Origin of the sequence: Vibrio sp. Vb1980 (assembly GCF_033338615.1) — a bacterium.
GTDB classification, from domain to species: domain Bacteria; phylum Pseudomonadota; class Gammaproteobacteria; order Enterobacterales; family Vibrionaceae; genus Vibrio; species Vibrio alginolyticus.
Window position 1 is genome coordinate 1 of sequence record NZ_JAWOSZ010000021.1, and the last position, 57,671, is coordinate 57,671.

Annotated in this window: 50 protein-coding genes; 18 read left to right on the forward strand and 32 right to left on the reverse strand. The window is 46.2% G+C overall.

Going from position 1 to position 57,671, the window contains the following annotated elements:
* Positions 1-1,001: 1,001 nt before the first annotated feature.
* Together R7F64_RS21490 and R7F64_RS21495 are read left to right on the forward strand one after the other, a co-directional pair.
* Entirely contained in the window at positions 1,002-2,573 is a 1,572-nt protein-coding gene (locus R7F64_RS21490) for an ABC-F family ATP-binding cassette domain-containing protein (protein WP_047104282.1), read from the forward strand.
* The gene (locus R7F64_RS21495; RefSeq protein WP_047104280.1) at positions 2,570-3,727 is read left to right on the forward strand and encodes an MFS transporter; all 1,158 of its coding nucleotides are present in this window, start codon (positions 2,570-2,572) and stop codon (positions 3,725-3,727) included. The genes R7F64_RS21490 and R7F64_RS21495 overlap by 4 nt, the downstream gene beginning before the upstream one ends.
* Before the next feature lie 74 nt (positions 3,728-3,801).
* Here the strand turns inward: R7F64_RS21495 and fis are convergent, their stop codons facing one another.
* From fis to R7F64_RS21540, 9 genes are all read right to left on the reverse strand, one after another.
* Positions 3,802-4,098, reverse strand: a complete 297-nt coding sequence (gene fis / locus R7F64_RS21500) for a DNA-binding transcriptional regulator Fis (RefSeq protein ID WP_000462885.1) — start codon at positions 4,096-4,098, stop codon at positions 3,802-3,804.
* A gap of 23 nt (positions 4,099-4,121) precedes the next feature.
* Entirely contained in the window at positions 4,122-5,090 is a 969-nt protein-coding gene (gene dusB, locus R7F64_RS21505; RefSeq protein ID WP_005382505.1) for a tRNA dihydrouridine synthase DusB, read from the reverse strand.
* Positions 5,091-5,229: 139 nt separating this feature from the next.
* Positions 5,230-6,117 (reverse strand): 50S ribosomal protein L11 methyltransferase, encoded by an 888-nt coding sequence (gene prmA, locus R7F64_RS21510; RefSeq protein ID WP_005382507.1) that lies wholly within the window; start codon positions 6,115-6,117, stop codon positions 5,230-5,232.
* A gap of 165 nt (positions 6,118-6,282) precedes the next feature.
* On the reverse strand, positions 6,283-7,626 hold the full coding sequence (gene accC / locus R7F64_RS21515; RefSeq protein WP_005382509.1) for an acetyl-CoA carboxylase biotin carboxylase subunit: 1,344 nt from the start codon (positions 7,624-7,626) through the stop codon (positions 6,283-6,285).
* Positions 7,627-7,640: 14 nt separating this feature from the next.
* Positions 7,641-8,102, reverse strand: a complete 462-nt coding sequence (gene accB / locus R7F64_RS21520) for an acetyl-CoA carboxylase biotin carboxyl carrier protein (RefSeq protein WP_005386355.1) — start codon at positions 8,100-8,102, stop codon at positions 7,641-7,643.
* Between the two features lie 61 nt (positions 8,103-8,163).
* Positions 8,164-8,613: a type II 3-dehydroquinate dehydratase gene (gene aroQ, locus R7F64_RS21525; RefSeq protein ID WP_005382360.1), complete on the reverse strand. Its 450-nt coding sequence runs from the start codon at positions 8,611-8,613 to the stop codon at positions 8,164-8,166.
* Positions 8,614-8,916: 303 nt separating this feature from the next.
* A complete protein-coding gene (gene acs / locus R7F64_RS21530) occupies positions 8,917-10,869 on the reverse strand; it encodes an acetate--CoA ligase (protein WP_054577285.1) in 1,953 nt (650 codons plus the stop codon).
* 237 nt (positions 10,870-11,106) lie between these two features.
* The gene (locus tag R7F64_RS21535; RefSeq protein ID WP_005382363.1) at positions 11,107-11,736 is read right to left on the reverse strand and encodes a 3'-5' exonuclease; all 630 of its coding nucleotides are present in this window, start codon (positions 11,734-11,736) and stop codon (positions 11,107-11,109) included.
* Between the two features lie 33 nt (positions 11,737-11,769).
* A complete protein-coding gene (locus R7F64_RS21540; RefSeq protein ID WP_054577284.1) occupies positions 11,770-13,596 on the reverse strand; it encodes a DUF294 nucleotidyltransferase-like domain-containing protein in 1,827 nt (608 codons plus the stop codon).
* A gap of 233 nt (positions 13,597-13,829) precedes the next feature.
* Between R7F64_RS21540 and R7F64_RS21545 the strand changes: the two genes are divergently transcribed.
* Both R7F64_RS21545 and R7F64_RS21550 read left to right on the forward strand, forming a co-directional pair.
* The gene (locus R7F64_RS21545) at positions 13,830-15,017 is read left to right on the forward strand and encodes a 3-phenylpropionate MFS transporter (RefSeq protein ID WP_042523701.1); all 1,188 of its coding nucleotides are present in this window, start codon (positions 13,830-13,832) and stop codon (positions 15,015-15,017) included.
* A 135-nt stretch (positions 15,018-15,152) separates the two neighbouring features.
* Positions 15,153-18,584, forward strand: coding sequence for a PAS-domain containing protein (locus tag R7F64_RS21550; RefSeq protein ID WP_318072071.1), 3,432 nt, complete (start codon positions 15,153-15,155; stop codon positions 18,582-18,584).
* A gap of 90 nt (positions 18,585-18,674) precedes the next feature.
* Here the strand turns inward: R7F64_RS21550 and R7F64_RS21555 are convergent, their stop codons facing one another.
* The 5 genes from R7F64_RS21555 to R7F64_RS21575 form a co-directional block, all read right to left on the reverse strand.
* Positions 18,675-20,060, reverse strand: coding sequence for a class II fumarate hydratase (locus R7F64_RS21555; RefSeq protein WP_158156977.1), 1,386 nt, complete (start codon positions 20,058-20,060; stop codon positions 18,675-18,677).
* Positions 20,061-20,078: 18 nt separating this feature from the next.
* Positions 20,079-20,456 carry a hypothetical protein gene (locus R7F64_RS21560; RefSeq protein WP_005382370.1) on the reverse strand — a complete coding sequence of 126 codons (378 nt, stop codon included), beginning with the start codon at positions 20,454-20,456 and terminating at the stop codon, positions 20,079-20,081.
* Between the two features lie 199 nt (positions 20,457-20,655).
* Entirely contained in the window at positions 20,656-21,138 is a 483-nt protein-coding gene (locus R7F64_RS21565; protein ID WP_005382371.1) for a hypothetical protein, read from the reverse strand.
* 108 nt (positions 21,139-21,246) lie between these two features.
* Complete coding sequence (locus R7F64_RS21570; protein WP_005382372.1) at positions 21,247-22,974, reverse strand: sodium:solute symporter family protein; 1,728 nt, start codon at positions 22,972-22,974, stop codon at positions 21,247-21,249.
* Between the two features lie 12 nt (positions 22,975-22,986).
* Positions 22,987-23,250: a DUF4212 domain-containing protein gene (locus R7F64_RS21575; protein ID WP_005382373.1), complete on the reverse strand. Its 264-nt coding sequence runs from the start codon at positions 23,248-23,250 to the stop codon at positions 22,987-22,989.
* 520 nt (positions 23,251-23,770) lie between these two features.
* Here R7F64_RS21575 and R7F64_RS21580 point away from each other — a divergent pair.
* Entirely contained in the window at positions 23,771-25,522 is a 1,752-nt protein-coding gene (locus tag R7F64_RS21580; RefSeq protein WP_005382374.1) for a potassium/proton antiporter, read from the forward strand.
* Here the strand turns inward: R7F64_RS21580 and R7F64_RS21585 are convergent.
* The 4 genes from R7F64_RS21585 to aspA form a co-directional block, all read right to left on the reverse strand.
* The gene (locus R7F64_RS21585; RefSeq protein WP_005382375.1) at positions 25,519-26,148 is read right to left on the reverse strand and encodes a response regulator; all 630 of its coding nucleotides are present in this window, start codon (positions 26,146-26,148) and stop codon (positions 25,519-25,521) included. The two genes, R7F64_RS21580 and R7F64_RS21585, sit on opposite strands and share 4 nt — an antisense overlap.
* 194 nt (positions 26,149-26,342) lie before the next feature.
* Positions 26,343-28,175 (reverse strand): protein-disulfide reductase DsbD, encoded by a 1,833-nt coding sequence (locus R7F64_RS21590; protein ID WP_318072072.1) that lies wholly within the window; start codon positions 28,173-28,175, stop codon positions 26,343-26,345.
* Positions 28,176-28,336: 161 nt separating this feature from the next.
* Positions 28,337-29,644, reverse strand: coding sequence for an anaerobic C4-dicarboxylate transporter (locus R7F64_RS21595; RefSeq protein ID WP_005382378.1), 1,308 nt, complete (start codon positions 29,642-29,644; stop codon positions 28,337-28,339).
* A 176-nt stretch (positions 29,645-29,820) separates the two neighbouring features.
* Positions 29,821-31,272: an aspartate ammonia-lyase gene (gene aspA / locus R7F64_RS21600; RefSeq protein ID WP_005382379.1), complete on the reverse strand. Its 1,452-nt coding sequence runs from the start codon at positions 31,270-31,272 to the stop codon at positions 29,821-29,823.
* Positions 31,273-31,703: 431 nt separating this feature from the next.
* Between aspA and R7F64_RS21605 the strand changes: the two genes are divergently transcribed.
* The gene (locus R7F64_RS21605) at positions 31,704-32,222 is read left to right on the forward strand and encodes an FxsA family protein (RefSeq protein WP_005386383.1); all 519 of its coding nucleotides are present in this window, start codon (positions 31,704-31,706) and stop codon (positions 32,220-32,222) included.
* A 70-nt stretch (positions 32,223-32,292) separates the two neighbouring features.
* Here R7F64_RS21605 and trmL read toward each other — a convergent pair whose 3' ends face one another.
* The 4 genes from trmL to R7F64_RS21625 all read right to left on the reverse strand — a co-directional run bounded on the left by trmL (position 32,293) and on the right by R7F64_RS21625 (position 35,775).
* Complete coding sequence (gene trmL / locus R7F64_RS21610; RefSeq protein WP_005382381.1) at positions 32,293-32,772, reverse strand: tRNA (uridine(34)/cytosine(34)/5-carboxymethylaminomethyluridine(34)-2'-O)-methyltransferase TrmL; 480 nt, start codon at positions 32,770-32,772, stop codon at positions 32,293-32,295.
* A gap of 136 nt (positions 32,773-32,908) precedes the next feature.
* The gene (locus tag R7F64_RS21615; RefSeq protein ID WP_005382382.1) at positions 32,909-33,517 is read right to left on the reverse strand and encodes a superoxide dismutase; all 609 of its coding nucleotides are present in this window, start codon (positions 33,515-33,517) and stop codon (positions 32,909-32,911) included.
* 174 nt (positions 33,518-33,691) lie between these two features.
* Positions 33,692-35,086 carry an envelope stress sensor histidine kinase CpxA gene (gene cpxA, locus R7F64_RS21620; RefSeq protein WP_005382383.1) on the reverse strand — a complete coding sequence of 465 codons (1,395 nt, stop codon included), beginning with the start codon at positions 35,084-35,086 and terminating at the stop codon, positions 33,692-33,694.
* Positions 35,086-35,775, reverse strand: a complete 690-nt coding sequence (locus R7F64_RS21625) for a response regulator (protein WP_005382384.1) — start codon at positions 35,773-35,775, stop codon at positions 35,086-35,088. Before R7F64_RS21625 ends, cpxA begins: the two co-directional genes overlap by 1 nt.
* A 190-nt stretch (positions 35,776-35,965) precedes the next feature.
* Between R7F64_RS21625 and R7F64_RS21630 the strand changes: the two genes are divergently transcribed.
* The 3 genes from R7F64_RS21630 (at position 35,966) to pfkA (ending at position 38,744) form a co-directional block, all read left to right on the forward strand.
* The gene (locus R7F64_RS21630) at positions 35,966-36,478 is read left to right on the forward strand and encodes a CpxP family protein (protein ID WP_005386388.1); all 513 of its coding nucleotides are present in this window, start codon (positions 35,966-35,968) and stop codon (positions 36,476-36,478) included.
* A 111-nt stretch (positions 36,479-36,589) separates the two neighbouring features.
* Positions 36,590-37,498, forward strand: a complete 909-nt coding sequence (fieF, locus tag R7F64_RS21635) for a CDF family cation-efflux transporter FieF (protein ID WP_025768809.1) — start codon at positions 36,590-36,592, stop codon at positions 37,496-37,498.
* A 283-nt stretch (positions 37,499-37,781) separates the two neighbouring features.
* Positions 37,782-38,744 carry a 6-phosphofructokinase gene (gene pfkA, locus R7F64_RS21640; RefSeq protein ID WP_005381521.1) on the forward strand — a complete coding sequence of 321 codons (963 nt, stop codon included), beginning with the start codon at positions 37,782-37,784 and terminating at the stop codon, positions 38,742-38,744.
* A 90-nt stretch (positions 38,745-38,834) separates the two neighbouring features.
* On the opposite strand, the gene R7F64_RS21645 is transcribed toward pfkA, so the two are convergent.
* Entirely contained in the window at positions 38,835-40,217 is a 1,383-nt protein-coding gene (locus R7F64_RS21645; protein WP_053303027.1) for an MATE family efflux transporter, read from the reverse strand.
* A 240-nt stretch (positions 40,218-40,457) separates the two neighbouring features.
* Between R7F64_RS21645 and R7F64_RS21650 the strand changes: the two genes are divergently transcribed.
* From R7F64_RS21650 to R7F64_RS21660, 3 genes are all read left to right on the forward strand, one after another.
* Positions 40,458-40,748, forward strand: a complete 291-nt coding sequence (locus R7F64_RS21650) for a co-chaperone GroES (protein ID WP_005381516.1) — start codon at positions 40,458-40,460, stop codon at positions 40,746-40,748.
* Positions 40,749-40,825: 77 nt separating this feature from the next.
* Positions 40,826-42,472: a chaperonin GroEL gene (groL, locus tag R7F64_RS21655; RefSeq protein WP_318072073.1), complete on the forward strand. Its 1,647-nt coding sequence runs from the start codon at positions 40,826-40,828 to the stop codon at positions 42,470-42,472.
* A 314-nt stretch (positions 42,473-42,786) separates the two neighbouring features.
* Complete coding sequence (locus tag R7F64_RS21660; RefSeq protein WP_005381507.1) at positions 42,787-43,350, forward strand: VC2662 family protein; 564 nt, start codon at positions 42,787-42,789, stop codon at positions 43,348-43,350.
* 100 nt (positions 43,351-43,450) lie between these two features.
* Here R7F64_RS21660 and R7F64_RS21665 read toward each other — a convergent pair whose 3' ends face one another.
* Together R7F64_RS21665 and epmB are read right to left on the reverse strand one after the other, a co-directional pair.
* Positions 43,451-43,948: an MgtC/SapB family protein gene (locus R7F64_RS21665; RefSeq protein WP_005381504.1), complete on the reverse strand. Its 498-nt coding sequence runs from the start codon at positions 43,946-43,948 to the stop codon at positions 43,451-43,453.
* A gap of 95 nt (positions 43,949-44,043) precedes the next feature.
* Complete coding sequence (epmB, locus tag R7F64_RS21670) at positions 44,044-45,066, reverse strand: EF-P beta-lysylation protein EpmB (protein WP_053307395.1); 1,023 nt, start codon at positions 45,064-45,066, stop codon at positions 44,044-44,046.
* 32 nt (positions 45,067-45,098) lie between these two features.
* Between epmB and efp the strand changes: the two genes are divergently transcribed.
* Together efp and R7F64_RS21680 are read left to right on the forward strand one after the other, a co-directional pair.
* Positions 45,099-45,665 carry an elongation factor P gene (efp, locus tag R7F64_RS21675; protein WP_005381500.1) on the forward strand — a complete coding sequence of 189 codons (567 nt, stop codon included), beginning with the start codon at positions 45,099-45,101 and terminating at the stop codon, positions 45,663-45,665.
* 266 nt (positions 45,666-45,931) lie between these two features.
* Positions 45,932-47,335, forward strand: coding sequence for an SPFH domain-containing protein (locus R7F64_RS21680; protein WP_042523712.1), 1,404 nt, complete (start codon positions 45,932-45,934; stop codon positions 47,333-47,335).
* A gap of 102 nt (positions 47,336-47,437) precedes the next feature.
* On the opposite strand, the gene frdD is transcribed toward R7F64_RS21680, so the two are convergent.
* The 4 genes from frdD to frdA are packed head-to-tail and all read right to left on the reverse strand — an operon-like array spanning position 47,438 to position 50,770.
* On the reverse strand, positions 47,438-47,815 hold the full coding sequence (gene frdD, locus R7F64_RS21685; protein WP_005381493.1) for a fumarate reductase subunit FrdD: 378 nt from the start codon (positions 47,813-47,815) through the stop codon (positions 47,438-47,440).
* 11 nt (positions 47,816-47,826) lie between these two features.
* Positions 47,827-48,210 carry a fumarate reductase subunit FrdC gene (frdC, locus tag R7F64_RS21690; RefSeq protein ID WP_005381491.1) on the reverse strand — a complete coding sequence of 128 codons (384 nt, stop codon included), beginning with the start codon at positions 48,208-48,210 and terminating at the stop codon, positions 47,827-47,829.
* A 2-nt stretch (positions 48,211-48,212) separates the two neighbouring features.
* A complete protein-coding gene (locus R7F64_RS21695; RefSeq protein ID WP_085570086.1) occupies positions 48,213-48,971 on the reverse strand; it encodes a succinate dehydrogenase/fumarate reductase iron-sulfur subunit in 759 nt (252 codons plus the stop codon).
* Positions 48,971-50,770, reverse strand: a complete 1,800-nt coding sequence (frdA, locus tag R7F64_RS21700; RefSeq protein WP_005381487.1) for a fumarate reductase (quinol) flavoprotein subunit — start codon at positions 50,768-50,770, stop codon at positions 48,971-48,973. The genes R7F64_RS21695 and frdA overlap by 1 nt, the downstream gene beginning before the upstream one ends.
* A gap of 435 nt (positions 50,771-51,205) precedes the next feature.
* On the opposite strand from frdA, the gene epmA reads away from it, so the two are divergent.
* The 4 genes from epmA (at position 51,206) to R7F64_RS21720 (ending at position 54,319) form a co-directional block, all read left to right on the forward strand.
* A complete protein-coding gene (epmA, locus tag R7F64_RS21705) occupies positions 51,206-52,177 on the forward strand; it encodes an elongation factor P--(R)-beta-lysine ligase (RefSeq protein WP_318072074.1) in 972 nt (323 codons plus the stop codon).
* A 9-nt stretch (positions 52,178-52,186) separates the two neighbouring features.
* Positions 52,187-52,561: a VanZ family protein gene (locus R7F64_RS21710; protein WP_017635567.1), complete on the forward strand. Its 375-nt coding sequence runs from the start codon at positions 52,187-52,189 to the stop codon at positions 52,559-52,561.
* A 21-nt stretch (positions 52,562-52,582) separates the two neighbouring features.
* Positions 52,583-53,218, forward strand: coding sequence for a TetR/AcrR family transcriptional regulator (locus R7F64_RS21715; RefSeq protein WP_054701982.1), 636 nt, complete (start codon positions 52,583-52,585; stop codon positions 53,216-53,218).
* Between the two features lie 144 nt (positions 53,219-53,362).
* Positions 53,363-54,319: a DHH family phosphoesterase gene (locus tag R7F64_RS21720; RefSeq protein WP_171343372.1), complete on the forward strand. Its 957-nt coding sequence runs from the start codon at positions 53,363-53,365 to the stop codon at positions 54,317-54,319.
* A 73-nt stretch (positions 54,320-54,392) separates the two neighbouring features.
* Here R7F64_RS21720 and R7F64_RS21725 read toward each other — a convergent pair whose 3' ends face one another.
* From R7F64_RS21725 to gpsA, 3 genes are all read right to left on the reverse strand, one after another.
* Complete coding sequence (locus tag R7F64_RS21725) at positions 54,393-55,538, reverse strand: murein hydrolase activator EnvC family protein (protein WP_005381476.1); 1,146 nt, start codon at positions 55,536-55,538, stop codon at positions 54,393-54,395.
* Positions 55,539-55,565: 27 nt separating this feature from the next.
* Positions 55,566-56,387 (reverse strand): serine O-acetyltransferase, encoded by an 822-nt coding sequence (gene cysE / locus R7F64_RS21730; protein ID WP_005381475.1) that lies wholly within the window; start codon positions 56,385-56,387, stop codon positions 55,566-55,568.
* 78 nt (positions 56,388-56,465) lie between these two features.
* Complete coding sequence (gene gpsA / locus R7F64_RS21735) at positions 56,466-57,503, reverse strand: NAD(P)H-dependent glycerol-3-phosphate dehydrogenase (protein WP_064354380.1); 1,038 nt, start codon at positions 57,501-57,503, stop codon at positions 56,466-56,468.
* Between the last annotated feature and the right edge of the window lie 168 nt (positions 57,504-57,671).

Sequence of the window (57,671 nt, forward strand, 5' to 3'; positions counted from 1 at the left end):
GGTAGTTCAGTTGGTTAGAATACCGGCCTGTCACGCCGGGGGTCGCGGGTTCGAGTCCCGTCCACTCCGCCACTTATATTAAGCCTCAGTCGAAAGACTGAGGCTTTTTTTGTTTCGGTTCCCCGACTTACCTTAAACCCACTTTCATATTGAAACCTTGCATCGAGAGGCCGGCTTCCCTCTGGCGATGCTTTCTAAGCCCTGTTATGAGTGAAGTGGAACGCAGTTTTGTGTGGTTTCTGCAGTCTCGAGCGCTAGTTTTGAGCCCCTGTGCTTAACTTACCAAAGCTTCCTTTATTATTACCTGGAAAATTTATTCAATAGGTTATGTTATTTTCGGGGGAGATTTCTCTGCTTTAGATGTTTTGATTTAGCCATAGGCGCTTATTAATATAAACTCAGCGCATTTAAAACTTTCCAAACATGGATTTTGTTTTGTCGATCTATTTAAGCCAGTGTCTTAAAGTATATTCGCTACTTCTTCCCTCTAACCCTCTCCAACCTTCAAAGCCACCACTACGTACGTATAACGTGAGCGGTATAGGTGCTTTCATAGCTGTGTTTGCTGAGTAAGTCGTTCACCTAGCACATTGACTGAGGAAAGGTCTTCTTTCAGTGGATCTTCGTCTAAGTCACGATAGTTTTTAATAATTATCTGGTACTTTTTATTCTAAAGGTGTACGCTTCACATCGAATATTTTTTCGACAGTAAATCATGTTATATCTCTTGTTTAAAAGCTTTGTAAGAAGGCTGAACTCCGTGCAAAAAACGCGATGAAGTGTTGCTCGGAGTCTTAAATTAATCTTCATCAGGTGTTTTATGTGTGGGTAGCTTCGCTGAAGTTATACGCAGGTGCTTGTACACCTGATAAAAGAGAAGAGATGGCCGGTGATATTTCATCATCGGCCTTTTTGTATCTGTTAAGCAGCTACAAAGCATTTCCCAGTATTGAAATAAGGGCCGGTATTGATCACCGGCCCTTTTTTATTTGGTTGAAAACATGAGTATTTTACAAGTTAAAAATTTGTCTTATCAGATAGCCGATAAGACATTATACAACAACGTGACCTTTCGTATTAACGTGGGAGAGAAAGTAGGTATCACCGGAGCGAATGGTGTTGGAAAAAGCACCTTATTGAAACTGCTTTTCGGTGAATTATCTGCAGATAAGGGCCGCATTGAATGGTTACCAAGCCTTGAGGTAGGGTATTTAGAACAACATTTTAAGATCGATAATGTGCTGACAGTTCATGAGTGTTTAAAGGGCTCTTTTGAGAGTTTATACGCTGCAGAGCAAAAGCTTTGGACTTTGTATCATGCGATGACCGAGTCTCACTCTACATCTCTTTTAAGCCAAGTCGCTCGGCTACAGGCATATTTAGAAGATGAAAACTTCTATGCAATTAATACCAAAATTGAACAAGTTGCTGTAGGTCTTGGCATTTATCAATTTGGCTTAGATACACCGCTTGTCTCGCTAAGTGGCGGTCAAAGACACAAAGTCCTTTTAGGCAGGTTGTTACTTCGCAACCCCGATGTGTTAATTCTTGATGAGCCGACAAACTATCTTGATGCTCCGCACATTGAATGGCTAGTCACGTTTCTCAATGATTACATTGGCACCGTTTTACTGGTTTCTCATGATGTTGATTTCCTTAATCAAGTAGCGACCAGTATTTGTGATATTGATTATCAAACGGTTCGAAAATACAGCGGCACTTATGTCAAAGCAATGCAGCAAAAGCATCACGATGGTGCTTTGATAGAAAAGCAATATAAGGCTCAGCAAAATGAAATTCGAAAGTTAGAGCAATTTATTGCCAAAAATGGCGCTGGAGTTAACGCGAGTCTTGCTAAAGGGCGTAAGAAAAAACTGGATAAAATCGAACGTATTCAACTGAATAATGTAGAGAAAGTATCGATGTTTGACTTTGCTTACCAGCCCATTGGGCAACCGAATGTGATTGACGCAAAAGCGTTGATGATCGGTTATCAGCAGCCTCTGCTTCCAGTGTTTGATATCACGTTAGCGCGCGGGGAAAAGTTGGTTGTTGCTGGCTTTAACGGCGTGGGTAAGTCGACCTTACTTAAAACCCTGATGGGGGAGATCGAGCCACTCTCTGGTGAGGTGGTATTGGCAAAAGGTGCAATAATTGGTTATTTTTCTCAAGATTTGTCTTGGCGCCATCCTCAGAACACGCCTGAACAGGAGCTGTGCTCTTGTGCGCCAACAATCTCAAGCAAAGAGTCACGCAAGCTATTAGCTCGCTTTGGGATTACGGGGGATAAGACGCAGCGCCACTTAGATACATTGAGCGGTGGTGAGCAAACTCGGGTGAAACTGTGTTGTTTATCGGTTCAGAAGTGCAATGTTTTGCTGTTGGACGAACCAACAATACATTTGGATAGCAGCAGCAAAAATGCGCTTAAAGAGGCTCTCCAGCGCTTTTCCGGTAGCGTGATTGTGGTATCTCATGAGAAGGCATTTTTGCAATCTTGGCCTGATAGAGTTTTAGATATTTCGTTGCTCACTTGTGCTGAATCGAAAACAGAACAGGAGGTGGAGCTATGATGCAGTCCATGATCCTATTTCTCGTTGCTTTTCTTGTTGGTGCTGATGAGTTGATGCTTGGATCTATTCTTGAACCTATCGGAAATGATTTAAGTGTTCAACCGAGTCAGGTGACCTTATTTATTACGGCATATAGTTTAGCCATAGCAATTTTCGCTCCTTACTTGGGCCGTTTATCAGACCGAGTTGGGCGTATTCGAATCATGGTGCCTGCTTGCTTTGTATTTGGGGTTGCGTCTATTACGACGGGCATAGTTCATGATTTTGAACTTGCTATTGCAACTCGAGTGATCACTGGTATTGCAAGTGCAGGCATGTTGCCAATTGCATTCGCGTTAGCGGGAGACGCGAAGGGTAATAGAGCGATGCGTCAAATTGTGATGGTTCAGGCGGGATTAACGCTAGGTATGATAACCAGCCCGGCGATCGGAGCATTGTTGACCCAGCTTTTATCATGGCGTGCCGCTTTTATTATTTTGGGCGTTGCGGCTCTTCTTGTCAGTGCCATGAGCGTAGTGTTCATGAACAACAAGCATAATGAGTCCAAGAAGTCAGATACTCTGCCACCTATCGCAGACGTCATTCATCTTCCAGGCGCGTTGAGAGCGATTCTAGCGATGTGTTTAGGCCTAGGGGGAGGTATTGGTGTATTTAACCTGATAGGCCTCCATATTCGAGATACCAGCGAGTTGGCGCTCGGTTGGGTGGGCGCTATTTATGCTGCTCTAGGGATCGTTAGTGTGGTTGGAAATATGTGTGTGGGGAGAGCTTGCCGTTGGCTTGGTAGCTCTCGAGCCGTTATGCGAGTGGCTTTAATGGTGTGCATACCTTGCAGTGCATGGGTGTTCTCAAATGAGATGAGTACGGTGACCGCTTATCTTCCAGCTCTAGTGCTCTGGTCTCTTGCTGGAGGGGTAGGCTCTCCGGCGTTACAAGCACATATAGCAAGCTTATCTGATGAACATCGAGGTGTGCTGATGTCTTCTGGAATGAGTATGATGCACTTTGGTGTCGCGATTTGGTCTGCCTTGGCGGGCTTTGCTTATTCTGTAGGTAGTGAATGGGTCGCTGTCGTGGCTTTGTTATTGTTTGGCTCAGCGGTAGTTATATTAAAGCCAGTTGGTAATGCTGAACAAAGTGAGCGTTATTCGTAGTGTTTTAGTAGATAAAGAAAAGCCGTTACCTAAAAAGGTAACGGCTTGTTCCAAATACTTTTTGAAAGCCGGTCTTAGTTCATGCCGTATTTCTTAAGTTTCTTGCGAAGAGTACCGCGGTTGATACCCATCATAGTTGCTGCGCGAGTTTGGTTACCGCGAGTGTACTGCATGATAGTATCTAATAGTGGCTGTTCAACTTCAGCTAGAACTAATTCGTATAGTTCTGTTACTTCCTGGCCGTTTAGTTGAGCAAGGTAGTTTTTAAGAGACGCTTTAACAGAGTCACGTAAAGGCTTCTGAGTAATCTGGTCTTGTGACGTTACTGTAGTTACTGTTAATGCTTCTGAAGTCAGATTTTGTTCGAACATATTCGGTCTAGCTCTTCTCTTAATTATGATGCAACGTTATCAAAATAACCTTCTAACGCCTCAATTTGCAGCGGAGCTGCGTCGATAGCGTTGAAGGTACGGCGAAACTCACTTGCCTGTTCATGCTCTTTCAGGTACCACCCAACGTGCTTACGCGCGATACGTGGACCTAAGAACTCCCCATAAAACTCATGCAGAGCATTTACATGACCAAGCATAATGGTTTTCACTTCCTCAGTTGGAAGTTCCTCCATTGTGGTGCCGTTTTCCAAATAGTGATGGATTTCCTGGAAAATCCAAGGACGACCCTGGGCAGGGCGTCCAATCATTAAAGCGTCCGCACCGGTGTACTCCAGTACAAATTTGGCTTTCTCCGGGCTATCGATATCACCGTTCGCGATAACCGGAATTGAAATCGCCTCTTTTACCGCTTTAATGCTGTCATATTCGGCCTCACCTTTGTACATACATGCTTTCGTTCTGCCATGCAGAGCAAGAGCTTGTATGCCGCAGTTTTCGGCTAACTTAGCGATCTGGACACAGTTCTTGTTGTCTGTATCCCAGCCAGTTCGAGTCTTTAACGTTACAGGAACGTCCACTGCATTCACGACCGCTTTCAAAATCTCTTCGATAATGTTTGGGTATTGAAGCAGAGCAGAGCCCGCTAGCTTCTTATTCACTTTTTTTGCCGGGCAGCCCATGTTGATGTCGATGATTTGTGCACCGTTCTCAACACTGAATTGAGCTGCGTCCGCCATAAGCTGTGGATCGGAACCCGCAATCTGTACAGAGCGAATGCCCGATTCGCCCTCGTGTACCATGCGCTGTTTCGACTTTGACGTTCCCCATAGTTTTGGGTTAGCAGACATCATTTCACTGACGGCCATTCCCGCACCATAGCGAAGACACAACTCGCGAAACGGTCTATCCGTTACACCAGCCATAGGGGCTACGATTAGATTGTTCTTAAGTTGATAGTTTCCGATTTTCAAAACGTCATCACAGTTCTGTACCAGCAAGGGCGCGCATTTTACGCATTTTTTCACTGCGTGAAAAGACTAATATTTGAGCATTTACAAATTGTTTTTGTAAATTGTATGAATTTCAAACAATTAGCTCTGAAAACCTTGTCTAGCCTTGCTTACGACCAGAGATGCGACACCATTCACTTTGCTCAACAATCGGGTCAATGTGAAGCTCGTCACGGTAATAGTTCGCAACATCTTCAGCTTGAGTGTCTAATACGCCAGACATTGCAAGGTCGCCATTTGGCTTAACTAGTCCTTTGATGATAGGTGCAAGTTCACGTAAAGGTCCCGCAAGGATGTTGGCCACAACGACGTCAGCGACGAGACCTTCTGGTTGATTTTGCGGTAAGTAAACTTCTAGTTTGTCTGCAACGCCATTACGCTCAGCATTGTCTTTTGAAGCAAGCAGGGCTTGAGGATCAATGTCGATCCCTATCACTTTTTCAGCGCCCAGTTTGATCGCTGCGATCGCAAGAATACCTGAGCCACAACCGAAGTCGATAACGGTCTTACCGCTTAAGTCCATGCTTTCTAGCCACTCAAGACAAAGTGCTGTTGTAGGGTGAGTACCCGTACCGAATGCAAGGCCTGGATCCAACATAACATTAACAGCGTCAGGATCTGGAATGTCGCGCCAGCTTGGACAAATCCATAAGCGTTCACCAAATTTCATTGGGTGGAAGTTTTCCATCCATTCGCGTTCCCAGTCTTTATCTTCAAGCTGTTCTACTTTGTAAGCAAAATTGTCAGCCAGCATATTGCTCGCTTTAATTTGGTCGATGATGAAGTTAGTGTCTGCTTCTGCATCATACAGTGCCAGAATATCAGTATCGCCCCATAAGCGAGTTTCGCCAGGTAGAGGTTCGAATACAGGTGTATCCTGCGCGTCTAAGAATGTAACAGACAGCGCGCCAGTCTCTTCCATTAGCATATCGCCGATTTGCTCAGCGTTTTCATTGGTCGCGTTGAGTTTGATTTGAATCCAAGGCATTGGTTTTTGCTCTTAAAGTGAATGAAGTGGCGCAGAGTTTACCAGAACTCTACGATTTGTTTGAGTATATACCCAAATAAGCCGATTTATATGTTGAGCCCTTCGCGTACATATAAAACAAAAATGCCCACGGGAGTGGGCATTTTTTAAGACGTTTGCTTAGGCTTATTGTAAGCCAAGCTTCTTCTCTAGGTAGTGGATGTTTGCACCACCGTGTTGGAAGTTTTCGTCATTCATAATGGAGAATTGCAGTGGCACGTTAGTTTTGATGCCTTCGATGATCATCTCACCCAGTGCGTTCTTCATACGTGCAATCGCTACATCACGGTTCTCACCGTAAGTGATCAGTTTACCAATCATTGAATCGTAATGAGGTGGTACTGTGTAGCCTGTGTAGATATGAGATTCCCAACGTACACCCATACCGCCAGGAGCGTGGAAACGCTCGATCTTACCCGGAGATGGTAGGAAGCGCTCAGGGTCTTCTGCGTTGATACGACACTCAATCGCATGGCCACGGATCTTAATATCATCTTGAGTGAATGACAGAGGCTGACCCGCTGCAACGCGAAGCTGTTCTTTGATTAGGTCGATGCCAGTAACCATCTCTGTTACTGGGTGCTCTACCTGAATACGAGTGTTCATTTCGATGAAGTAGAACTCACCGTTCTCGTATAGGAATTCAAACGTACCTGCGCCGCGGTAACCGATCTCGATACATGCACGAGTACAGCGTTCACCGATGTACTTACGCATTTCTTCGGTGATACCAGGTGCTGGAGCTTCTTCCACTACTTTTTGGTGACGACGTTGCATTGAACAGTCACGCTCACCAAGGTGGATTGCGCCGCCTTGACCGTCAGCAATAACCTGAACTTCAACGTGACGAGGGTTTTCTAGGAATTTCTCCATGTAAACCATGTCATTGTTGAACGCCGCTTTTGCTTCAGCACGTGTCATTGCAATAGCTTGGATAAGGTCTTTCTCTGCGCGAACAACACGCATACCACGACCGCCGCCGCCGCCAGATGCTTTGATGATTACTGGGTAACCAATGCGCTTAGCAAATGCTTTGTTTTTCTCTTCGTCATTGTCTAGAGGGCCGTCAGAACCCGGTACACAAGGAACGCCTGCTTTCTTCATTGCATTGATAGCAGATACTTTATCGCCCATTAGGCGGATAGTGTCTGCCTTTGGGCCAACGAAGATGAAACCACTGCGCTCAACTTGCTCTGCGAAGTCTGCGTTCTCAGACAGGAAGCCGTAACCTGGGTGGATAGCCACAGCACCAGTCACTTCTGCTGCAGAAATGATGCGTGGAATGTTTAGGTAGCTGTCGATACCACGAGCAGGGCCGATACATACGGTTTCGTCTGCGAGTAGTACGTGCTTAAGATCGCGATCCGCTGTTGAGTGAACAGCGACGGTCTTAATACCTAATTCTTTACAAGCGCGAAGAATACGAAGTGCAATTTCACCTCGGTTCGCGATGACTACTTTGTCTAGCATAAGGCAAGCCCCGCTTATTCGATTACAACAAGAGGTTGGTCGAATTCAACTGGTTGGCCGTCTTCAGCTAGGATTGCTGTAACAACGCCAGATTTGTCCGCTTCGATTTGGTTCATCATTTTCATTGCTTCAACAATACATAGAGTATCGCCAGCATTTACTTTCTGACCCACTTCTACGAATGCTTTAGAGTCTGGGCTTGGAGAGCGGTAGAAAGTACCAACCATTGGAGAAAGAACTTGGTGACCTGCAGGTGTTGCTGCTGGAGCTTCTGCTGCTGGCGCTTCCGCTACTGGTGCCGCTGCTACTGGAGCAGGTGCCGCCGCTGGAGCTGCTGCGTAGTGAATTGGTGCTTGAGGAGCTGCAGTGCCATGACGGCTGATGCGCACTGACTCTTCACCTTCAGAGATCTCTAGCTCAGCAATGCCAGACTCTTCAACTAACTCAATTAGCTTCTTGATTTTACGAATATCCATCTTTTCTTTCTCTTTTATCTTGTGATTAAGACAACCCTCGTAGGGTTGCAGAGTGTTAGGGTTACTTTGCCTGTAGCTTATTGATCGCTGCAGACAGAGCAAATTCATAACCTTGTGCGCCTAAACCGCAAATCACACCCTCTGCTTTATCTGACAGATAAGAGTGATGACGGAATGGTTCACGTGCGTGCACATTTGATAAGTGCACCTCAATAAATGGGATGGCGACGCCAAGTAATGCATCTCGCAGCGCCACACTAGTATGAGTGAAAGCCGCTGGATTGATGATGATGAAGTCAATCTTGCCATAGGCAGCGTGAATGGCTTCAATCAGTTCGTACTCACGATTTGATTGTAGGTGTTCCAGTTCTACCCCAGCGTTATGGGCTTGCTCTGTAAGAGTATCCACAACTTGAGCTAAGGTACTGTGACCATAGTGTGTCGGTTCGCGCAGACCCAATAGATTAAGATTTGGTCCGTTTAGAACAAGAATCCGTGACTTTGCAGACATTGTGTTGCTATCTTCCCTTATCGTGAGTGGAACGTTTATATTCCCAAATATACGATAGTTCAGCACGATTTTTTTGTTAAAACCGAGCAAATTTTAAAAAATCGACCAAGATTATAGCTAATTCATAGCAATTAGCAGCAATTTACTGGTCTAATCTCCTAATAGCCACTCTCGTTTCTGTAACCAAGTTAACAAAAACAACATAATTGCCATATTTTTTTTGTGGCCAATTTGTGCACTAAAGCAAAAAACCGCCATGAGTGATGGCGGTTTTTAAAGTGCTTTTAAAACAGTTGGTTGAATTTATGCCAATTCTGCTTTCTCTGCGATAAGCTTGTCTACCACGCTCGGATCGGCAAGCGTTGACGTGTCTCCGAGGTTGCTTGTATCGCCCGTTGCAATCTTACGCAGGATTCGACGCATTATCTTACCAGAACGAGTCTTCGGTAAGGAATCTGTCCAGTGCAGTACATCTGGTGTCGCGATTGGACCAATCTCTTTACGCACCCAATCTTTAACTTCTTTGTGCAGCTCAGCTGACGGGAATTCACCATCGTTCAATGTAATGTAAGCGTAGATAGCTTGGCCTTTGATGTCATGTGGAATACCAACAATCGCCGCTTCTGCAATCTTGTGGTGCGCCACTAGCGCTGATTCAATTTCAGCGGTACCCATACGGTGACCCGACACGTTTAGTACGTCATCAACACGGCCAGTGATCCAGTAGTAGCCGTCTTCGTCACGACGAGCACCATCACTAGTAAAGTACATTCCCTTGAAGGTTGAGAAGTAGGTCTGTTCAAAGCGTTCGTGGTCGCCATAAACAGTACGCATCTGACCTGGCCATGAATCAAGGATCACCAAGTTACCTTCTGCTGTGGTTTCTTCAATGATGTTGCCCATGTTATCAACCAGTGCAGGTTGGACTCCGAAGAATGGTCGAGTTGCTGAGCCTGGTTTTAAGTCTGTTGCGCCTGGTAGTGGTGCAATTAAGATACCGCCGGTCTCTGTTTGCCACCAAGTATCAACGATAGGCGAGCTCTCGTTACCAATCGTTTTGTAGTACCACTCCCACGCTTCAGGGTTGATAGGCTCACCTACTGAACCCATTACACGTAAGCTTGAACGTGATGTCCCTGCTACCGCTTCGTTACCTTTTGCCATTAGTGCACGAATAGCGGTTGGCGCAGTGTAGAGAATGTTCACTTGGTGCTTATCAACCACTTCACTCATACGAGCCGTGCTTGGGTAGTTTGGAACACCTTCAAACAGAATGGTTTTGGCCCCGTTCGCTAGTGGACCATAAATTAGGTAAGTATGGCCTGTAATCCAGCCCACATCCGCGGTACACCAGAAGGTTTCACCTGGTTGATAATCGAAGACATATTTAAAGGTCATTGCCGCGTAGACGAGGTAACCGCCTGTAGTATGTAGTACGCCTTTAGGTTTACCTGTCGAGCCAGATGTGTAGAGGATGAACAGCGGGTCTTCGGCTTTCATCTCTTCTGGTGGGCAAACGTCAGAAACGTTGGCTGTTGCTTCGTGCCACCAAACATCACGGTGTTCATGCCATTCAACATCACCACCTGTACGTTTAAGCACGACGACTTTATTGATGGTTTTTACGTCTGGGTTGGTTAGTGCTTCATCCACGTTCTTTTTCAGTGGAACAGCGCGTCCGCCACGTACGCCTTCGTCAGCGGTGATCACGACTTTAGCGTCAGAGTCGATGATACGGCCGGATAGTGCTTCTGGTGAGAAACCGCCAAATACTACGGTGTGAACCGCACCAATACGGGTACAAGCGAGCATCGCCACTGCGGCTTCTGGCACCATTGGCATGTATAGACACACCACGTCGCCCTTGCGTACGCCTTGCTCTTTCAATGCGTTGGAGAATTTACACACTTCTTTGTGCAGTTCGTTGAAAGTGAGTGTTTTGTCGTCGGCTGGATCATCGCCTTCCCAAATGATGGCGACGTCGTCCCCGTGTTCTGCAAGATGACGGTCAATACAGTTAGCCGAGACGTTCAGTGTGCCATCTTCAAACCAGCGAATATCAACATGGCCAGTGTCGAAAGAAGTGCTTTTTACTTTGGTGAAAGGTTTGATCCAATCAACGATTTTGCCGTGCTCGCTCCAGAAGCCCTCTGGATCGGTTACCGACTGCTGATACATGGCTAAGTAAGTATCATTATCCGCGTGTGTATGAGTTTTAATATTTTCTTTTACCGGATAAACGTGGGCTTCGCTCATGGCTTCTCTCCTTGTGCCTTATTTCTCGGCCTTACACCAATCTAGATAAGATTTTGAATATATTTTTGTAGGGCTGTTTTTTGGTTCTAAATAACTTGGTCGTGGTAATGACGACGTTGTGCTTATAACTGTCAGTCACCGCGCGTATTTCCACAATTAGACTTTAGGATGAGAGTGATGGAAGCGCCGGGAAATCGCTGAAACAAAAGTATTTCTGGGAGCTAGGTCAACTGATTTTTATGTATACGGCGCGGTTAGGTTGGGTAAATCGCCTTTCGTTAAGCGGACAAAGACCAAAGCGGCAGAAATCGCGTCTTGCAAGGCGTCGTGTTTGTCTTGGATAGGAAGTTCGAGGTGTTTACAAATGGCATCCAGACTTAAGTCGAAATAGGCATTCGGCAAATGTCGTTCCAACTTATCGTGATAAATCTGACTGACCTCGATAAGTGGGTTAGGAAGTGGGAAGCCAAGTTGCCGCAGACAAGCAAGGTCTAAGATCTTTTTATCGTAACGAATGTGATAGCCCACAAGTGGTCGGTTGCCGATAAAGTCGAGCAGCTCGAGCAGCGCCTCTTTTTCACTGATGCCATCGACTAAGTCTTGGTGGCGAATTCGATGGATCTTGACCGAGCCTGAGTCGAGCGATTGCGGCGCGCGTAAGCGGACTTCAAATGGTTGACTGGTGATGATGCGGTTGTCGATGATCTTGGTGGCTGCAATAGTCACCAGCTCGGCGCGATTTGGGTCAAGGCTGGTGGTTTCGCAGTCAAGAGAGACGTATTCTGTTTTATCTGGCGTGCAAAACAGCGACTGATAAGGCGAGCCTTTCAATTTGTAATGCCAGTATTTGCGTTGTAACCAGTTCATTGCCTACGCCTCTGTGATTTATGAAAATCAGGGTTAATCACGAATTTGATAATGGAAGCCTAAAAATTGCTTAAATTTCTTCACCACATGTAAGCTGTGGCGAAGCAAATCACGCTCAGTTCTATCCAGTTGTTTAATATCAATGTTATTCAACGCTTCTTGCTTTTTGAGTTGCTGATTAAGACGAAGTTTAAAGAACAATTTCAGTGCTTCGTTGAGATTATCTGCCGTTTCGGATTCTAAGATGCGCTTATTTCTCAGAGCTTCAATGCGTTCAAACGTGTTCTTCTCTTCAATGGCATACTCCAAAGACAAGGCGCGAATGCCGTGTACAATTGGGAAAATACCGCCGCGTTTAATGTCCAATCCGTCTTTAGCACTTTTTACGTTGCCAAATAGAGTTAGGGGCACCGAAAACTGCAAGGCAGGGCGAGTAAAGTCAGACAATATCAACATGCGATCTTTCATTGTGTCACGAAGATGCGCCGCAATTGGAGCCAGCAGCTCGCAATTCCCAGCAACAGCATGGGCGTCACTGAAAATAGCTAAGTCCATGATTTGTTCTGGTTCGGCTTTAGCTATCCAGTGGTTTAGGGTACTTATCCATTCTTGCTGTGTTTTGACCCATTTCGGGTTGTTAACCATCACTTTACCAGGGCAAAGTGGATAACCGAGCTGTTGTAGGGTGTGTGTGAAGGATCGCATCACTTGTTCGCAATGAGGCCATTCCAAACCATCTTGAATAATCAGGGCATTGTCTTGATCGGTTTTGAGAATTTGCTCTCCTCGGCCTTCAGAGCCGAGTACGATCAAGCAACAATGGTCGTGCAAGGCTGGTGGTATCACTAACTCGAACGCTTTCTCGATAATTTGTTCGTTTACGGCTGAGATAAGCTCCATGATGAAGCGAGTGCGGATGCCGTTTTTCAATAAGCTCTCGACCAATTGACGTTGGCGGTTTGAGGCCAAAGCGAGCTCTTCCACGCTGCTTGCTCGAGCAATACTGAGCGTTAACACGTGAGAGTGGGTTGAGAACGCGCTGAGAATTTGGGTCATATCCAGCATGCCGACGGCTCTGTTGCCTTCACATACCATGAGGCGTTTCATTCTATTTCTGGTCATTGTGATCATGGCGTTGAATAGAAAGTCACCATCATCAACGTGATAAACAGGAAAGCTCGCGATCTCACCCACTGGTGTGTCGAGCGCGCAACCATCTATCATCACAGAATGCAGCATATTAGTACGAGTCACTATTGCGTACGGGTGGGCTGATGGCCATTTTTCCAATCGTGGATCATCGCCATGGAGTTGAACCAATGCAGCGTCAATCCCATTTTCTTTTAAGGCACGCGTTACCTCGTGAATTGGTGTATTTGGTTCAAGGATCATCGGTGGGTGATAAATGCTGCGGTCAACTTTAGTGAGAATAAACTCCGCTAAGTTTTGCTGTTGATGGGCCGCTTCGATGAGCTCTTGCCGTTTCGATAAATTGTTATCGAAATAGGCTGCAAACTGGCCATTTTCGTTGTAAAGGGCAAGGAAAACTTCTTTCGGCAGTAGGTAAGAGAGCGTGTCCTCAAGCGCGATGTAGTGATGACGTACCTTGTCTTCAAGTAACGAGCGTACATCGAACATATCGTCGTTGGCATAATGTGCGAACACTTCCTGTTGATCGTTGGAGCGCTCTTCTACCGCGCCTTTGATCAGAATATGTAAGTGGGGGTTCTTCTGTCCGCAGGATAAAATAACATCTCGAGCTCGATAGTAGGCGACGTCCAGAGACGATCGCAGTCGCGTTTGTTGTGCTTCAGTTAAGCGATCGAACGGTGGAGATTGCATGTTAAATTTGTCAGGCATGAGAACACCCAATAATGATGGAAGGAACACTCTCTAAGTCTGACAAATTTCTTACCGGAAGCCAGACGACTTTGGTCTAAATTACGATGTTTTCGCTTGAAGATGCCAAATGTCGCAAAGTTAGTATTCCATCGAGGAAACGATAAGTTTCTTATTCTTCCCTTTTTATAATACGCATGGCGATCCATAATTCCCGGCTCGAACGTTGGTGTTCCCGTTTTAGGATATTAGTAATGTTGAAACCTTCTCCGTATGGCTGGATTTCCCAGTACTTTCTCGGATTCTTCTTTGCGTATGGCGTGTATCTGCCATTTTGGTCACTTTGGTTTAAGGATCAGGGCGTATCTTCGACAGATATCGGTTTGCTGGTCGGGTTAGGCCTTGCGACACGTTGTGTTGCCAATATCGTGATCACCCCACGAGTACACAAAGTCGAACATCTTATGCCTGCTTTACGTTGGTTGAGTTTCGCTGCCCTCCTTTTTGTTGGATTTCACTTTTTTACGGGTGGTAGCTTTTGGTTAATGGCACTAGCGACAGTGTTGTTCAATCTTTGTTGTGGACCGATTATTCCGTTGTCGGACGCGATGGCAAATTACTACGCTCGCCTGAAAATGCTCGATTATGGCCGCACGCGGCTATGGGGTTCGATCGCCTTTATCGCAGGCTCGACGGCAGTGGGCTACCTGGTGGCTGAATTTGGCTCCGATATGATCTTGTACACTGCGATGTTCGGCGTGTTTATCTCGTTGCTGTTTGCTATGCGACCGACTAACCCAATGCCTGTAACGCACGGTGGGCAAAGCGCAGAACGTCCAAAGCTGACCGCTCTTTTGACCGACAAGCCGATACTAAAATTCTTAGTGTTGGTGTCACTAATTCAGGGCAGTCATGCGGCTTACTACGGCTTTAGTGCGATTCACTGGAAGGCCGCTGGTCACTCGGAAGATGTCATTGGCTACTTGTGGAGCTTAGGAGTGGCCGCAGAAGTGGCAGTGTTTGCATTGAGTAAGCGCTTATTCGTAGGTTGGTCGATACGCGCGCTGTTTATTGCTGCTGCCGTTGGTGTAATGATGCGTTGGGGTATTACGGCGTCGACAACATCAATTATTGCTTTGGTGGTTGTTCAACTATTGCATGGTGTGACTTTCGCTACCGCACACATTGCCGCGATCCAATATATCCAAAACTCCGAAGAAAATAAGATCGTAGCGTTGCAAGCGTTGTATAACGCGATTCCGTTGGGCGCATTTATCGCGTTAATGACCGTATTGAGTGGCTGGGGTTATGAGCACTGGGGATCGCTTGTGTTCTGGGGCATGGCCGCGATGGGGTTATTGGCTCTGTTCATCAAGCTTGATTCGCAAGACCCACATCAGGTGGTTGATGTATCAGACAAGCCACTTGAAACACAGAATTAGACTTATGTAACAAAGGTTAAAAACTAAGCTTTGTCTCCGTTATCAAAGCAGTGTTAAATGAAACCTCTCCCTCATGGAGAGGTTTTTTTATTCTCTTGCTTTAAAAGTAGCAAGAAAGGCAAGAAAGGATATCGGATGCAAGGATGGCTGGTGGTTCCCGTTTCTTTAGCGTATTTGGGAGCTTTATTTATCATCGCGTGGTACGGCGACATTCAGAAAAGGTGGCTAGCGCGCTGGCGGCCTTGGATTTATAGCCTTTCCATTGCGGTGTACTGTACATCGTGGACCTTCTACGGCACGGTCGGGCAGGCCAGCAGTAATCCTTGGTCTTTCTTGCCTATCTATATTGCTCCCATTTTAGTGTTTACCATCGGATGGCGCGTTTTAGCTCGGCTTATTTTGATTGCTAAACGGGAACACATCACGTCGATTGCTGACTTTATCGGAGCACGCTACGGTAAATCCCAAGGTTTGGCCGTGGTTGTTACGCTCATAGCGGTTGCGGGAATTTTGCCGTACATCGCTTTACAGCTGCGTGGTATCACTATGGGGCTTGAAATCATTGCTCCGGAGCTGGCTACTGATTTTGGTTATCAAAACGATAGCGTGTCGTGGTTTGTTGTGGTCGCATTGGCGATTTTTACGATGCTATTCGGTACCCGCCACATTGATAACACGGAACACCATCGTGGGATGATGATGGCAATTGCCTTCGAATCCATTATCAAACTGCTGGCTTTTTTAGTGGTTGGTGTTTTCATTGTTTGGTTGGCGATGAACACCGAGAATTTGAGCTTAATTGATGTTGCCGCACAGACGTATCAGTCACCAAATATCCCGACTATATTGATTCATACTGTACTCACGATGCTGGCGATCGTTTGCCTTCCGCGACAATTCCATACGATGGTTGTGGAAAATGAACGTGCTCAAGATTTGCACGTGGCTCGTTGGTTGTTCCCCATTTATCTGATCTTAATGGGGATTTTTGTTTTACCTATTGCGTGGGTAGGGCAAGGTCTCTTGAGTGGCGCTTCGCCTGATACTTATGTCATCAGTGTGCCGATGTCGGTAGGGGCGAGTGAAATCGCCTTACTTGCGTTTCTAGGCGGTACTTCAGCGGCAAGTGGCATGGTTATCGTATCGACGATTGCCTTAGCGATCATGGTCTCGAATGACTTGGTTATGCCATTGCTATTGCGTCGCATGCGACTGACGCAGCGTAACCATCAGCATTTTTCTGAATTATTACTGCGGATCCGCCGTGGTTTGATATTAGTTTTGTTGATTGGCGCGTGGTGTTTCTATCAAGCGTTGGACACTATTCATTCACTGTCTGCTATCGGCTTTCTCTCGTTCGCGGCTATCACGCAATTCGCTCCTGCGCTGGTTGGCGGTATGTATTGGCGTCAAGGGAATAAGAAAGGTGTGTATGTTGGCCTCGCGGTGGGTTTTGCTACCTGGTTGATTACGTTAATGAGCCAAACAGACATGCTTGCCGGAGACGCCAGTAATAACTTCCTGATCTGGTTGATTACGCCACCAGAGGTATTGGCTAGTTTTGATATCGCGATTTCAGATTGGGGGATGATCCTCAGTGTGGTCGCTAATGCAGTGTGTTTTGTTGTGGTTTCTATGGCTACCCGACCAAGCCTAAGTGAGCGCTTACAATCGGCATCATTCGTTGGTACACCGCTGCCTGAAAGCGAAAATATGAGTCTGTACCAGAGCCGCGTTACGGTTGCAGAACTGGAAATGCTAGCGTCTAGATTTGTAGGACGAACGCGAGTTAAAGCGGCGTTTCAAGCCTACTGGAGCCAGCAACGAGAAGAGTTGATGCCGAATCAACAAGCGCCATCTTCTCTGATTCGGCATACGGAGCGTGTGCTAGCAGGGGTATTTGGAGCATCTTCTGCTAAGTTAGTACTTACTTCCGCTCTGCAAGGAAGAAACATGCAGCTTGAAGAGGTGGCGACTATCGTCGATGAAGCCTCTGAACTGTACGATTTTAGTCGGGGTTTACTCCAAGGCGCGATTGAGCATATTGGACAAGGTATTGCGGTCGTCGATAAGCAACTACGCTTGGTAGCGTGGAACCAACGCTATTTAGAACTCTTTGAATTTCCGCCAGGCCTGATTCAAGTAGGTCGACCGATTGCGGATGTGATTCGGCACAATGCAGAGCAGGGGTTGTGTGGCCCTGGTGACCCTGATGACCACGTTCGTCGCCGTGTTTATCACCTTGAGCAAGGGACTCGGCACACCTCTTCTCGGGTTCGTCCCGATGGTCGCGTGATAGAGGTGCAAGGTAACCCAATGCCAGGTGGTGGCTTTGTGATGAGCTTTACCGACATCACCGTATTCCGTGATGCAGAGCAAGCACTGAAAGACGCCAACGAGACATTGGAAGAAAGGGTACGTCTGCGGACTCGAGAATTAGAACAACTCAACAAGCAGCTGGTGGAAGCGACGCAGCGCTCTGATTTGGAATCGAAGTCCAAATCACGGTTCTTGGCGGCAGTAAGCCATGACTTGATGCAACCGCTCAACGCGGCGCGTCTATTCGCATCTTCACTATCGGAAGTCGCCAAAGACAGCGAAGCCAAAAAGCTGTCAGCACACATTGAAAGTGCTTTAGAGGCTGCCGAAGACTTAATTGGAGATTTGCTGGATATCTCGCGTTTGGAATCGGGCAAGTTGGAAGTCAACGTGCATGGCTTTGCGTTAAATGATGTGTTATCGAATTTGAATGCTGAGTTTAGTGCGTTAGCCAAACAGCAAGGTATAGAGTTCACCATGATTCCGTCCTCACTCATGGTTAAGTCGGATCCCAAACTGCTGCGCCGTGTGGTGCAAAACTTCCTGACCAATGCGTTTCGTTATAACCCGAATGGCAAAGTCGCACTTGGTGTTCGCCGCGTGAAAGGGCGAGTGCGTATTGATGTATGGGATAATGGAGTGGGGATTGAAGAAGAGAAGCAGCAAGAGATTTTTGAAGAGTTTAATCGCGGAACTCAAGTTCGTTCCGACCAAGGTCTCGGACTTGGTTTGGCGATTTCGAAAGGAATTGCTCAGGTACTTGGGCATGAAATTTCGATGCGCTCTTGGGTTGGAAAAGGCAGTGTTTTTTCCATCACCCTAGATAAAGCTGATCATGTTCAGCCTCATCCAGTTCACGTGGCGATGAATAAGCAATCTGAACTTGGTCATCTGAGAATCCTTTGTGTCGATAATGAGCCTGACATTCTAGTCGGCATGGAAAACTTACTTTCCCGATGGGGCTGCGATACACGAGTTGCGATTGATTTAGTTGAAAGTCTACAAGCGCTTGAGGATGGTTGGATTCCGGATGTAATTTTCTCCGATTACCGACTTGATGATGGTCGTACTGGTTTAGAAGTGCTACAGCAATGCCGCCTGAGATTAGGCCACAGCTTTGAAGGCGTCATCATCAGTGCAGATCGTACCGATGATATGCTTGATGGCATCAAAGCAAATGGGTTCAGCTTTATTGCTAAGCCAGTTAAGCCGCTTAAGCTGCGTTCGGTGCTCAATCGAGTCGCTTAGGATTGGAGTGTTTGAAAAATCGCTATAAAAGAGACCTCCGAATGGAGGTCTCGATGTTTGTAATCTTAGTTGATAGGCTGAGTTTGCCGCTTATTCTGCGACGCCGCCTTGAGTCAGTTTGGCTGGATTAAGTAATCGCTCTAGTGTGGCTCTATCCAAATCAGTTTCTTCTTCCGCGACATCAATAATCGCGCGTCCCTGTTTGTAGGCTTTTTTCGCGACTTCTGCCGCTTTTAGGTAACCAATGACCGGGTTGAGAGCCGTGACCAAAATTGGGTTTTTGGCGAGTGCTACATCCAAGTTATCTTGGCGAACTTCAAACGTCGCAATGGCTTTGTTAGCTAAAGCGGTTGCGCTGTTAGAGAGTAACTCGATGCTCTCCAATACGTTATGAGCAATAACTGGCAGCATGACGTTAAGCTGGAAGTTGCCCGCTTGGCCTGCGACGGTAATGGTAGTGTCATTACCAATGACTTGCGCTGATGCCATAGCTGCGGCTTCTGGGATCACAGGATTTACTTTGCCAGGCATGATGGAAGAACCCGGTTGCAAGCCTTGTAATTCAATCTCACCTAAACCAGCCAATGGGCCTGAATTCATCCAACGAAGATCGTTTGCGATTTTCATGATCGCAACTGCTGCTGTTTTGAGCTGTCCCGACAGAGCGACGATCGCATCTTGACTGCTTAAATTGAAAAAGAAGTTATCACTGGCCGTGAACTGAATACGAGTTGACTGGGTTAGGTTGCTAGCGAATAAGTCTGCAAAGCGTGGATCGGCATTGATCCCCGTTCCAACCGCCGTACCACCTTGGGCTAAGGCTTTTACAGCAGGAAGAGCTTGTTCAATCGCTTGTTTTGCATGCTCGATTTGGAACTGCCAACCGCCAAGTTCTTGAGCAAAGGTAATTGGCATCGCGTCCATTAAGTGGGTGCGACCGGTTTTTACAACATCTTTCAATGCTTGCTGTTTAGACTCTAGTGTTTGGCTGAGGTGTGACAGGGCCGGGAAGAGCTGTTTTTCGATGGCTAATGCTGCGCTAACTTGAATGGCCGTTGGTACCACATCGTTGCTGCTTTGCCCCATGTTGACGTGATCATTAGGGCTGACAGTGCCGCCTAGATGCTGGGAGGCCAGTGTTGCAATTACTTCATTCGCATTCATATTTGAGCTAGTGCCAGATCCCGTTTGGAACACGTCAATTGGGAATTGCTCAATATGATTGCCTTCGATAATTGCTTGAGCTGCGTCAGCAATCGCGTTGGCAATATCTCCCTCAAGCAGCCCTAGCTGTGCGTTGGTGAGTGCCGCAGTCTGCTTGATGTGTGCTAACGCTTTGATAAAACCAGATGGCATTTTATGTTGACTGAATGAGAAGTTATCGACGGCGCGTTGAGTCTGGGCTTGGTAGAGAGCATCTGCAGGGACCGTTACTTCGCCCATACTGTCAGTTTCTATGCGGAATTCGGTGCTCATGGTAGGGATCCTTTTTGGTTAATCGAGTGAGATTTGAATCAGGCGTAATTGTTGTTGTAGTGCGAGAAATTTCACGTCGCCTTGTTCAAACTGGTAGTAATAGCGTTTGAGGCAAAATAATGGCGTATGGATAGAATCGAGACAGACACGACGGAAGATACGACTGCGAGTTGAGTCTTGAATTGCGTCTAGTAAATGGAAATAAACCTGACGTAAAAACAGCTCACACAACAATAGATTTTCTTCATCGGCATCGTGTTCATAACAGGAAGACAACACCATTCCCCAATGAATATAGTCATGAATCACGTCTGGCTCAAAGCCATGTGGTGCGGCGAGAAGGAATCTATCTTGGGCTTTAAAAAATGCGTTAAAGATGTCCCGTTTGTTGTCCATAACCACCTCTCATTAAATGTAATGATAATTATTATCAATTAACTTGTGAGTTGGCAACCCTTTTTAGAGTAAGAGGTTGTTGAAGAAAGAATTACGGAAACAAAAGCCGACGCAAAGGCGTCGGCTGAGTAGGAATTCATTTATGCTGAGTGAAACTAAGTCACTGTCGTTTGAATACCGGTGAATTAGCTTGTCGCCGTTATTCAGTAAATAAGGTTTCGTACTTCACAAATGCGGTTTGTGTTTCACCATAATATAGTGTGCCGCCTGATTGAATGACGACTCTTAACCAGCTTTCTGCAGATGCAGGCTTTGGTAAGGTGATGTACCAGCTTTGGCCTGCTTGATCGGCGGGCTTCATATCAATCGGTTGAGCGTTTTTCTCTTTGTCACTCACAATAGAAACTTTAACCCCTTCAAGTGGGTAAGCGGCGTTGAGTGACAATTCTAAGTTATTTTTAGTGAGTTTTTCAGAGCGAAATTTCACTTTAAAATCGCCATTTTCCATATCACACAGACCACTGGTGTAACGACAATTAGACTTACTCGCGAGTTTGTAAGTTTCCCCTTCTTGCGCCGCGTGGGGTTTCTCGCTGAGGGCCATATCGGTACCGAAGTAAGCGATCAAAGAGAGAACTGGCGCAATCAGTAGAGCGAGAATAAAGTGCTTGTTTTTGAACATCTTGGCTTCCTTGCAACGACATACTGCGAATATGGTAACTGAAAAGTGAGAATAAAAAAGCCCCGGACGGCTGGTTCCAAACGGGGCTTTTGTGGTTTTGATTAGTTTTTAGTGATCCACTGCACTACCAGCACCTACTGGCACGCGAACGTGTTCGACTAGGTCTTTTACTTCTTGTGGCGTTTCTGCTGTTACTTTGGATACAGCGAATGCGACGATGAAGTTAAATAGTGCGCCAATAGCACCAAACGCGTTTGGCTCAATACCCAGGAACCAGTTTGTTCCCCAGCTTTCTAGATATTTCCAATCAGCAACGAAAAGGATGCCTTTGTGTTGGAATACGTAGAACAGCGTAATACTGATACCCGCAATCATACCGGCGATTGCGCCTTCTTTGTTGATGCTCTTGCTGAAGATGCCCATCATCAATGCAGGGAAGATGGATGAAGCGGCAAGACCAAAGGCGAGTGCTACCGTACCTGCGGCAAATCCAGGCGGATTTAAACCGAGATAGCCTGCGGCTGCTATCGCTACTGCCATTGATATTCGACTAGCAAGTAGCTCTTTTTTCTCGGATATGTTCGGATTGATAACCCCTTTGATTAAGTCATGGGAAATAGCTGAAGAAATGGCGAGTAGTAAACCTGCTGCGGTAGATAGTGCAGCTGCAAGACCACCTGCTGCCACAAGTGCAATCACCCAGTTTGGTAGTTTAGCGATCTCTGGGTTAGCCAATACCATGATGTCGTTATCAACGCGCAGTTCGTTGGTGGACGCATCTGAAGTGTATTGGATATTGCCATCGCCATTTTTATCGTCAAAACCGAGTAGTCCAGTTGTTTCCCAGTTTTTGAACCACGCAGGACGCTCGTCATACGCTAGGTGCTGACCCGGAGCTGGATTTACCGTATTCATTAGGTTGAGGCGAGCCATCGCTGATACCGCTGGTGCAGTAGTGTAAAGGATTGCGATGAAGATCAGAGCCCAGCCTGCTGATGTACGTGCGTCGCGAACCTTCGGCACGGTAAAGAAACGGATAATTACGTGTGGTAGACCGGCAGTACCAATCATCAGTGACATGGTGTAGACAAACATATTAAGTGTGTCGCCACGTACTTGGGTCGTGTATTCACTGAATCCGAGTTCGGTCACCACTTGGTCAAGCCGATCGAGTAGATAGACATCGGTACCAGCCATGGTACTCCCCAGACCAATTTGTGGGATTGGGTTACCAGTGAGTTGCAGAGAGATAAAGATTGCAGGGATAGTGTAAGCAAGAATGAGTACGCAATATTGAGCAATCTGCGTGTAAGTGATGCCTTTCATGCCGCCAAGAACCGCGTACATGAAAACGATACACATACCAATTAATAGGCCGGTGGAGTAATCCACTTCTAAGAAGCGACCAAACGCAACACCTACGCCTTTCATCTGACCGATAACATAAGTCACTGATGCGATGATAAGACAAACAACCGCTACGATACGTGCTGTGTTGGAGTAAAAGCGTTCACCAACAAACTCTGGCACCGTAAACTTACCAAATTTGCGTAGGTAAGGCGCTAGCAACAGCGCAAGCAGAACGTAGCCACCAGTCCAACCCATTAGAAATACTGAGCCGCCATAGCCCATGAAGGCAATTAAGCCTGCCATTGAGATAAACGACGCTGCGGACATCCAATCGGCTGCGGTTGCCATACCGTTTGCAATCGGGTTTACACCGCCACCAGCAACATAAAACTCTTTGGTTGATCCGGCGCGAGCCCAAATAGCAATCCCGATGTACAGGATGAACGTGGCGCCAACGACCAGGTAGGTAATAGTTTTCAAATCCATCTGAGTGACTCCTTATTCGTCCACGCCGAATTCACGGTCAATTTGGCGCATCTTCCATGCGTAATAGAAAATAATTCCTAGGAAGGCATAGATGGAGCCTTGTTGAGCAAACCAGAAACCGAGTTTGTAACCGCCTAGTTGAAATTGATTTAGTACGTCGACAAATAAAATGCCGCAGCCGAAAGACACGACGAACCAGATGACCATTAGGCCGATCATGAGCTTCACGTTTTTGTCCCAATAGGCTTTGGCTCTTTCTTCGCTTTCAAATGCCATTGCCGTCTCCTTACGATTGGTATTGTTGTTAATGAAATGTTTCAATATGTACATTAGCAAGGTGTTGGCAATAACTCTTTTCAACTTTAGTCGGGGTGTTAAAAATGAAGAATCCCCATATTATGGGCTCTTGCAGCGAACAAAGGGGCAAAATGTTATGTTAATGAAGTGTTAAGTTAGCCAAAGGTCTAAAGGTTGATTGGATAAACAAGTATGATTAAGACTGGCCATTAATCTTTTCTTCATTGAACTTGGAGATGCTGTGTAAGTATTGGTGGTGATCTTGTGGCTCTTAAAGAGAGAAGGCGTAGATAGTAAAGCTCACAAGTAATTTATTTACATAAAGTTTTCGCATCAAATCACCGTTTTAACGCACAATAAAGTAATATAACTGAGTCATTCTCGTACAACCTCGCATTTTGAGACGGTGTAAAGGGGAGGCAGATTAGGGCATTACCTCATTAACGAAGTAGCCTTGCTCATCACAATTATTATCGTTTTTCATTAAGGGAGGGTGAGAATGGACGCAGACACCATTAACAGTTTTTTTCTAATAGGTGCGTTGTTAATCGCACTTAGCGTTCTTTTAAGCCCAGTGTCTTCTAAGTTGGGGATCCCAATTCTTTTGGTATTTTTAGCCGTTGGAATGCTGGCGGGGGAAGACGGCTTAGGCGGCATTTTATTCGATAACTTTTCCATCGCTTATTTGGTTAGTAACCTCGCATTAGCCATCATTTTGCTTGATGGTGGGATGAGAACGCGGGTCGCCAGCTTTAGGGTTGCGTTATGGCCCTCGGTCTCTTTGGCGACATTTGGCGTTGCGATCACCACCATTTTGACCGGGCTGATGGCAACGTGGTTATTCGACTTAGATTTATTGCAAGGCATATTGGTTGGTGCGATTGTTGGTTCCACCGATGCTGCCGCGGTCTTCTCTCTACTCAAAGGTCGTAGCCTGAACGAACGTGTTGGTTCAACGCTGGAAATTGAATCCGGCACCAATGACCCAATGGCGGTGTTTCTGACCGTAACTCTGATTGCTATTTTAGCGAACCCTGGCGCAGATTTAAGTGCGGGCTTTTTGGCGTTCAGTTTTCTTAAGCAGTTTGGTATTGGCGCGTTACTTGGCTTCGCTGGTGGCTGGATCTTATGGAAAGTTATCAATCGCAATCAATTACCAGATGGGCTGTATTCTATTTTAACGGTCAGTGGTGGCTTGCTTATTTTCGCTTTATCTAACACTTTGGGTGGCAGTGGTATTTTGTCGATTTACCTTGTTGGTCTTTTATTAGGTAACCGTCCAACACGCAGCCGCCACTCTATTCTTCATGTTTTAGATGGTATGACGTGGCTAGCTCAAATTGGTATGTTCTTGGTGCTTGGTTTGTTGGTTACGCCATCCAATTTACTCTCTATTGCGTTGCCAGGTCTTGCGCTTGCTTTCGGGATGATTTTGTTTGCCCGACCAATCTCTGTTTGGATTGGTTTACTGCCATTCAAGAGTTTCACGCCACGTGAAAAGTGGTTTGTCTCTTGGGTAGGACTGCGTGGTGCTGTACCTATCATCCTCGCGGTATTTCCGATGATGGCAGGGTTGCCAGATGCTCAACTGTACTTCAATTTGGCATTCTTTGTAGTAATGGTGTCTTTGATAGTACAAGGGGGCACGTTGACTAAGGCGATGTCTCTTGCAAAGGTCGAGCTACCTTCTAAGCCTGAGCCAATTTCGCGTACGGGTGTAGAGATTTACCCGACCAGTGAGTGGGAGCTGTTTATCTATAGACTTAAAGCAGATAAATGGTGCATTGGTGAGCCATTACGTAGTCTTTCGATGCCGGAAGGAACGCGTATCGCCGCTGTATTTCGCAGTAAAGAGCTATTGCACCCATCCGGCAGTACGCGTCTTGAGGAAGATGATACCTTGTGTGTATTAGCACAAGAAAAGGATTTAGATGCACTGAGCTTACTGTTTAGTGAAGCCCCAGAGAAAGCGTCGCTAGCGCGATTCTTCGGTGACTTCTTCCTCGATATTGAAGTGAAGCTTGCCGATATTGCCGTGATGTATGGTTTGAATCTGGGGGATGAACCGCTGGATAAAAGTTTGAGAAACCTTGTCGAAGAGCAATTAGGTAGCACGCCAGTATTGGGAGACCATTTCGAGTGGCAAGGTTTGCATTGGATCGTCGCTGATGTTGTTGATCAGCAGGTCACTAAAGTCGGTATCCGATTGCCAAACGAAAAAAGTAAGTCTGACGATAAGACGTCAATCTAGTCGCTCATTTCCGTCAGCATAATCACGGCTTGCGTGCGGTTCTTTACACCGAGCTTACGGAAAATCGCTGTCATGTGCGCTTTTATGGTGGCTTCTGAAACATTCAATTCGTAAGCGATTTGCTTGTTCAGCAAGCCATCGGACAACATTCCCAACACTTTATATTGCTGCGGTGTTAGCGCAGCAATCTTTTCCGCTAAGTCATTACATGCCGCGTTATTGGTGATCAACCCTTCAGGGAAGTATGGGTCGCCATTCAGCACTTGATTGAGCGCGTTCACTAATTCGCGCATGTCGCTGGACTTGGGAATAAAACCAAATGCACCATGGCTTTTCACCTGCGTCACGATCGCCGGCTCTTCACTCGCTGAAACGACGACGATAGGTAAATCTGGATGCTCTGCTCGCAAATGAATCAAGCCAGACATACCATTTGCTCCTGGCATTTTGAGGTCCAATAGCACTAAATCTGGCTCTTCCTCTCGTTCTAACAAAGCCAGAAGTGCGTCGAGTGAGTCCGCTTCCAGCAAATTTGCACCACTAATAGCCATGTGGATAGATTGAAACAAGGCATTCCGGAAGAGTGGGTGATCATCTGCAATAATGATGGTGTAGGTCGAATCCATGACGTTAAACACTTTTGACTATTTCGTTAAATTTATTATTGTCCAGCTTTGAGAGAGTGGACAATATTTATTCGCTAAAAGTCTGAACCAAATCGACTTTTATTAGGAAAATTGCATATAAACGCAATGTTCTTATTCAAATCTGAGCAATAAAAAACGCCAGTGGACATCACTGGCGTTTGAATATCTGGTTATCAGAACTGCTTGATATGCTCTAAGAAAGGCTCGGCTTGCATAAAGCCCGTCAAACGAGCGTTTGAAACGTGTTCACCACTGGCATCCCAAAACTCAATTGTTGGTAAACCAAGCACACTCATGTGCTTCAGTAGTTCGATGTCTTGCACTTGGCTTTTGGTCACGTCCGCTTGCAGAAGAACGAAGTCTTGCAGTTTGGCTTCGACGCTTGGGTCATGGAAGGTGTACTTTTCAAACTCTTTACATGCTACACACCAATCGGCGTAGAAATCGAGCATGACGGGTTTACCTGCCGCTTTCGCAAGTGCCAGTTGTTCTTCAAGCTCCGCCACGTTAGCAATGCGAGTAAAGCTAACAGTGGCTTGCTGAGTTTGTGTTGTGCTGTTGCCAAACCAGTAATTTAAGATAGGTTGTGCTGAGGCTAGCAAACCTAAGACGGCGATTATGCCCACGGCACTTTGTTTCCAGCCACCAAACTCTAGACTGTTTTTGATGTGGTATAGCCAACCAAAAGCAGCAATACCCAGTGCTGACCACAGAATCGTTGACCACATTTCTGGCATGATACGTTCTAGTAAGAAGATAGGTGCGGCAAGCAGAATAAAGCCGAAGAGTGTTTTCACTCGGTCCATCCAACCACCTGCTTTTGGTAGCAGTTTGTTGCCGAAGACCGCAACAAGAATCAGCGGAATACCCATGCCCATCGCCAGCGCGTATAACGCGATACCACCGGTAAGCAAATCGCCGCTTTGTGCCACGTAAAGTAGCGCACCAGATAGAGGTGCCGTGGTACATGGTGAGCACACCAAGCCAGATATTGCCCCCATTGCAAACACGCCAGCACTGCTGCCGCCTTGCTGTTTGTTGCTGAGGTTGTTTAACCACGTTTGAACGCTGCTTGGTAGCTGCAATGAGTACAGACCAAACATAGACAAAGCGAGTGCGATGAACAGTACGCTCAAACCAATCAGCACATAAGGGTGTTGCATTGCCGCTTGGAACTGCATACCTGCAGATGCCACCACAAGGCCGAGTAGGGTGTAAGTCAGCGCCATGCCTTGCACGTAGACGAATGACAAGCCTAGCGCGCGGCGTTGGCTTAGTTTGCCACTGCCAAGCACTATGCTGGTCAGAATTGGGTACATCGGCAGCACACAAGGTGTAAACGCCAAGCCCACACCAAGCGCCAAGAACAGAAGTGGTGTCCACCAGTTATCAGCAAGGTTGGCTGCAAGGCTATCTTGCTGTGTTACTGGCGCTGATGGTGTGTCACCAGACGTAGATGATTGCGCCGCTGGTGGCGTTGCTGTTGGTGCCTGTTCTGCTTTTGATGCAGTTGTCGCCGTTGTTGAATCTGAGTTCGACGAAGTAAACGCGTTGATAGGAATCACGCGAGTTTCTGGCGGGTAACAGAAGCCTGCTTTCGCACAACCTTGGTATTGCACCACCACGCGCGCACCGTCTTGCCAATCATGCATTGGTACATTAACGAAGAGAGGTTGAGTATAGATATGCACGTCACCAAAGAATTCATCTTTATGCGGTGTGCCGTCTTCCATTTGCAGTTCGCCTAGCGATACTTTCTCACCAGCTACAGACAAGCGCTCTTGATATAGGTAGTACCCGTCACGTACCTGCCAATCGAGCATCAATTTGTCATCTTGCTGGTAGAAGTTAAATGGAAACGCCTGATCAACTGGAACAAAGCTGTCGCTGCTGCTACCAAAACTGTTGTTCTGGCTACTGTTAAACTGGTCTTTGCCAAATAAAGCTAAAGACGGAGTGGAAAAGGTAATGAGCCCTAAGAGTAAAACGGAAAGTAATGCGCGCATAAAAGAGTCAATTCATCTTAGATAATTGCCGTTAGTGTAACTCAATCAGACCCGGAGGCGAGTCAATAAGTTTCATGAAAATGAAGATTTATTGAGCATAAATCAAGACAACAGGCAATAAAAAAGGGAGCCGAAGCTCCCCGAGTAAGACTCTGTTTCTACTAGATCAGTAGACCACCGAATGCGAAGCCAAGTGCTACCGCAGAAGCGATGGTTACCACACCAGGTACAAAGAATGGGTGGTTGAATACGTACTTACCGATACGAGTTGAACCCGTGTCGTCCATCTCAACCGCGGCAAGTAGCGTTGGGTAAGTTGGCAGTACGAATAGCGCACTTACTGCTGCGAAAGATGCAACTGCGGTAAGTGGTGCCACACCGATAGCAAGTGCTGCTGGCATTAGCGCAACCGTGGTTGCACCTTGAGAGTAAAGCAGCATTGAAGCGAAGAATAGAACAAGTGCTAGCATCCATGGGTAGTCTGCTAGTAGCGCACCCGCAACTTCTTTGATGCCGTCAACGTGCGCGTTAACGAACGTAGAACCTAGCCATGCCACACCAAGAACACACACACACGCTGTCATACCAGAGCGGAATGTTGCTGCTGCTGGGATTTTGCCAGCATCGATTTTACAGCTCATTACGATAGCTGCCGCAGCTGCTAGCATTACCGTCATGATAGCTTCGTTACGGCCTAGAGCAGGGTTCTCGATAAGGCCAACAGAGCCAGAAATTGCTGCTGCGTAACACACGACAAATGCGATTGCGCCTAGGAAGATGAATGTCGCTTTCTTCGCTGTTGGTAGGATTTCGCGTTTTGCTTCTGTATTTAGCTTGATTAAGCCTTTTTCTAGACGCTCTTGGTATTCAGCATCGTCTTTTAGCTCACAGCCCATGAAGTTCGCCACGAACGCACCGATCATGCACGCGATGAACGTCGTTGGGATACAGATTGCTAGTAGTGTTAGGTAGTCAACGCCAAATGGGTGCAGCATTGCCGCGAACGCTACAACAGCCGCTGAGATTGGTGATGCGGTGATAGCGATTTGCGATGCTACGACCGCGATAGACAGTGGACGAGAAGGGCGCACGCCTTGGCCTTTCGCTACTTCTGCAATCACTGGCAAAGTAGAGAATGCCGTGTGGCCAGTACCCGCCATTAATGTCATTAGGTAAGTTACGATAGGCGCATAAAAGGTGATGCGCTCAGGATGCTTGCGCAAAAAGTTTTCAGCAACTTGCACCATCCAGTCTAAACCACCAGCTACTTGCATTGCTGCGATAGCGGTGATTACAGACATGATGATCAAAATTACGTCAACGGGAATGTAAGCTTGGCTTGTTGGTACGCCCAAGATCAAAGACAACGCAATGACCCCTGCACCACCGGCAAAACCAATGCCGATACCACCGATTCTTGCCCCCAAATAGATGAAGAGCAGAACCACGAAGAGTTCGACCATGACCATATTGATACCTCTTTAGTTTTTTATTTGATTCTGATTTTTTGAACACTCAGGAACAGGAGTAAATGCTCAGAGAATGAGAACCTAGTGGTTTAGCGGCAATAAAAGCATATAAAAAATGTGGTTAACCGTATGAGAGCCTAAAAAAGGGGCCTGAGTGGCCCCCTTCGGATTCGTTATTACTCGTAACGTTTTGCTTTGTAAGTAGGATGCATGAAGTTTTCTACTGACAAGATTTCATCAAGCTCCTCTGCTGTAAGCAGACCGCGCTCTAGCACGACTTCACGAACACTTTTACCAGTTTCCGCACAAATCTTACCTACGATGTCACCTTCGTGGTGGCCGATGTATGGGTTTAGGTAAGTGACGATACCGATAGAGTTGTAAACGTAGTTTTCGCAAACTTCTTTGTTCACAGTGATGCCGTCGATACATTTATCACGTAGGTTCACACACGCGTTGTGTAGTAGAGAGATAGACTCAAACACACTTTGTGCGATAACTGGTTCCATTACATTTAGCTGTAGCTGACCGCCTTCTGCTGCGAAAGAAACCGTGTTGTCGTTACCGAGAACTTTGAAGCAAACTTGGTTTACTACTTCTGGGATAACTGGGTTTACTTTAGCTGGCATGATTGAAGAGCCTGCTTGCATTTCAGGTAGGTTCAATTCATTTAGACCCGCACGAGGACCAGAAGAAAGTAGACGAAGGTCGTTACAGATCTTCGATAGTTTCACTGCTAGGCGTTTTAGCGCGCCGTGAGTCATTACGTATGCACCACAGTCAGACGTTGCTTCGATAAGGTCTTCTGCTGCAACAACGTCAAGGCCTGTTACTTCCGCTAGGTGTTTTACTGCAAGTGCTTGGTAGCCAGTTGGTGTATTTAGACCAGTACCGATTGCGGTTGCGCCTAGGTTGATTTCTAGGAGGAGTTTAGATGTGTAATCTAGAGCACGAATCTCTTCGTTTAGTGTTACCGCCCACGCATGGAACTCTTGACCTACTGTCATTGGTACTGCGTCTTGAAGCTGAGTACGGCCCATTTTCAGTACATCTTTAAACTCAACGGCTTTAAGTTCGAATGCGCCTTTTAGGTACTCAATTGCTTCCATTAGCTTATGTACGCTGTTGTATACCGCAATACGGAAACCTGTTGGGTACGCACAGTTGGTTGATTGGCTCTTGTTTACATGGTCATTTGGGTTAACAAATTCGTATTGGCCTTTCTCTTTACCCATCAACTCAAGCGCAACGTTTGCGATCACTTCGTTCGTGTTCATGTTAACTGAAGTGCCTGCACCGCCTTGGAATACGTCTGATGGGAACTGATCCATACACTTGCCAGTTTCTAGGATCAAATCACACGCTTCGATGATGTAGTTTGCAACGTCTTTTGGAATAGCGCCAAGTTCTTTGTTTGCTAACGCTGCTGCTTTTTTGGTCATTACCATGCCGCGTACAAATTCTGGTACGTCAGAGATGGTCATATTGGAGATGTTGAAGTTCTCGATCGCACGTAGCGTATGAATACCGTAGTACGCATCTGCAGGGACATGACGTTGACCTAATAGATCTTCTTCAATACGAGTGGCTGGGTTTGCTGTTTTTGGAGCATCAGATAGGGTAGCCATAGCAGGATCCTTAGATGATAATTCTGATAATAAAGTTATTTATTAGCCATTTCTGCAATCTAGAATCCATTCATCAGAATTTTTGGCTGGAAAATCCGTCCTGACTTATGTGGCACATGATACTGCACCTAGCGCATAAAAATAGTAGCTAGATCACCTTTTTCGTTTTTCATGAGTCAATAATTTGCAAAGTATGAACGGGTTATTAATAACCCTTTATGGGTACTCGATTTTCCTCGACAAACATGAGTTTTTAGAGTTCGAAATTAGCACTTTAAAAGCACGAAAAAATCGGTATGCAATTGAATGAAACGCGCTCCCGCTACTTTGTCTAAAAAAGAAGGAGACCAGTATGAACACGCTTTTTTACAACGATTCGTTTGAGCTTAGTCTGCTTTTACCATTACACTGAATTAAACAAAGGAGGGCGTGTGTTTCCTATCTTATTATTAGCGTTTATTTTTGTTCCGATCATTGAAATCGGCTTATTTATTCAGGTGGGCGGCTTTTTAGGTTTATGGCCGACCATTGCACTAGTCTTAATCACTGCATTTGTTGGTGCGTCGTTGGTTCGTAGCCAAGGTATACAAACACTGATGTCAGTACAGGGGCGTCTTGAACAAGGTGAAATTCCAGCCCAGCAAATTTTTGAAGGCGTAATGCTAGCGGTGGCTGGCGTGCTACTGTTAACCCCGGGCTTTATGACCGATGCCCTTGGTATGTTGGTGTTGCTTCCTGCGCCACGCGCCGCGATAGCTAAATACTTGATGAGCAAAATGGTGGTGAAAACCATGCATGGTGGTGGCTTCCAAGGTGGTTTCTCTAACCAGGGGCCATTTGAGCAAGACCCGTTCCGTCGTGACCCATTTGATTCCCAGTCAGATAATGGCAAGACCTTCGAAGGGGAATACGAGCGTAAAGACGATGATGATCGCAACAAGCTCAACTGATTGAGTTAGACAGTAAAGAAAACAAAAGGGCGCACCAAGCGCCCTTTTCTGTATTTGGAATTCGTGCTGCTTACAATGCGCCTTCAAAGCCCATTTGACGCCATGCTTCAAAAGCAATGATCGCAACGGCATTCGAAAGGTTTAGGCTGCGCGCATCTGGCATCATTGGAATGCGAATACGCTGCTCCATTGGCAAGCTATCGATGATTTCAGCAGGCAAGCCACGAGTTTCTGGACCAAACATCAAAACATCACCCGCTTGGTATTGTGCATCAACGTGGTGACCTGTGGTTTTGGTGGTGCAGGCAAACAATCGATAGTTACCTTGCTTCTCTTTCTCTAAATACTCTAAGAACGCTTGATAGTTTTTATGGCGTGTTACGCGAGCTAAATCATGGTAATCCAAACCAGCACGGCGGACTTTTTTCTCTTCAAGATCGAAACCCAGAGGTTCAATTAAGTGAAGGTTTGCACCGCAGTTGGCGCATAGTCGAATGATGTTGCCGGTGTTCGGCGCGATTTCTGGTTCGTATAAAGCGATATCAAACATGGTATTGAAATAGAGTTGGTCAAAGAGAGGGGCAGTATATACCCAAGTCACCGAGATATGCGAGATTCAGCAAGATTGACCTGGGTATGAAAGCAGGCATTAGCGCGGATGTTAATACCGTAAGTAGTGATGCTCTTTATAAGAGAGCGTGAGCATAGTTTTCTTCAACTGCTCGCCAGTTGACGACGTTCCACCACGCATCAATATATTCTGGGCGACGGTTTTGGTAGCTGATGTAATACGCGTGCTCCCACACGTCTAATGCGAGGATTGGTTCACCGCGCACATCCACTACGTCCATCAGAGGGTTGTCTTGATTACTGGTGGACGTAATGTGAATCTCACCATCTTTTACGATCAGCCATGCAAAGCCAGACCCAAAGGTATTGATGGCAGCTTGGGCAAACGCCTCTTTAAATTGCGCAAAGCTACCAAATTTATCGTTAATTGCTTGAGCAAGCGCGCCTTGAGGCTCTCCGCCACCGTTTGGTGACATGCAATTCCAATAAATGATGTGGTTGTAATAGCCGCCCCCATTATTACGTACTGCTGGACTGAGCTTAGAGATATTGTCAAAGATCTCGTCTAATGACTGAGTTTCGAGCTCGCTCCCTTCAACGGCATTTACAAACTTATCAAAGTACGTCTTGTGGTGTTTGCTGTAATGCACTTCCATGGTTTTCGCGTCGATGTACGGCTCTAGTGAATCGTACGGATAAGGCAGAGCGGGAAATGTATGTGACATAGTAAATCCTCCTTAATTGGAAAATTCACTTTAATGCTAACGATAATTATTATCAACTTTGATCTTTGTAAGGGTATTCTACGAAGCCTCACCAATTTCTAAAGTGAGGGTGGGGCTGTTAATCACTCACTCTAGAAATATGGTGCGAATTATTGTTAGTTCATCAAATTGAGACTAACAATTGATCGGTAAGGTGATACTCATGCGCAATCCGCCTAAAGGACTTCGGCTGGCTGCGATCGTGCCACTGTGCTGGCGAATGGCACTTTCGGTAATGGTTAGGCCGAGACCTGTGCCGCCAGAGTGGCGATCGCGTGCCGTGGAAACGCGATAGAACGGGCGAAAAATCGCGGCCAGTTCCTCTTCTGGTACACCTTCTCCATTATCGTCAACCGTGATACGAAGCGTATCGTCATCGGCTTTGATGTCGATTTGTACCTCATCTTTTCCGTAGTAAATGGCGTTACGAACGATATTTTCCACCGCACTCATCAGCAGTTTAGGGTTACCGGAAATATTGCGCTTAGGTAATTCTGAATAGTGTAGCTGTTTGCCCATTTGCTCTGCTTCAAACTGCGCATCTTTAATGATCTCTTCCCATAAACTTTCTAATGGCTGTGTTTCGCGAGTCATATGACTGTTCGCCTGCATGCGAGAAAGCTCTAATAGTTCGCTGATCATCTGTTCCAAGCGCTGCGCTTCGGTATCGATACGAGTCAATTCTGGGCTTTCTCCTTGTTTACGCGTCGCTAATGCGCTTGCCATGCGTAGACGAGTTAAAGGTGAGCGCAGCTCGTGAGAGATATCGGATAGCAAACGTTGTTGTCCTGAAATCATTTGATTAACCGCTTCGACCATCTGGTTGAAGCTGCTACCTGCTTGACGAAATTCCGCCGTACCTTTTTCTAAATTTGGGTCTGTGACAAATTCACCTTTCGCCACACGTTGAGCAGCGGCTTCAAGACGACGTGCAGGCTGACTCAAAGCCCAAGCAAGCCATAACAGCAATGGTGTACTAACCAGCATGACCGCAAGCAAGAGCTGGAATGGGTGATCAAACAGACGCAGGAGTAGAGGTGGTGGCTCATTCCATTTGAAGCCCACGTACATCAAGATATCGGAACCTGCCAAAGTGATAGGAATTGGGCCCGCAATCATGTATCGACCATACAGCTTCTGCTTTGGATTATTGTAATCTTCGATACTGGTGACAAAGTTTTGCATGGCACGCAATTGAAAATTGCTGCGTTTTTCTGTCGTAAGAACATTACCGCTGTAGTCAGAAAAAAAGACTCGTGGGCGAGGGTCGTGCTTGCCGTGACGGTTGCCCTCGATACGAAAAAGTATGCGGCCTAAATCTGTTTGCTGGCTGTATTTTTGTTGGATTGAGTCACGCGTTTCTACCATACGTTTGTAGTGTTCTTCTGGAATATCGCGAGCTTTGCGTGGGTCCAAATGTGGCAGTGATAGCACGGCTATCAATACTAATAACATGGTGAACCAAAAAATGGCAAAGATGCGTCCATACAGGCTATTGATGTTTGGCAGTTTGATGCGTGATAGGCGCATTAATCCTCCTCAAGCAGCATGTAGCCACGACCACGCAGGGTTTTAATTCGCGGCTTGCCATTGCTTTGATCTGGTAATTTTTTACGTAAGTTCGAGACATGCATATCGATAGCGCGATCAAAAGCAGCGAGTCGTTTACCAAGCACATCTAAGCTCAGTGTCTCTTTGGTCAGCACTTGTCCTGGGTTTTGTACGAAGTGGGTGAGTAGCGCAAACTCGGTTGCTGTGAGATCGAGTAACTGTTGCTCACAATACGCTTCTTGCTTACCGGGATAGAGGCGGATTTCTTGATACTCAATGCAATCGCTGTTTTTGGTATTTTTTTGTGTGCTGCTAGTGCGGCGTAAAATCGCGCGGATTCGCGCTAACAGCTCTCGGTCACTAAAAGGTTTTGGTAAATAATCATCCGCGCCCAGTTCCAAGCCGATCACGCGATCAATTTCTTCCCCTTTAGCGGTCAGCATCAAGACGGGAGTTTCCCAATTTTCACGTAAGCGTTTCAGCGTTTCCATGCCATTGAGTTTTGGCATCATGACATCCAACAAAATCAAATCAATCTTATCATTGATCGCGGCTAAGCCGGCTTCACCGTCATTTGCTTCGCTGACGTCAAACCCTTCGAAACTGAGTACTTCTTTTAATAAGCTAGTTAGCTCGATATCGTCATCGATTAAAAGAATGTTTGCCATGGGGGCACCTATAGTAAGTTACCGATAGCCTAATATTACATTGGAATGATGCGCAACGAAGAGGAGAAAAATCACTCTTTACGATTCTTTACGCTCCCTATACGTCGCTTTACCTAGCGGGTCGTATTCTATACTCAAGCGCTGTGAGAACAGCTCAGAAGAACCACTCACCTGTGTAAGGAATCGTATTATGAAGTCTGCAAAAAAACTTGTGTTAGCTGCTGTTGTTCTACCTCTTACTCTTGGCGCCGCAAGCGCATTCGCTTACGGTGGTAAAAACCATCATAAAGGTCCTCGTGACGAATGCGGCATGGGTATGGACCGAGGTGTCATGCGCCAACTAGACCTGACTGATGCACAAAAAGATCAGCTAAAAGAAATGCGTGAAGCAAACAAAGCAGAAATGAAAGCAAAATTCGCTGATGGCAAAGAAGCACGTATGGCTGAGCGTCAAGCGCATCACGCAAAAGTACAATCGCTTTTGCTGGCGGATAACTTTGATGAAGCTCAAGCTAGCGAATTAGCAAAAGAGATGGTTGAGCGCCAAACGGAACGTCGCGTGCAAATGCTAGAAAGAAAGCACCAAATGCTTAGCGTATTAACACCTGAGCAGAAAGCGAAATTTGTTGAGCTACAAAATGAACGTATGCAAGAGTGTGGCGACAGAATGCACAAGCGCATGGAAAAGTCGCGCAATAATTAAGTCATGAATTGATGTTATATAAAGAGGCAGCCATTGGTTGCCTCTTTTTGATCTGGTTATTTCATGGTCATTCAATATACTCAACGTATGGTTTTAGTTAACTCTTTGATTATGAAACAGCAATACGCACGTTTAGTTACGACCGCCGCTTGGACTGCAACCATTGTGGCGACGCTTCTTCTGATAGTAAAAGTCATCACGTGGTGGGTAACCGGCTCAGTGAGCTTATTGGCGTCATTGATTGACTCCATGTTAGATATCGCGGCTTCGGTTGTGAATCTTGTGGTGGTTCGTTACGCCTTACAACCGGCAGACCGCGAACATACGTTTGGACATGGTAAAGCTGAGTCCTTAGCGGCCCTAGCCCAAGCAATGTTTATTTCGGGCTCGGCAGTATTTTTGATTCTTAACGGGATTGACCGATTTTTCCGCCCACATGCTTTACACGCACCGGAGTTAGGTGTGTATGTATCGCTGTTTGCGATTGTGGTCACACTTGGCTTGGTGATGTTCCAAAAACATGTGGTTCGCGTGACGGGGAGCCAAGCAATAGCGGCGGATTCTCTGCATTATCAGACTGACTTGTATATGAATGCTGCGATCATGGTGGCTCTGGGGCTCAGTTATTTTGGAGTGACTCAAGCGGATGCTGTGTTTGCGATTGGTATTGGTGTCTTCATTCTTTATAGCGCTTTCAAAATGGTCAGCGAAGCGATTCAAACCTTACTTGATAGAAAGTTGCCCGATGAAGAGCTTGAGCAAATTAACCAAGCTTGTTTGAGCGTAAAAGGGGTATTGGGCGTGCATCAGTTACGCACGCGAATGTCAGGACCGACGCGCTTTATACAGTTGCATTTAGAGCTAGACGATAACTTACGATTAATTGAGGCGCATTACATTGCTGATAAAGTGGAAGATAATTTATTGGCTCTGTTTCCTGATGCGGACGTACTGATCCATCAAGATCCATTGTCTGTCGTTTTCGGACCTGAGAAAGAGCAGAAAGCGCAAGATTGGTAGGCTTGAAAAATCCATCAGTGCCCGACGACAAACAGGTACTTATTGACTATCTTTCCATCAATACTTATTAAGATTCGTGATCCTGATATGAATCAACAAAGTTTCATAGAGAAACTGTAATACTCTTACATAAGTAGAAAAGTTACATAAAAAAGTGCGTTTTCATTGGTAATCCTGTAGAGGAAATGTAACATAACGCACAGTTCTGGATTATGCAGGTTGCTTGGTAACAAGGGGCCTAAAAGAAAATTAAATAATTGATTGCCAAAGATCGAGGGTGAGCATGATTAAGAAGATCGGTGTTTTAACAAGTGGCGGTGACGCACCTGGTATGAACGCTGCGATACGCGGCGTAGTACGTACAGCACTATCCGAAGGATTGGAAGTATTCGGTGTGTACGACGGCTACCTAGGCCTATACGAAGGCCGCATCGAGAAGCTAGATCGTTCTAGCGTTTCAGATGTGATCAACAAAGGTGGTACGTTCCTAGGTTCTGCACGTTTCCCTGAATTTAAACAAGTGGAAGTTCGTGAAAAAGCGATTGAGAACCTGAAAAAACATGGTATCGATGCACTAGTGGTAATCGGTGGTGATGGTTCGTACATGGGTGCGAAGAAACTGACTGAAATGGGTTACCCATGTATCGGTCTTCCGGGCACAATCGACAACGATATCGCAGGTACGGATTACACTGTGGGCTACCTAAGTGCACTAAACACCGTTATCGATGCAATCGACCGTCTACGTGATACTTCTTCATCTCACCAACGCATTTCAATTGTAGAAATCATGGGCCGTCACTGTGGTGATTTGACTCTGATGTCTGCAATTGCGGGCGGTTGTGAATACATCATCACTCCGGAAACTGGTCTAGACAAAGACAAGCTGATCAGCAACATCCAAGATGGTATCGCTAAAGGTAAGAAACACGCGATCATCGCGCTTACTGAGCTAATGATGGATGCTAATGAACTAGCACGTGACATCGAAGCCGCGACAGGTCGTGAAACTCGTGCAACAGTACTTGGTCACATCCAACGTGGTGGTCGTCCAACTGCATTTGACCGCGTACTAGCATCTCGTATGGGTAACTACGCTGTTCACCTATTGATCGAAGGTCATGGTGGTCGTTGTGTAGGTATCGTGAAAGAGCAACTTGTTCACCACGATATCATCGACGCAATCGAAAACATGAAGCGTCCAGTACGCAACGATCTATACAAAGTTGCTGAAGAGTTGTTCTAAGCAAGTTTGAAATAGATAAACAAAACCGCGGCTTTCCGCGGTTTTTTTGTATTTGAGAATCAACAAAAAGAAACTAGCGATAGACGAGTGTTAAGACACGCTGCTCTGCTCTATGAGCGTTAATTTTCGCTCGCGCAGCGCAAACAAGTAGCCCAGTAGCCCACCCAACGTATTCCCAACCGCGATACCGATAAACAAGCCTTCAATACTGTAGATTTGGCTCCCGATCCACGCCGATGGCAAGGTAAAAATGAACAGCCGCATAAAGCTCCACTGGAATGCACGCAATGGCTTGTGCATCGCATTCAAACCACTGACTAACATCATCACTATGCCTTGGAAGCCATAACTAAATGGCACCACCAGTAAATAATGCCAAAGCAGGTTTTTCACCGCATCTTCCTGAGAAAACAGCGCAGCCAGAGGAATGCTCAGTGGCACCATCATCAAGAAGATAAACCCTTGGAATACCACTGCAAAACGCATGCTAATAAATAAACCGGAAAAGGCTCGTTGCGGTTGTTTGGCTCCTAAATTTTGTGCCATAAACGGTGTGAGGGCAGAGGTCAGCGACATCAATACTAAAATCAATATAGACTCAATACGCTGCGCTGCGCCGTAAGCAGCAACCGCCGCTGTACCATGGTTGGATAACAGCATCATCAGAATGGCACCGGACAACGGATTCATCGCGTTTGATAGCGCAGCAGGGGTACCAATTCTTAGTGTCTGTTGCCAGTCTTGTTTCAGCAAAGCCCATTGGGGTTGAGCAAGCAATTTTTCCCTTTTAACTAGCACATAGAATGAGCCACATAAAGCACCTAACCAGCTAAAGGCACTTGCTATGGCTGCGCCTTGAATGCCAAGTTCCGGAAAAGGGCCATAACCGAAAATCAACAATGGATCGAGCATGCCATTAATCAAACCAGCCAACATCATGACTTTTGCTGGTGTTTTTGTGTCGCCAGTAGCTCGGATAGCACTGTTGCCCGCCATTGGGATCACTAGCAGAGGAATGGTGAGATACCAGACCTGCATATATTGCTCAATAAGAGGGATGAGATCATCAGACGCACCAAGAAAACGAAACAATGGCGCAATGGTGGTAAAGCCAATAGAAGACGCGATAGCCACAAGTAACACGGCTAACAACAAACCGTGGGTGGTGAACCGAGCAGCTTGTGGTGCATGACCTTGCCCAAGCAAGCGACCAATATTGGTCGATAGTCCCATCCCAATCCCCATCGTAATGCAGTTAACCGCAAAGGTGACAGGGAAGGTATAGCTGATAGCCGCTAGCGCTTGAGTGCCAAGCAACGAGATAAAAAACGTGTCCACCAAGTTAAACATCAAAATTGCGATCATGCCCATGGTCATGGGTACGGTCATTTTCCGCAGCGTTTCAGGAATGGGTGCGGTCAACAAACCATGCTTATCGGTCGCTTGGGGTTCCAGCTTGTTATTTTCCTGCATGTGTGACAACTATCTGGTGAGCAAACTGCAAGGATACAAGAAAGCGAGATGCCGAGCGAGTGAGCATTTCTAACGCAAACCGTTGCCTAGTTGTTCGTTATTTTAACTAAGTCACAAAAATTTTGTGCCACCCCCTTGGGATCGCTGCTTCGACCCCTTATATAGGGATCACGTGTCTGGGGCTACAGTCCCTAAAGACAATTATCAAATAAACATGGAAATTTTCAGGAGAGACGACCGATGAACATTCGTCCATTACATGACCGAGTTATCGTTGAACGTAAAGAAGTTGAATCTAAGTCTGCTGGTGGCATCGTTCTGACTGGTTCTGCTGCAGAAAAATCGACTCGCGGTGTTGTTCTAGCTGTGGGTAAAGGCCGCATCCTAGAAAACGGCACCGTACTGCCACTAGACGTTAAAGTCGGTGATACCGTTATCTTTGCTGAAGGTTACGGTACAAAAACTGAAAAAATCGACGGTAAAGAAGTGCTTGTCATGTCTGAAAACGACATCATGGCGATCGTTGAATAATAGCAATCATTGAGTAATTTTTTGCTCAGATTCAATTACGAAATTACACACAAAGAATTTTAGAAAGGAAATCAAAGATGGCTGCTAAAGACGTTAAATTTGGTAATGACGCACGAGTTAAAATGCTGGAAGGTGTAAACGTTCTGGCTGACGCAGTAAAAGTAACACTGGGTCCTAAAGGACGTAATGTCGTTCTAGACAAATCTTTTGGTGCACCGACTATCACTAAAGATGGTGTATCAGTAGCGCGTGAAATCGAGCTGGAAGATAAATTCCAGAACATGGGCGCACAAATGGTTAAAGAAGTTGCGTCTAAAGCAAACGACGCAGCGGGTGACGGTACAACAACAGCAACGGTACTAGCACAATCTATCGTTAACGAAGGTCTAAAAGCAGTCGCAGCGGGCATGAACCCAATGGATCTGAAGCGTGGTATCGACAAAGCTGTTGCCGCGGCAGTTGAGCAACTAAAAGAGCTTTCTGTTGAATGTAACGACACAAAAGCGATCGCGCAGGTTGGTACTATCTCTGCAAACTCAGACGCAAGCGTAGGTAATATCATTGCAGAAGCAATGGAGCGTGTGGGTCGTGATGGCGTTATCACGGTTGAAGAAGGTCAGGCGCTACAAGACGAGTTAGACGTAGTAGAAGGTATGCAGTTCGACCGCGGTTACCTGTCTCCTTACTTCATCAACAACCAAGAATCAGGCAGTGTTGATCTAGAAAACCCATTCATTCTTCTTGTTGATAAGAAGATCTCAAACATTCGTGAGCTTCTTCCAACGCTAGAAGCTGTCGCGAAAGCATCTCGTCCACTGCTTATCATTGCAGAAGATGTAGAAGGCGAAGCGCTAGCAACATTGGTTGTGAACAACATGCGTGGCATCGTAAAAGTTGCAGCTGTGAAAGCACCTGGTTTCGGTGACCGCCGTAAAGCAATGCTACAAGACATCGCTATCCTAACTGGCGGTACTGTGATTTCTGAAGAGATCGGTCTAGAGCTAGAAAAAGTTGCACTAGAAGATCTAGGTCAAGCGAAGCGTGTTTCTATCACGAAAGAAAACACGACTATCATCGATGGTATCGGTGAAGAAGAGATGATCTCTGGCCGTGTTGCTCAGATTCGTCAACAAATCGAAGACGCAACTTCAGACTACGACAAAGAGAAACTACAAGAGCGCGTAGCTAAACTGGCTGGCGGTGTTGCAGTAATCAAAGTTGGTGCTGCGACTGAAGTTGAAATGAAAGAGAAGAAAGACCGTGTAGAAGATGCGCTAGCCGCAACTCGCGCAGCGGTTGAAGAAGGTGTTGTTGCTGGTGGTGGTGTTGCACTTATCCGCGCGGCATCTAAGATTGCTCACCTAACGGGTGACAACGAAGAACAAAACGTTGGTATCCGCGTTGCACTACGTGCAATGGAAGCGCCAATCCGTCAAATCACGAAGAACGCAGGTGAGGAAGACTCAGTTGTTGCGAACAACGTGAAAGCGGGTGAAGGTAGCTACGGCTACAACGCGGCAACAGGCGAATACGGCGACATGCTAGAAATGGGTATCCTAGATCCAACTAAAGTTACTCGTTCTGCACTACAATTCGCAGCATCGGTTGCAGGTCTGATGATCACAACTGAAGCGATGGTTACTGACCTACCGCAAAAAGACGCGCTAGCGATGCCTGACATGGGCGGCATGGGTGGCATGGGCGGTATGGGCGGCATGATGTAAGCCAGCTTATCTCATCGCTCTAAGGGACCCCTTATAGCGGAAAGATAACCGACCAAACCTTTAAAAGTCGAGGCAGATGCCTCGACTTTTTTATGCGTGTCACCCGAGAAACATGACGTTCTGGTGTGGCTTATCATGAGATTTTTGAGCGTAAAAAGCGTCATTTCAGAAGCAAAAAATCGAAGAGAAATATTTTTTCTTTTGAGTCAGATGGTTAAATCTGACCTATTGCTAACACTTTTTGAACGGGGACAGAGCAAAATCTGAACATTACACTATGTTGTAAATTGTTGCTTCCCATCATGGAGATGAAAATGAAAAAGCTTATGACGTCATTGGCGGTTGCAGCCGCTATCGCATCACCTGTTGCTTTTGCCGACAGTACACCTGTGATGTTCTCTACTATCGATAACACAAACGCACCCTCTAATTCTTCAGTAGGTGGCGTTCGTTTAGCTGTGTTGCATGGGCAGGTAAATGAGGTTAAAGGTGTCGACTTTTCACTGCTTGGTATGTCAGAAACGGATCGTACGACAGGTGTGAACTTCGGTCTGTTTTTTGGTGCAGCAAAAGTAAATCAAGAAATGAAAGGCGCGTCTTTAGGCTTAGTTAACTGGAACCAAGGTCAGACGACGGGTGTTAACTTGGGTGCTGTTAACATTACGAACAACGTAAAAGGCTTGAACTGGAGCGCGGTGAACTATTCTGAAGGCTACACCATGGCGGATGTGGGCTTAGCGAGTATCTCTAAGAAGTCTAATTTCCAGTTTGGTTTCTTCAACATGACCGATCAAATCGATGGTGTGCAAATTGGTCTTTTGAACTGTGCGGATAACGGTTTCTTCAAGTGTTTCCCACTCATCAACTTTGCTAAGTAATCCCTGAGAAAGTCAGAATCTTTATATACAGAAAGCCCTCGATGTTCGTCGAGGGCTCTTTAATTACTGATGAGATGAAGCGAGTTTCTCGGAGCGTTAACTATTTAATTAATCGTGATGAAGTTTTGCGTTGTTGAATTCTTTGATGAACACCGCGGCGTAATGCTTTGATGTGGTTTTCTGCTTTATCCACACCTAACAACACGGTTAGTGTCAGGAGAGTAATAACCACCGACTGCGTTAAATAACCCAAACCTATCATCAAACCTAAACCTGCTAGCACCCATATTACAGCCGCGGATGTTACGCCATGGATTTTTCCATCAAGTGTCATCATAACGCCAGCGCCTAAGAAGCCGACGCCAGTAATGATCTGACCAAGCACTCGTGCTTGATCAAGAGTATTTGGCGATAACGACACTGCCATCGACATAAACAGGTAGGTGCCTGAAATAATTAATATTGCTGTGCGAATGCCAACCGGTTTACCACGAGTTTGGCGCTCTATACCGATCATGAGCCCATTAATGGCGCAGCATAGTAGGGCAGGCCAACTGAATGGGCCAAGATCGAAAATTTGTTCGAATGCTGTATGCATCTTGACCTCCAAAAGTGCGGAGTATGCATAGACTTACCGTGCAAAGCGAACAAAAATAATCAATCTAGACGACAAATTTAATTGAGTGTCAGAGCTTATTCTAAATGCAAATCCAACGGCGTTTTACTTGGCCTGCCACCAACTTCTCGTGTGAGTTTTGGTACCAGATAACCCGATACACGCGTGATGAGTCCGCGCATAATAGCTTTCGCTTCTTCGTCCGAAATAAAGTAGTGCGCTGCGCCTTGCACCTTATCAAGAACGTGGAGGTAATAAGGCAAGATACCCGCGTCAAATAAGGCCTCACTTAACGCCACTTGAGCTTCTACCGAATCATTCACGCCTTTCAGCAGAACGCCTTGGTTTAGAAGCGTAACGCCCGCTCTTTTGAGCTTGAACATCTGTTCAGCAAATTCGTCATTGATTTCGTTGGCATGGTTGATGTGAGTGACGAGGATGATTTGTAACCTTGATGCTTGCAGAAGTTGGCATAGTTCATCAGTGACTCGAGCTGGAATCACCACAGGTAAACGGCTATGAATACGCAGACGTTTGATGTGAGGAATGTGAGCAATGTGCTCTAAAAGCCAATGAATCTCATCGTCTTTTGCCATTAATGGATCACCACCTGAGAAGATGACTTCGTTCAACTCTGGTTGTTGTGCCATGTACTCTAAGCACTTGGTCCAGGCTTGTTTCCCGCTTTTGTTCTCTTGATAAGGGAAGTGACGACGAAAGCAGTAACGGCAATTTACCGCGCAGCCACCTTTGACAATCATCAGGGCGCGGTTGCGATACTTGTGTAGCAGGCCAGGGACTTCATTGTCCTGCTCTTCCAATGGATCATTGGAGTAACCCGGATGCACCTCAAATTCGTCGCTCAGTGGTAAAACCTGACGTAAAAGAGGGTCTTTAGGGTTGCCTTTCTCCATCCTATCGACAAAACTTTGCGGTACACGCTGTGCAAACAGCTTGCGCGCGGCAAACCCGTCTTGCCACGGTGAAGGATCAATTTCCAGTATTTCGAGCAATTTTGCAGGATCAGAGATCCCATTCGCCAACTGTTTGAGCCAGTTTTGCTCAACAGATTCGACTTTTCGGGTTATTATGTGCGGCATTGAATTTAGCTCTAAGAATGTAAGAGGAAAAAATGGCTACAGTTAGCACCAATGAATTTAAAGGCGGTCTTAAGTTAATGCTTGATAACGAGCCTTGTGTAATTCTGGAAAACGAATACGTTAAACCAGGTAAAGGCCAAGCGTTCAACCGTGTTAAAATTCGTAAACTTCTTTCTGGTAAAGTGCTAGAGAAAACATTCAAGTCTGGTGACACTTGTGAAGTGGCAGACGTAATGGATATCGACCTAGATTATCTATATTCAGACGGCGAATTCTACCACTTTATGAACAGTGAAACGTTTGAACAGATCGCAGCGGATGCAAAAGCGGTAGGTGAAAACGCTAAGTGGTTGGTAGAAAACAACACTTGTATGATCACTCTTTGGAACGGTAACCCAATTACTGTTACTCCACCAAACTTCGTTGAGCTAGAAGTTGTAGACACAGACCCAGGCCTGAAAGGTGATACTCAAGGTACTGGCGGTAAACCAGCGACGCTATCAACTGGCGCTGTTGTTCGTGTTCCTCTGTTCATCTCAATTGGTGAAGTGATTCGCGTAGATACTCGTACTGCTGAATACGTAGGTCGTGTGAAGTAAGCACTTTATATGATTGTTAGAAAGGTCGCTTCGGCGGCCTTTTTTATTGCCTGTGATTCTTCTCTTTTAATCCCTCTGCGTAAAACATCGATATCCTCCGCAAATTTTTGATGATTTTGTATTATTCGTAAAAATCTTATTTATTCCATGAATCTGTCGATTATTCCTTAATGTAACATTTTGATACATTAGTACTTGTCACTGAGTTGCATAGCAATCTGATTTTTATCGATTTAACTCAGTAACAATCCAAAAAGGAGAACAAAATGGAAAGCAGAGGTTTAGGAAGGGGTTTAAAGGTGGAAGAAAGACGTCAGTTACTACATAAAGGATTAAAAGCAGCCGTATTTGGCGTACCGCTGTTGGCAATAGGCTTAACGATTAATAGCTCGGTGCTGATGACCGATGCGGGTTACAGCTACGTGCATCAGAATAATATTACTGGTGAGTTGGATGTGTTTACTGAACCTGGCATTCATTTTCGTATGCCATTTCTGTCCAAAATCACCAAGTATGACCAAGTGATCACCGTGTCATTCGGTAACAGCAAGGGCGAAGATTTTTATCAACGTCTTGATGCGATTCAGGTTCGATTTGCCGACACCTATATTGGTCAGATCCCCGTAACATTCCGCTTTAAGCTCAGTAATGACCCTGAAGCGGTGAAGAAGATGCATAAAGAGTTCCGCAACAACAGTAACTTGATCGATGCGCTGCTTGTAAAGAACGCACGTAACGTAACGGTGATTACCGCAACCCAATACACGGGTGAAGAGTTTTTCCAAGGTGGTTTGAACCAGTTCAAATCGAAACTTGGCGATCAGTTACGAGAGGGGATTTATCTAACAGAGCGACGTCAGGTTGAAGTGGAAGAGTTGGATCTTGCGCCTGTTGGGGTGAATCAAGCTAATCCGAACCAATTACAGCGCACCAATCAACTGGTATGGAAAACTGTGCCAGTCGTAGACAAAACCGGGCAACCAATTCGTCAAGACAATCCGTTACAACAATACGGTATTCAAGTGACGCAGGTGACCATTGGTGACCCGCAGCCAGAAAAGCAATTAGATCAGCTATTGGCAGATAAAAAGCGTTTAGTGGCGGATCGTATTCGCGCGATTCAGGAACAAGAAACGTCGAAAGCACAGGCAGAGACCGAGCAGTTACGCAAAGAGATTCAACGAACACGTGAGGTGCAAGACGCCCAGCGTGGTAAAGAACTCGCAATTATTGCTCAACAAAAAGAAGTGGAAGTGGCGCGTCAGATTGCAGAGCGTGAAATCGTTGAAGTGGAAAAAACCAAACGACTTGCTGAAGTCGAGAAGGAGAAAGAGCTAGCTATCGCAGAGGCTAACTTAGCGATTCAAAAAGCGAACGCACTTTCTGCTGAGTTTGAAGCGAAAGCGATATTAGCGAAAGGTCGCGCAGAATCTGAAGTCCTAAAAGGTAAGTATGCAGCGTTAGGAGCAAACCGTGAAGTTTACTTGGCAGAATTGAATCGAGACGTAGCGAACTCGCTGTACAACAATTTGCAAAACTTCCAAGTTCAGATGCCACAAAATTACATTGGTGGAAGTGACGAAACGGGCTTGAAAACAAACCTAGATGTGATTACTGGCTTTGGTGCTCTGGGTCTTATGGACCAGACAAAGAAGGTCGCACAGCAATAAGATCATGGGTGGTCAAAAGCTTAAAAAGCAAAAAGATCATGGGTAACCCAAAGCAATAAAAAAGCTGGCATTTAGCCAGCTTTTTCTTTTTTGGTCAGTCTCTTAAATCATGAAGATAAAGATAACTGCTAGTGCAGTGATGAGGCCTGCAAATGCATAGCATGCAATTTTACCAATCACACCAGTGTGGAATTTAAGGTCGTGCATGCCGTGGTGTACACGGTGCATTGCATGCCACATTGGCAATGCTAGCGTGCCAATGATGAATAGCGCACCGATGATGCTGGTTGCGAAGGCAGAGACACGCTCGTAGCTCATCGCTTCTGCGTCAATCACGCCTAGTGGTACCAAGATACCTAGCACAAGAACGGTGATTGGCGTGATCATCGCGAACCAAGTACCACCTGCGCCAAACAGACCCCACCAGATTGGCTCATCAGAACGTTTTGGTGATGTGTTTACACTATAATTCGGTTTCATTGCTCAGCTCCTTACACCACGATGAGAACGATCAGTGAGATGAACGCAACCGCGGCCCACTGAGTCAATACGATGATCTTCTTGTCCACTGGTTTGCCCTTCAAACGAATTGGCATTACTTGTGGCATCATGCTGAAGAAAGTTTGAGCGTGGAATAGGCTACCGAGTAGTGCAACGATGTTGATTGCGACTACGATTGGGTTCGCCATGAACGCTAACCAACCTTGCCATGCTTCAGGACCTTTCACCAAGCAACCTAAACCGAAAGTTAGGAACAGAGTGAATAGGATTAACGGAAGCACCGTCGCTTCACGTAGCATGTAGAAGCGGTAGAAAGGATGGTTCTTCCACCAAGTGCGTTTTACTTCACGAACGTAAGGTTTACGATTGCTCATCCTTATGCCTCCACTTTCTTTGGTGAACCATCAGGTTTCAACATAGCAATCACGAAGTCCATAGAAGACTCCACTTTGCCTTGGTTTACTGCCGCTGCTGGGTCAACGCTCTTCGGACAAACTTCAGAACAGTAACCAACAAACGTACAACCCCAAGCACCGTTTTCACCGTTGATAAGCTTCATGCGCTCATCTTTACCGTTGTCACGGCTGTCTAGGTTGTAGCGGTGGGCTAGCGTTAGTGCAGCAGGACCGATGAACTCTGGGTTAAGACCAAACTGAGGACATGCGGCATAGCACAGACCACAGTTGATACAGCCAGCGAACTGCTTGTATTTCGCCATCTGTTCTGGCGTTTGCAAGTTCGTACCGTCTTCTGGTTTACGATCGTTACCGATGATGTATGGTTTGATTGCTTCTAGGCGCTCGATGAATGGCGTCATATCAACAATCAAGTCTTTCTCGATTGGGAAGTTCGCTAGAGGCTCGATAGTCACACCGTCTGGGTAGTCACGTAGGAAGCTCTTACAAGCAAGTTTCGGTACGTTGTTCACCATGATGCCGCAAGAACCACAGATCGCCATACGACAAGACCAACGGTAAGACAGATCTTTGTCTAGGTGGTCTTTGATGTAACCAAGTGCGTCAAGTACAGACATGGTTTCATCGAATGGGACTTCGAATGTTTGCTTGTATGGTTCTGCATCTTTTTCTGGGTCGTAACGCAGGATGTCTACTTTTTGAATGCGATTTGCTGACATTATGCTTGCTCCTCTGCGTTCTTCTCTTCAGCCGCTGCTTTTTCTGCTGCTTCACCGTATAGACGAGCTTTTGGTTGTGACTTAGTGATGGTCACATTGCTGTAATCGATACTTGGTGCTGACTCTGGCTTGTAGAAAGCAAGTGAGTGTTTTAGGAAGTTCACGTCATCACGTTCTGTACAACCGTCGTCTAGACGTTGGTGCGCACCGCGAGATTCTTTACGTAGAATCGCAGAGTGAACCATCGCTTCTGCGACTTCTAGGCCGTAACCCACTTCGATTGCGTATAGAAGGTCTGTGTTGAACACTTTACCTTTGTCTTTGATGCTGATGCGTTTGTAGCGTTCTTTCAACTCAGTGATTTTGTCGATAGTCGCTTGCATCAAATCTTCTTGGCGGTAGATACCACAGCCCGCTTCCATGGTGTGGCCCATTTCTGTGCGTATTTCTGCCCAGTTTTCGTCGCCTTCTTGGTTCATCAGTTTCGCGATGCGCTCTTCAACGGCTTTGACTTGCGCGTCAATTGCCGCGTCGTTCCAACCTTTGAATTCTGCCGCGCGTTTCACTGCGTTTTCACCCGCTACGCGCCCAAATACTACGAATTCAGCCAGTGAGTTTGAACCTAGACGGTTTGCACCGTGAAGACCAACAGACGCACATTCACCCACCGCGAATAGGCCTTTAATGCGAGTTTCACAACCGCCGTCCGTTTCAATACCACCCATGGTGTAGTGAACGGTTGGACGAATTGGAATTGGCTCTTTTGCAGGGTCCACGTTTACGTAAGCTTTTGCTAGTTCACAGATGAACGGTAGACGCTCTTGTAGGTACTCCTCACCAAGATGGCGAAGGTCTAGGTGCACCACGTCACCCAGTGGGTGTTTGATGGTGTTGCCTTTCTGTTGTTCGTGCCAGAAAGCTTGAGAAACTTTGTCACGAGGACCCAGTTCCATGTATTTGTTCTTCGGTTGGCCAACTGGAGTTTCAGGGCCCATACCGTAATCTTGTAGGTAACGGTAGCCATTCTTGTTAACGATGATACCGCCTTCACCACGACAACCTTCCGTCATCAGGATACCTGTACCAGGAAGACCTGTTGGGTGGTATTGAACGAATTCCATATCACGTAGAGGAACGCCGTGACGGTAAGCCATTGCCATACCATCGCCCGTTACGATACCGCCGTTGGTGTTACAGTGGTAAACACGGCCCGCGCCACCTGTTGCTAGAACAACAGATTTTGCTTTGATAGTAACAAGCTCGCCTTCAGACATGTGAATAGCAATCAGACCTTGAACTTCGCCTTCATCAACAAGCAGATCCACCACAAAGTACTCATCAAAACGTTTGATGTTGCTGTACTTCATTGATGTCTGGAATAGCGTATGAAGCATGTGGAAGCCAGTTTTGTCTGCAGCGAACCAAGTACGTTCAACCTTCATACCACCAAAGCGGCGTACGTTGACTTCACCGTTCTCTTTACGACTCCATGGGCAACCCCATTGCTCCATTTGGATCATTTCGCGAGTCGCGTTCTCTACAAAGTATTCAACAACATCCTGTTCACATAGCCAGTCACCACCGCCAACAGTGTCGTTGAAGTGGTTGTCTAAGCTATCTTCATCCTTGATAACTGCTGCTGAGCCACCCTCTGCAGCGACCGTGTGGGAGCGCATTGGATAAACTTTAGAAATCAGAGCGACTTCTAAGTCTGGGTTTGCTTCAGCCGCTGCAATAGCAGTACGAAGACCAGCGCCGCCTGCGCCGATGACTGCGATATCTGTGGTGATAATTTGCACAGTTATCCTCCAGTGTGTGATTGCGGAAATCCGCTTGTTATTGTCATTACGAGGCGCTCCTTAAAAAGAACTCCCCAAAAGTAGTAGGGTTAGTGTAGATGAGCCACATGGCAGAAAAATTGATGTAATTGGGTTTTTGCTTCGGTAATGCACTTAAGGGCATAGAATTTATAGGTTATGTGACTGCTATCACGGCATCGAGGTTTTGGCCCTCAAGCATTAACATTAGGGATGTTAAACCTGTGTTGCGCGACATTAACCGCATGGATAATAGGATTTTAACTGAGTGTTTTTTGTTCTGAGGCACGAGTAATGCTTGCCTCAAATTGGCGAGCACATTAGTAAAAAGAAGAAGGGATATTCCTCTCTTCTTGAAGAGTAAAAAGCATGTAGAATGAGGCTTTCCTCGCTGAATTAAAGTTTGAGAGACTTGTTATGCAAACCAACTGGCAACCTACTGCTTCCATTGACCAACTTCGTCAACGTGCGACGTTAATCGCGTCGATTCGACAATTCTTCGCTGACCGACAGGTGATGGAAGTCGATACGCCAGCCATGAGTCACGCAACCGTGACTGACATTCATTTGCATACTTTCCAAACCGAGTTTGTTGGCCCAGGCTACGCCGATGGCAGTAAGCTGTTTTTTATGACCAGCCCAGAATTCCATATGAAGCGCCTTTTGGCTGCGGGTAGCGGTTGTATTTATCAAATCAACAAAGCATTTCGTAATGAAGAGAATGGTCGCTACCACAACCCTGAATTCACGATGTTGGAGTGGTATCGCGTTGGCTTTGACCATCATAAATTGATGGATGAAATGGATGACCTGTTGCAGCTGGTATTGAAGTGTGGCGCAGCGCAGCGCATGACGTATCAGCAAGCCTTCATTGATGTGTTGGGTGTGTGTCCACTGGAAGGCTCGATGACTGAGCTGAAAGCGGCGGCAAGCAAGCTGGGTTTGAGTGACATTGCTGAGCCAGAAGAAGATCGCGATACGCTGCTGCAACTACTATTTAGCGTGGGAGTAGAAAACAAAATTGGTCAGGACGTGCCGGCTTTTGTGTACGACTTCCCTGCATCACAGGCGGCGCTTGCGAAAATCAATCCTCAAGATCATCGCGTCGCGGATCGTTTTGAAGTGTACTTTAAGGGGATAGAGCTGGCGAACGGATTTCATGAACTGGATAACCCGAAAGAGCAATTAGCGCGCTTTGAACAAGATAACGCAAAGCGTATCGAAATGGGTTTAAAACCACAGACGATCGATTATCATCTGATCTCTGCACTGGAAGCAGGGTTGCCAGATTGTGCAGGGGTCGCGTTGGGTATTGATCGTTTGATCATGCTGGCGCTAGGCTGTGACCACATTGATCAAGTGACGGCCTTTCCATTTCCAATTGCATAAGGACGTCCAATGAACCTGACGGCTGCACGTTTCGTCATCTTTAGCTACGCCATATTGATCGCTTTTTTATCTCTGAGTTCAGGTGAACTGCAAGACTGGGGCAATATAGCGTATCTCGACAAAATGCAGCACGCTATGGCGTACAGCGGCTTTGCGTTTTTAGGTTGTTTTTGTGTGTGGCGTTGGCGTCAACGTTGGGCGGTGGCGATTAGTATTTTGCTATTCAGCGCCGTTATTGAGTGGTTGCAAGGGTATGTAGGGCGACAAACTTCTTGGTTAGACCTTGTCGCCAACTCAACTGGCATCTTAACTGGTCTGTTATGTTACCGGATTTGGAGCCTCTATCGACCTAGGTTGGTGAAGTCGCTATACTCGATTCGTTAATGAAGAGGGAACACGATAACAATGAAAACGCGCGACAAAATCGTCTACGCGGCACTGGAGTTGTTCAACCAACATGGTGAGCGCAACATCACCACCAATCACATTGCCGATCACATCGAAATTAGCCCTGGTAATCTGTATTACCACTTCCGCAATAAGCAAGAAATCGTTCGTGAGATCTTTGCGCTTTATTCAGCAGAACTTTTAGAAAGATTTACCCCTATTCAAGGTTCGCAAGAGAGCCTGACTATGCTGAAGAGCTACCTAGACTCTATTTTTACCTTGATGTGGAAATACCGCTTTTTCTACGCAAACTTACCAGAAATCTTGTCACGAGATGAACAGCTACACGAACAGTACATCGATGTGCAAGAGAAGCTGCAAGCGAACCTCATTGCTATTATGCAAGAGTTCGTAACGATGAAGCTGTTGAATGTCGATCAACAACAGTTGAAGTCATTGGTATGTACATTGCACTTGATTGCGTGTAGTTGGTTGGCATATCAATCCGCGATGGCTTCAAAAACCAACATTACCGAGCAAGTGGTGAAGCAAGGGATGTTGCAGATGCTTAATGTCGTTAAGCCATTAGCAACTGAGCAGGGCTTAGAGCAGCTACTGTTATTAGAAGATGCGGTTAGCAATCTACACAGTTAAACGTCAAGCTGCTTAATATTTCGAGAGTCACTCTCATTTTCGAGTCGTGGCTCGAGTTGACTTGTCAAATATGCCACGCACAATAGTCCCATACGCTAAAAACCCTTGCAGGGATAAGATTCTCGATAAAGGAACTATCGCCCCATGAATTACGACATTTTTAATGGTGATGCTGATGGCATCATTGCTCTTCTACAATTACGTTTGGCTGATCCTGTCGATGCCCAGTTAATAACCGGTGTAAAGCGCGACATCAAGCTGGTGGAAAAAGTAGACGTGCAAGCGGGTGATGAGCTGACTGTGTTAGACATTTCGATGGAAAAGAACATGGCAGGTCTAGAGCAAGCTTTGGCTCAAGGCGCGCACGTCTTTTACGCCGATCATCACAAAGCGGGCGACATTCCTCAGCATGGTAATTTGGATGCGCACATCGATCTCGATGCCAACATGTGCACGGCGTTGATTGTCGATAAGTTGCTTGATGGGCGTTTTCATGACTGGGCGATTACGGCGGCTTATGGCGATAACATGATTGCTAAAGCCGATGAGTTAGCGAATAACGCGGGCTTGTCGCAGCAACAGAAAGAGCAGCTAAAAGAGCTGGGTACTTTAATTAACTACAACGGCTACGGATCGAAGGTCGAAGATTTACACTTTCATCCTGCGGAGCTGTACCGAGCTTTGCTGAAGTACACGTCGCCATTTGAAGCTATTGAAGATAAGGCCTCGCCATACTACCAATTGCAATCGGCTTACCAACAAGACATGGAGGCGGCTCTCGCAGTGCCTGCCATGCATGAGAGCGGTAAGCTGAAGTTGTTTGAGTTACCAAACACGGCGACATCACGCCGAATCAGTGGTGTTTATGGCAACTGGCTAGCAAACCAAACCCCTGACTCTGCGCATGCGGTACTTACTGAAAATGCAGATGGTACTTATACGGTTTCACTCCGTGCCCCGTTAAACAATAAACAAGGTGCCGTGGCCGTGTGTGGTCAGTTCCCGACAGGTGGGGGGCGAGAGGCGGCGGCAGGAATCAACGCGTTAAGCAAAGATGATGTGAATGCTTTTATTGATGCGGTAGAAACCTACTACGCATAGCGTTTTCCAAAACATGAATACAACAAAGGAGCCGAGTGGCTCCTTTTTTATGACAAGTCAATAAGTCAGATAATCAGCGCTTTAACCAAGATTTCGGATTCTGCGCTTCACTATTACGACGAATTTCGAAGTACAGCGATGGCCTGTCTTGACCGCCCGTATCACCCGCGAGAGCAATCACTTCGCCTGCGGTGACTCGATCGCCTTCTTTTTTAGTTAACGCTTGGTTGTAACCATAGAGGGTCATGTCACCTTTTCCGTGGTCGAGCAGTACCACTAAACCGTATCCGCGCAGATACTCAGCAAATACGACAGTACCAGGATAAACGGCTTTCACTTGTTGACCATAGTTGGCAGACAGCACCATGCCCTTCCAGTTTACCTGCCCGGTTTGTCGCGTACCAAAGTTGTGTAACACACTGCCTTTGAGTGGCCAAGGCAACTTACCGCGCTGTTTGCCGAGTCCGTCCATTGGCACCGCATTACGCTTCGCTGCTTTGGCGATCTCTGCTTTTAAACGGGTTTCGTTGCGTTGCAGCTCGGCTAAGTAGCGTTTGTCATTCTTGATACTGCTCTGAATTTTATTCAGGGTTTGCTTACGCTTGGATTGTGTACTCGCTAGCGCTGTACGTTTTTCGGATTGCTGCTTGAGCAGAGTCTCGATTTGCTCTTTTTCTAGCTCGAGCTGGTTTTTGTTGTGCGCTAATTCTTGGGTTATTTTGGTGATCGCATCAATCACTTCAGCACGTGCTTTAGCTAAATGCTGGAAGTATTGGCTCATGCGGTCTTCTTCCACACCTTGATTTAACAAGTGACCATTGGCCTTCGCTCGCTCGGTTACGTAATACGTTTGCAGCAGCTGTTTGAGTTCTTCTTCTTGCTCTTGACGCTGTGCTTCTTGCAAGGCAATTTTCTCTTCCAGGTTTTCTATGTTTTTGTCTGCTTGTGCGAGGTTAGACTTGGTTTGTCGTATTTCACGCTCAAGCTTAGAAATACCAAGCTCTTGATCTTTTAGTGATTTCTGTAACTCATTGAGCTGCTTTTCTTGGGAAGAGAGCGATTTGCGCTGACGGCTTATCTCACTGGATACGCCTTTGAGCTCTTGCTGACTCACAGCAGAGGAGGTAATGGGATAAGTGGCAGATAAAGCACAAGTTAATAAAATAGCCGAGCGTAGAACAGGGTGATTTTGTTTTCGCACTTGAGAGTTACCTACCACGTTGTTGTCAAAAAGGTTTGTTGACGATTAAATACCATCTCCATGGATAAAGCTTTGCGACTTGCCGTTAAAGCCTTGATCCATATCGAGAGAGGGTTTGTCCGTTTTTGGACGTCCGACGATTTTTGCAGGCACGCCAGCCACCGTTGTGTGAGGAGGCACGGCTTGCAATACCACAGAGCAAGATCCGATTTTCGCGCCTTCACCGACTTCGATATTGCCAAGAATCTTTGCACCAGCTCCGATCATCACACCCTCGCGAATTTTCGGGTGACGATCACCGCATTCTTTACCAGTACCACCAAGGGTGACATCTTGCAGTATAGACACGTCGTTTTCGACCACGGCAGTTTCACCAATCACGATGCCTGTTGCATGGTCGAGCATGATACCACTACCAATGCGCGCTGCAGGGTGAATATCGACCTGACATGCTACCGAAATCTGATTTTGTAGGTAAGTCGCAAGAGCGTGACGACCTTGCTTCCACAGCCAGTTTGCTACTCGGTAGCCTTGCAGTGCGTGATAGCCTTTTAGGTACAGCAATGGCATTGAATACATTGAAACAGCAGGGTCGCGATTGACCGTGGCACAAATATCACAAGCCGCACCGTCAGTGATGGTTGGATCAGCCGCAAAGGCTTCTTCAACCACTTCACGCACAGCCATCGCTGGCATGGAAGCGGTGTTCAATTTGTTAGCCAGAATATAACTCAGAGCGGCACACAAACTTTCATGCTTGATAATGGTGGCATGATAGAAGCTTGCCAGCATAGGCTCTTGTTCTGACATTTCACGGGCTTCTGAGACAATTTTGTTCCAGACTTTTTGTTTTTCGCAGTGTTTCATTCTCAATATCCAGAGTGGTTCTTCCGTGACCCGACAACTTCAATTTTTCTCAGATGAGCTGCAAAGGGCGGTAGATTGCTACTTTCCTTCGGCTTTTTTGTCACGAGCAAGTAAATCTTGCGCTGCTAAGCGCGCATCTTTTCCTTGATACAATACTTGATAAATTTGATCAACTATCGGCATCTCAACACCCATACGTTGAGAAAGTAGCCATACTTCTTTTGTATTGCGGTAACCTTCAACCACTTGACCAATTTTTTCTTGAGCCGTATCAACGTCTTTACCTTGGCCTAATGCCAAGCCAAAGCGTCGGTTACGTGATTGGTTATCGGTACATGTCAGGACAAGATCGCCTAAACCCGCCATGCCCATAAAGGTTTCTGGCTGTGCACCCAGCGCAGCACCAAGGCGACTCATTTCAGCCAAGCCACGAGTAATTAATGCAGTACGGGCGTTGGCGCCAAAACCGATACCATCAGACATACCTGCACCAATCGCAATAACGTTTTTCACAGCGCCGCCCAATTGCATACCAATAAAGTCACTATTGGCGTATACGCGGAAGGTTTTGCTACAGTGGATTTTTTCTTGTAGATCCGCAACAAATTCAGAATCTGGAGACGCAACTGAAATTGCAGTCGGCATACCCATTGCGAGCTCTTTCGCAAACGTTGGGCCAGACAATACTGCTAGTGAGTAGTTTTCACCGATAATGTCATAAGCGACGTCTTTCAGCAGGCGCCCCGTTTCAGGTTCAAGCCCTTTGGTTGCCCAACAGATGCGAGAGTCTTCGCGCAAGAATGGTTTACAGCTGTTTAGCACGATGCCAAAGACATGGCTTGGAACCACAACCAACAAATCTCGGCTTGCTTGAACGGCTTTTTCTAAATCCGATTCAATGATCAAGCTTTCAGGGAAATCAACACCTGGTAAGAAGGCATGGTTAGCTCGGTCTGCTTCTAGGCGAGCCATGTGCTCTGGCTCGTGTCCCCAAAGGACAACGTTCGCGCCGTTACGAGCGAGTGAAATTGCCAAAGAGGTGCCGTATGAGCCTGCGCCAATCACAGTCATTGCGATGTCTTTACCGTAAGCATTGTTTGTATTTGCTTGTGTCATGCTACCGCCTAATTGTCTTGCTACTAGTAGAATCTAGTTCCTAATCGTCAAATTTTACGCCTTCTGGCGATTAGGAACTAGGAACTTTTGTCAGAAATAAAAAATGCACATTGCATCGAATGGTAGACGCTCTGTGCATTTTATTTGAGTCGGTGACGTCAGCACTGT

Coding starts and splice junctions, on each gene's coding strand:
- fis (WP_000462885.1), bottom strand. CDS start 4,098: ATGTTCGAACAAAATCTGACTTCAGAAGCATTAACAGTAACTACAGTA.
- R7F64_RS21570 (WP_005382372.1), bottom strand. CDS start 22,974: ATGGATTTGAAAACTATTACCTACCTGGTCGTTGGCGCCACGTTCATC.
- R7F64_RS21555 (WP_158156977.1), bottom strand. CDS start 20,060: ATGAGCACCGAATTCCGCATAGAAACTGACAGTATGGGCGAAGTAACG.
- accB (WP_005386355.1), bottom strand. CDS start 8,102: ATGGATATTCGTAAAATCAAGAAGCTAATTGAGTTAGTTGAAGAGTCT.
- R7F64_RS21535 (WP_005382363.1), bottom strand. CDS start 11,736: ATGAACTGGTTACAACGCAAATACTGGCATTACAAATTGAAAGGCTCG.
- gpsA (WP_064354380.1), bottom strand. CDS start 57,503: ATGACACAAGCAAATACAAACAATGCTTACGGTAAAGACATCGCAATG.
- R7F64_RS21710 (WP_017635567.1), top strand. CDS start 52,187: ATGAACCTGACGGCTGCACGTTTCGTCATCTTTAGCTACGCCATATTG.
- R7F64_RS21645 (WP_053303027.1), bottom strand. CDS start 40,217: ATGCAGGAAAATAACAAGCTGGAACCCCAAGCGACCGATAAGCATGGT.
- R7F64_RS21585 (WP_005382375.1), bottom strand. CDS start 26,148: ATGGATTCGACCTACACCATCATTATTGCAGATGATCACCCACTCTTC.
- R7F64_RS21720 (WP_171343372.1), top strand. CDS start 53,363: ATGAATTACGACATTTTTAATGGTGATGCTGATGGCATCATTGCTCTT.
- R7F64_RS21490 (WP_047104282.1), top strand. CDS start 1,002: ATGAGTATTTTACAAGTTAAAAATTTGTCTTATCAGATAGCCGATAAG.
- frdC (WP_005381491.1), bottom strand. CDS start 48,210: ATGAGCAATCGTAAACCTTACGTTCGTGAAGTAAAACGCACTTGGTGG.
- R7F64_RS21565 (WP_005382371.1), bottom strand. CDS start 21,138: ATGTTCAAAAACAAGCACTTTATTCTCGCTCTACTGATTGCGCCAGTT.
- R7F64_RS21590 (WP_318072072.1), bottom strand. CDS start 28,175: ATGCGCGCATTACTTTCCGTTTTACTCTTAGGGCTCATTACCTTTTCC.
- R7F64_RS21540 (WP_054577284.1), bottom strand. CDS start 13,596: ATGCCTGACAAATTTAACATGCAATCTCCACCGTTCGATCGCTTAACT.
- R7F64_RS21560 (WP_005382370.1), bottom strand. CDS start 20,456: ATGGACAACAAACGGGACATCTTTAACGCATTTTTTAAAGCCCAAGAT.
- R7F64_RS21660 (WP_005381507.1), top strand. CDS start 42,787: ATGAAAAAGCTTATGACGTCATTGGCGGTTGCAGCCGCTATCGCATCA.
- R7F64_RS21595 (WP_005382378.1), bottom strand. CDS start 29,644: ATGGTCATGGTCGAACTCTTCGTGGTTCTGCTCTTCATCTATTTGGGG.
- R7F64_RS21550 (WP_318072071.1), top strand. CDS start 15,153: ATGCAAGGATGGCTGGTGGTTCCCGTTTCTTTAGCGTATTTGGGAGCT.
- efp (WP_005381500.1), top strand. CDS start 45,099: ATGGCTACAGTTAGCACCAATGAATTTAAAGGCGGTCTTAAGTTAATG.
- R7F64_RS21495 (WP_047104280.1), top strand. CDS start 2,570: ATGATGCAGTCCATGATCCTATTTCTCGTTGCTTTTCTTGTTGGTGCT.
- acs (WP_054577285.1), bottom strand. CDS start 10,869: ATGAGCGAAGCCCACGTTTATCCGGTAAAAGAAAATATTAAAACTCAT.
- fieF (WP_025768809.1), top strand. CDS start 36,590: ATGAAACAGCAATACGCACGTTTAGTTACGACCGCCGCTTGGACTGCA.
- R7F64_RS21615 (WP_005382382.1), bottom strand. CDS start 33,517: ATGTCACATACATTTCCCGCTCTGCCTTATCCGTACGATTCACTAGAG.
- aspA (WP_005382379.1), bottom strand. CDS start 31,272: ATGGCTACCCTATCTGATGCTCCAAAAACAGCAAACCCAGCCACTCGT.
- R7F64_RS21545 (WP_042523701.1), top strand. CDS start 13,830: ATGTTGAAACCTTCTCCGTATGGCTGGATTTCCCAGTACTTTCTCGGA.
- R7F64_RS21695 (WP_085570086.1), bottom strand. CDS start 48,971: ATGTCAGCAAATCGCATTCAAAAAGTAGACATCCTGCGTTACGACCCA.
- R7F64_RS21680 (WP_042523712.1), top strand. CDS start 45,932: ATGGAAAGCAGAGGTTTAGGAAGGGGTTTAAAGGTGGAAGAAAGACGT.
- R7F64_RS21630 (WP_005386388.1), top strand. CDS start 35,966: ATGAAGTCTGCAAAAAAACTTGTGTTAGCTGCTGTTGTTCTACCTCTT.
- pfkA (WP_005381521.1), top strand. CDS start 37,782: ATGATTAAGAAGATCGGTGTTTTAACAAGTGGCGGTGACGCACCTGGT.
- aroQ (WP_005382360.1), bottom strand. CDS start 8,613: ATGTCTGCAAAGTCACGGATTCTTGTTCTAAACGGACCAAATCTTAAT.
- R7F64_RS21580 (WP_005382374.1), top strand. CDS start 23,771: ATGGACGCAGACACCATTAACAGTTTTTTTCTAATAGGTGCGTTGTTA.
- epmA (WP_318072074.1), top strand. CDS start 51,206: ATGCAAACCAACTGGCAACCTACTGCTTCCATTGACCAACTTCGTCAA.
- trmL (WP_005382381.1), bottom strand. CDS start 32,772: ATGTTTGATATCGCTTTATACGAACCAGAAATCGCGCCGAACACCGGC.
- frdD (WP_005381493.1), bottom strand. CDS start 47,815: ATGAAACCGAATTATAGTGTAAACACATCACCAAAACGTTCTGATGAG.
- R7F64_RS21715 (WP_054701982.1), top strand. CDS start 52,583: ATGAAAACGCGCGACAAAATCGTCTACGCGGCACTGGAGTTGTTCAAC.
- R7F64_RS21625 (WP_005382384.1), bottom strand. CDS start 35,775: ATGGCAAACATTCTTTTAATCGATGACGATATCGAGCTAACTAGCTTA.
- groL (WP_318072073.1), top strand. CDS start 40,826: ATGGCTGCTAAAGACGTTAAATTTGGTAATGACGCACGAGTTAAAATG.
- epmB (WP_053307395.1), bottom strand. CDS start 45,066: ATGCCGCACATAATAACCCGAAAAGTCGAATCTGTTGAGCAAAACTGG.
- R7F64_RS21665 (WP_005381504.1), bottom strand. CDS start 43,948: ATGCATACAGCATTCGAACAAATTTTCGATCTTGGCCCATTCAGTTGG.
- accC (WP_005382509.1), bottom strand. CDS start 7,626: ATGCTAGACAAAGTAGTCATCGCGAACCGAGGTGAAATTGCACTTCGT.
- R7F64_RS21650 (WP_005381516.1), top strand. CDS start 40,458: ATGAACATTCGTCCATTACATGACCGAGTTATCGTTGAACGTAAAGAA.
- cpxA (WP_005382383.1), bottom strand. CDS start 35,086: ATGCGCCTATCACGCATCAAACTGCCAAACATCAATAGCCTGTATGGA.
- R7F64_RS21575 (WP_005382373.1), bottom strand. CDS start 23,250: ATGGCATTTGAAAGCGAAGAAAGAGCCAAAGCCTATTGGGACAAAAAC.
- prmA (WP_005382507.1), bottom strand. CDS start 6,117: ATGCCTTGGATTCAAATCAAACTCAACGCGACCAATGAAAACGCTGAG.
- cysE (WP_005381475.1), bottom strand. CDS start 56,387: ATGAAACACTGCGAAAAACAAAAAGTCTGGAACAAAATTGTCTCAGAA.